This window comes from Ferruginibacter sp., assembly GCF_031391665.1.
In the GTDB taxonomy this organism is placed as follows: Bacteria; Bacteroidota; Bacteroidia; order Chitinophagales; family Chitinophagaceae; genus Ferruginibacter.
Map to the genome: position 1 here is coordinate 1 of NZ_JANMUN010000097.1, position 48,657 is coordinate 48,657.

Sequence of the window (48,657 nt, forward strand, 5' to 3'; positions counted from 1 at the left end):
GGCCAGCACTTCTCGGCGATCGCCGCGGCCGGTCCGATCGCCGGGCCGATCATCGCCTGCCAGGCGTTCGGCTGGCTCCCCTATAAAAATTCTGCGTTTTTTAGCCGGGTAAGAAGTGGATAAAGTGTTCCTTCCAGAATATTAAGGTTAGCCGCCTTCATTTTATCAATGATATCGGAAGGATAAGCCTCGCCTAATTGTATTACTGAAAGAATACAGAATTCCAGTACCCCTTTTCTCATTTGGCTTGCTGTATTTTCTATATTCATATTGATGTTTTTATTCTTTATTTCTTGATTCTAAAACAAAGATAGTACATTAATTAATACTATGCAATACATAATACCATATTTTTTATAGTAGTGGGTGGTAGCCATTAGTCTGCTTTGCACACAAATCAATACAGTAAAGGGTTTCGGTAGATTTACTGGTTTAAAAAATATTTCTTTGAATTTATGAATGGCAAATTTTGGTGGGTGAATGGCTGGAAATGGAAAGATTTTGAGCCATTTTCTTTATAATTTGTCTTGCTGATTAGTTTAAGTAGATTTATTGTTGAAACTAACTATTATGAAAAATTTACTGCTCCTCCTGTTATCATTATATTTTTTTGGCTATTGCCCGGCCCAAAAAACAGATAAAAAATTATACAGCAAAATAGCTTTGTTATTAAAAGATTTTAAAGGTGATGTGGGTGTGTATGTAAAGAATTTAAAAAAAAATAAAATTGTTGCTATAAATGCAGATACCATTTTTCCTACGGCCAGCATTGTAAAAATTCCTATCCTTATTGGTATAATTGATAAGATAGAAAACAAAACATTTGATTATCATCAGAAACTGGTGTACAGAGATTCGCTGGCTTACAGCGATTTTGATGTCACCGCCAATTTAAAAGACACTGCTAAAATAGAAATGGCAAAAGTTATTATGCTGATGCTTACTACCAGCGATAACACGGCAAGCCTATGGTTGCAAAAATTAGCTGGCGGCGGAGCAAGAATAAATGAAATTTTAGATTCCGCAGGTTTAAAAGCTACAAGGGTTAACAGCAGAACTGCAGGAAGAGAAAATAACAGAACACAATACGGCTGGGGGCAAACCACACCGTATGAAATGGCTACACTGATGGAAAAAATTTACAAAGGAGAAATATTAAATGACAGTGCCTCAAAAAAAATGATCCGTTTATTGGGCAGAAATTACTGGGATGAGCAAGCTATATCAAAAATACCAGCCGATGTTTTTGTAGCCAGCAAAAATGGTTGTGTTGATGCCAGCCGCAGCGAAGTGTTACTGGTAATGGCAAAGCAACCTTATATCTTCAGCATCTTTACAAAAAACAATAAGGACCAACGCTGGGCACACGAAAACGAAGCATGGATGCTGGCAAAAAATTTGTCTGCCTTATTGTGGCAGCATTTTAATAAATAAGAAATTGTTAAAGTGTTAATAGTGTGCCTTATGTTTTTATCAGTGGCATTTGCTTTGTAATTAATAAGCAAAAGGAGGAAACAAATTATGAAACAACTTTTACTTATTACTGCTACTATTTTTTTATTTGCATCCTGCAAAACCACCAAAGATTATTTAAGCCGTAGCGATGAGGACAAAACTTTATTTGATGTAGTTAAAACATTAAACAAGCGCAGCAACGACGATTCGGCCACCAGGGCTTTGCCCATTGTTTATGAAAGGGTGCAGCAAAAACATCTTAAAAAAATAAGCACTTATAAAACTTATAAAGAAATAACCCGTTGGGATAAAATTATTGATGAGTACAGCACACTGCAGCAAATGTATGATGCCATTAGTAATTCCGGTGCTGCAGGCAGTTTAGTAGCTCCTACTAATTATCAGAACGATATTTATGATGCTAAACAACAGGCCGCAGAAGATTATTATCAATTAGGTACAACATTATTGCAAAGCGACAGAAGAGATGATGCAAAAAAAGCCTACAGTTATTTTAAGAAAACAGATAAATATGTTTCTGGCTACAAAGATGCTAAAGCAAAAATGGACGAGGCGTATCAAAATGCAATAATTAATGTGGTGATAAACCCAGTGCAGGACAATTCTTTTTTCTTTAACACCGGCTGGGGTAATTACGGTTACAATTACAGCAACGAATATTTTCAGCAAACGTTAGTAAGAGAGTTGGGTGGTAAAAACAGCAGCCGCTATCCTGCAAATTTTTATACCGAATGGGAAGCAAGGCGTGATAATGTGCAACCCGACTGGGTAGTTGATTTAACCCTGCGTAATATGGATATACCCAGGCCAAATAATTACAACTATACCCGTAATGTAAATAAACAAATTGAAGCTGGTCGTGATACCAGTGGAAAAATAATTTATCAAACCGTATATGCTACTGTAAATATTGTTAAGCAATCTTTTACAGCCCGTGCCCAAATGGATGTAAATATAACAGATGCTGTTAGCCGCAGAAACATCAGTTACAATACTTACAGCGATGATTACCGTTGGGAGCAAGAATATGCGACCTACACCGGCGACAGACGGGCTCTTGACAGTAACGACTGGGCATTGATAAACAACCGTAATTATAACGAACCCCGTAAAGAAGATGTGCTGAATGAATTGTACAGAAAAATTTATCCGCAGGTAAAAAACAGGATTAGTTATGCGGTGGATTGGTAAGCGGCAGTAAATAAAAATAATTTATAAGGCCCTGTATAAAATCAGGGCCTTTTTATTAGCGAATTCAAAAAAAATATTTTTTTATTTTATAAAAAATGAAGCATTAGTTATTAATCAATGCCAGTTGTACAGGATTTGTTTTATTACTTATATCGTACAAAACCAACCCCGTGCTTATATAGCAAATCAACAAATCGTTATAAGGTATCACATCTTCAAAAATATAAGTAGTTAATTTTTTACGCAGTACCGGAGTTGCCGGTGCCGAAACATTGAAAATACTTAAGCCGTTATTTTTTTGGCAAACATATAAAATAGAATCTGCCAAACCCAGGCCACGTGGCGTAGGCATTAAATGCTTTTTAATTAGCAACGGGGTTGTAATATTGGATACATTATAAATATACAAACCCTCTTCTACCGCACCGCAGGGCTGGCCGCCTAATAAAGTTACAAATGCAGTGCTGTCGTTGGCAACAACGGGGTCGCAACTTCTTACATGCCTTGCCTGGCTGAGTAATACTGGTTGTGCCGGATTTGTAATAGAATAAATATACATTCCATCAATTGAGCCGATAAACAATTTGTCTTTATAAGGAAAAATGGTTTCTACACCAAAGTTCATATTGATGCTGCCTTTTTGGGTTGCACTCTGCGGATTGGTAATATCAAATACTTTTAAAGTGGTAACATCGGCCAGGTAAAGATAATTGCCCACTATAGTAAATCTTGCTAAAGATCCGCCCTTGCCTGTAGCTGTTGCCGCTGCAGCACTGGCACTGTCAGCTGCTTTTTCGCACGAAGAGAAAAATGCAACCGCAAAAAATAAAAAAAGTATTGTTCTCATAAATTATTGTATTAAAATCTTCTTTGGCAAAATTGCTGCACACTGTCTTTTACCCAGCTTACTATCATCGAGTCGTTAAAGTATTTCGGGCATTCATAAAAACCGGTATCTGGTGGAGCCTGCCACGTATATGGCCGTTGTGTATCCATAGTGTTAAACACTCCTTTAAATCTTTTTATTTCTACGGGTGCAGTGATGTTGGTAATATCAATAACCACCATATCATTATAATTATTGGCGTACAAATAATTTCCTTTAATAGATATATCAGTATTACCACCTAATTCAATAAATGCTACACGCTGTGCATTTGACGGAGAAGCATTATCAATAAGATGTATGCCTTTACCAATATCGTTTTGAAATATAGTATTACCCAACACGTAAATTTTACCTGCTGCAATCATTGGCCGGGGTATATTGTAAAATTTTACCTTTTTTACGGCTGTATCAGCAGCATATTTGGCTTTCCATCCCATTACTTTTTTAGAATAATCTCTGTTGTCGATGGAGGGTTTGTAGGTGCGCCAGTTACAGGAGACAAATAAAATGATACCCAAACTGTATAATAGCATCTTCATAATAAGCAGTTTTGCAGATATGACACTATATAAGTTAGAAATGATGCCTGAATAAAAAACTTTAATAATGAGGATGGGTTATTTAAAAATCACATACACCAACCAACTCATAAAATAAGCCAGCCCGGTCATGTACACCAATTGAATAGCGGGCCATTTCCAGCTACGGGTTTCTCTTTTTACAACAGCTAAAGTGCTCATGCATTGCATAGCCAGAACATAAAATATTAATAAAGATAAGCCTGTGGCAAGGTCGTACACTTTAGTGCCATCGGGCCTTACAGCCGCAGCCATTTTTTGGCGTAGGGTGCTGTTGTTAGTATCGGCATCTTCACCCACACTGTATAATGTAGCCATGGTCCCTACAAAAACTTCTCTTGCTGCAAAAGAAGTTATTAAAGCAATACCAATTTTCCAATCGTAACCAAGGGGGCGAATGGCAGGCTCAATGGCTTTGCCCAGAGTGCCGGCAAATGAACTTTGTAATAATTCGGTTTTGCGTTGTTTGTTTAATTCTTTTGCCTGTGCAGGATTGGTTGCAATAAGCTGTTCGTATTTTTGAGTAACCGCCTGCATTTTTTGTTTGGGGCCGTAAGTGCTTAATGCCCACAGCAACAAACTTATTACCATTATTACTTTACCGGCATCAAACACAAATATTTTTGCCTTCTCAATCATGGTGGTTAAAGCGTTGCGCCATCTTGGGCCACGGTACACCGGTAGTTCTAAAATAAAAAAGCTGCGTTCGGTACTTTTTATAAACCACTTCATTACCCAGGCTACAATTAATGCCATTACAGTACCCAATAAATACAGGCCCATCATTACTAAACCCTGCACACTTAAAAAACCAAAATACAATTTTGAGGGAATGATCAATGCAATTAAAATGGTGTACACCGGCAGCCTGGCACTGCAACTCATAAGTGGTGTAATCATTATGGTGAGCAATCTTTCTTTTTTATTTTCAATGTTCCTGGCACTCATAATAGCCGGTACAGCGCAGGCAAAACCGCTGATCATGGGCATTACACTTTTACCATTAAGGCCCACTTTACGCATGAGCTTGTCTGTTAAAAAACTTATCCTTGCCATGTAACCGGTATCTTCCAGCAAGGTAATCAGCCCAAACAAAATCATTATCTGCGGTACAAAAATTAATATGCCGCTTAGTCCAGCCAGCACACCATTAATTAAAAGATCACTCCACCATACCTGTGGTAAATTATCTCCAAAAAAACCACCCAATTTTCCAAATGTCCATTCAATAGCATCCATGGGGTATTGCGCCACCCAAAAAACACTTTGAAATAATAAAAACAACACCACAATTAAAATGATATAACCCCAGTGGCGGTGCAACAAAATATTATCCAGTTTTTCAGTTAACAATGCTTTTTGCAAAGGGTCGCTTTCTACCACGGTTTGCTGCATAATATGTTTTATGCGGCTGTAGCGTTGCATTATTTCTTCTGCCTGTGTTTTGGTAGGGTTAAATTTATTTTCTATTTCAATATTTTCTATCTGTGTTTGTGTTGCTTTATCCAGCAAAAAAATTTCGTGGTTAATTAAATAATGTACTGCCCTGTAATTACTAATATGGGGGAAATGTTTTTTTAATGCTGTAATAGGTGCGCCTGCTATAGAATTAATATCTATAAAATCTCTGGGAGGCGCCTGATCTAATTTCTCTGCGGCAAGCTCAATGGCTTTTTTAAGCGGTGCTATTCCTTTATTTTTCCTGGGATTTACAGGAATGATAGGCACACCCAATTCTCTTTCCAATCCCGGTATATCTATTTGTGTTCCTTTGCGGCCGGCCAAATCCATCATGGTAAGCGCCACAACTACCGGAATTTTTAAATCTATAATTTGAGAACAAAATAAAAGATTACGTTTAAGGTTACTTGCATCTGCAACCAACACTACCATATCCGGTTTTACATCTTCATCCTGATTTAATAAAACTTTATAGGCCACCCACTCATCGGCCCGTTTAGGATACAAACTGTAAGTGCCGGGCAAATCGATAATGTTTGCCTCAAAGCCTGTGGCAATAGTACTATTGCCGGTTTTTTTATCTACGGTAACACCTGGGAAATTGCCCACTTTCTGGTTTAACCCCGTTAAGGAATTAAAAAGGGAACTTTTGCCGCTGTTAGGGTTACCTACTAATGCTATGTTTAATTTTTTTGTCAAAATTTATGTGGCACAAAAATAATGGCAATACATGGTTTGTGGTTACGAAATAGGAAACAAGGTTTTACTTAAGATGATGGGCTAAGAGCATAAAAGAGAAAAAGGGGTTAAAGGAGAAATGCTTTAATCTCTTTTTACCTTCTTCACTCTTTTATCCTCTTAGCCAAAAAAAACATGATTAACAAAGAGTTTAAATTTTTGGCATAATATTTAATTATTTACTCATTCGCTGAATTACCTTTGCTCCACCTCAATAAACAACTTTTATGAAATATTTTCTTTGCCTTGCTGTACTTACTTCTCAATTTGCTGTTGCCCAAAAAATAAAAAAAGCCGATAAAGTTATTTTAACCAATCTTCAAACACATATTGCTTATTTAGCCGATGATAAATTAGAAGGCAGAAGAACCGGAACCGCAGGCGAAAAATTAGCGTATGAATATATAAGTACCGAATTTACCAAAAGCGGATTAACTGCTAAAGGCGATAATGGCAGTTTTATTCAGCCTTTTGAAGTAAATGAAGGCTTGCAGATAAACCCTTCCACACATTTATTTATTAATGGGTTTGATTTAGAGCTGGAGAAAGAATATTTCCCATTTATATTTTCTGCCAATGCCTCGGTAGAAGCGGCACCATCAATTGCTTTGAGAGAAAGCGGCACCGTTTGGTTTTGGGATATTAAAGATAAGCTGGAAGAAAATAAAGATAATCCTCATTTTGATTTAACCGATGCCATAAAAGTAAAAGCAAATGATGTTGCTGTAAAAGGGGCAACAGGTTTAATTATTTACAATACTTCCGGTATTAAAGATGAATTAAAGTTTGAACCAAAATCTAAAAGCGAAAGAGTAAAGATTCCGGTGCTGTATGTTACTGAAAGTATAAAGAAAAAATATTTGTACGATGAAACTGCCACGCTGGATATAAAATTAAAAGTTGATATTGGTGATAAAACAAGGACCGGCCATAATGTAATTGGTTTTATAGATAACGGTGCCGCCAACACCATTATACTGGGTGCACATTACGACCATTTAGGTTATGGCGAAGATCATAATTCTTTATTTACAGGTACAAAACCACAAATACATAACGGTGCCGATGATAATGCAAGTGGTACAGCGGCATTAATTGAAATAAGTAAATTATTAAGAGCATCAAAACTTAAAAACAATAATTATTTGTTTGTTTCTTTTTCGGGAGAAGAGTTGGGTTTATTTGGCAGCAAATATTTTACCGAGCATTCGCCAGTAAATTTAAGCAGTGCCAATTATATGATAAATATGGATATGGTAGGCCGGTTAAACGACAGCACCCATGGCCTTAGCATTGGTGGTTATGGTACCTCGCCAGTATGGGGACAATTGCTTACCGATAAAGATAAATTCTTTACCATAAAATTCGACAGCAGCGGCAGCGGCCCCAGCGATCATACTTCTTTTTACAGAAAAGATATTCCCGTGTTATTTTTCTTTACCGGTGTACACAGCGATTATCATAAACCAACCGATGATGCAGATAAAATAAATTTCAATGGTGAGCTGATGGTGGTAAAATATATTTATACTGTTATAGAAGCTGCCAATAAAAAAGGTAAACTTTCTTTTAGTAAAACAAGAGAAACCCAATCGATGGGCAAAAGCAGTTTTAAAGTTACATTAGGCATTATGCCCGATTACACTTACAGCGGCAGCGGTGTAAGGGTTGATGGTGTTAGTGAGGGAAAGACGGCTCAAAAGGTGGGCATAAAAGCCGGTGATATTATTTTACAACTAGGCGATATAAAATTTACCGATGTACAAAGTTATATGGGAGCGTTGGGGAAATTTAATAAAGGAGATGCAACAAAAGTAAAAGTGAAAAGAGGGAATGAGGAGCTGGTGTTTGATATTGTATTTGCTCCTATCCCCTAAAGGGACCAGAACTTTTGTGTGCAGAAAACTTCAATAAAATAAAAGGTGTTCAAATTTTAATACTTAAATTCCCCTTTAGGGGCCAGGGGCAAATGAAACTTAAAATAGACAATGAAACTTTAGCGCAGGAGTTTTTTGAAGATGCCCTGTTATTAGGTATTGTTGCGCCTGTTAAAGATTACCAGTTACCTGGCAGCTAAATCAAATACTGGGTTTTAATTTCAGGGTGAATAACGATTTTGAAATACAGCTTACCAAAAAACAACGCAAATATTTTTTTTCTATTTACGAATATGCAGTGCCTTCTACCTGCCTGGTGCATTATTTATACAACAACCAGTTCGACGGTGAATATTTGTTGCCTGAATTTAAGCACCTCGATTTTTTATGGTTGATAAAAGGCGAAACAGTAAGTTCAGAAGAATTGAAATCATTAATGCAATCTATTAAATCGTTACCCGGTGTGCAACTGGTTAACGAAATGACGAATGAAAAAATTAAACACAAGCAGCATTTGATATTTTAATTAGCTCTTTTTATAAAAGCATATGAAAAAATTAAGTATTCTTCTCCTGTTTTTAGGGCTGGCTACATTTGTACAGGCTCAGAAAGAAAAACGTTTATCCGGTTACTTTTCTGCAGGGACTAACATAATGGCTTACGACAGGTTTATAGAATTTACCCATGCTGGTGCCGGAGCCGGTTTACAGTTCCACTATACCATAAACCCAAAACTAAAAGCGCAGTTTGATGCAACAGTCAGTTTATTTAGTATCAATAAAATTCTTTTTTTGTTTGAAAATGGCCAAACAACCGGCCCGAAACAATTTGTATTTACCACATTTGCAGGCTTGGTTTATTCACCTGTAAAAAGAACAGAAGCTGGTATATCTGCTGGTCCCTCATTTGTTGAGGATGGTGTTTATGCAGGCATTAAACCTTACATTGGTTATTATTTTGGAAAAAAAGAAAGAGTTAAAGCACTGGCATCACTAACACATATTTTTGAAAAAAACAGCATCTCAAAAAAGAATACCGGTTTTGTAAGTTTTGGACTTGCAATAAAATTATTTTAAAAAATATTTTTATGTGGACAGAAAAAAACAACACCCTCTATAAAAAATTTGAATTCAAAAATTTTTCTGAGGCATTTGCTTTTATGACAAGGGTTGCCATTGAAGCAGAAAAAATGGACCACCATCCATTATGGACCAATGTGTATAATAAGGTAGAGATTTGGTTAAGCACACATGATGCCGGAGATATTGTAACTGATAAAGATAAAAAGCTGGCGAAAAAAATTGATTTGTTATAATCATCCCATCACGTGAGTGTATTTATTTTACTTCAATCTTTGCAGACCAATAGGCCACAATCTCTTTAGGTGTAGTATTTGAATTTAAAAACCCTATACCAAACTTTAAGGTTTCTCCTTTTATAAATCCTGTAAATGGTTTATTATTTAACGTAAACGATGTCATTGATGTACTATCAATAACAGTTTCACCCTTTTTGTTTTATAAATGAGAAATCATATTGTGAACAATCAAGTATAAAGCCTTTTAAAGATTCAATTTGATAATTTTGGGGAATTTCATTGTCGCCAACTTTTCGCATTTCAGCATATTTATCTTCTACAATAATTTTAGGGTAAACATTCTTGTCTTTCGATGAACAACTATAAATTAAAATTGAAACGCAAATAATTAAAAAATAATTTCTACTCATCACTTAATATTTTTTATATGTCGGTTGATACAATAGAAACTACTTTTTCTTCTCTTACAACCATACTTCCAATAACAGTTGTAAACTTTTCCAATCCATTTTTTTCCAAAATATCTTTTACTTCATTAACAGCATTGGCATCAACAGCAATTAATAACCCTCCGCTGGTTTGCGGATCGGCAAGTATTGCTTTTTGATAATCGGTTATGTCGCCAATCTTTTCTCCATAACTGTCCCAGTTTCTGTTGGTGCCGCCGGGAACACTTTTTTGATCTACATAACTTTTTATATCTCTAATTATAACCGGTACTTTTTCAAAATCAATAATGGCACTTAAGCCGCTGCCTTCAGCCATTTCTACTAAATGACCTAACAAGCCAAAACCGGTTACATCAGTCATTGCAGTAACGCCTTGTATTTTTCCCAATGCTTCACCTACTTTATTCAGCTGCATCATTTGTTTTGCGGCTATACCCACATGCTCGTCTTTTAAAATACCTTTTTTTTCTGCTGTAGTTAAAATACCCACGCCTAAGGGCTTGGTTAAAAACAACATATTACCTTCTTTTGCTACGTTGTTTTGTTTAATATTTTCTATTGGCACCAATCCATTTACTGCTAAACCAAAAATAGGTTCAGGACTGTCGATGCTGTGGCCTCCTGCTAATGAAATACCGGCTTCTTTACAAATACTTCTGCTGCCTTCAATTACTTTTTGTGCAACAGCCGGTGGTAAAATATTTATGGGCCACCCTAAAATAGCAATCGCTAAAATGGGTTTTCCTCCCATGGCATATACATCACTGATAGCATTAGCCGAAGCTATTCTTCCAAACTCATAAGGATCATCTACAATCGGCATGAAAAAATCGGTGGTAGAAATTAAGGCCATGCCATTATCTAAATCATACACTGCTGCATCATCTTTACTGTGGTTGCCCACAATTAATTTATCGTTATCGGGCATGGTGAAATTGCTGGTAAGAATTTCATCTAAAATTTTGGGAGCAATTTTACAGCCGCAGCCTGCACCATGAGAATATTGAGTAAGACGGGCCTCCCCAAACCCCTCCCGAAGAGGGGCTTTTGCATCTTGAGATTTTGAACCACTTTTATTCATAAGTTAGTCTGTATTAATTTTTTTCTTAGCTCCTGTCTTCTACTTATTTCCCCCTTCGGGGAGTTAGAGGGGGCTTTTTCTTCTCCTAAAAACAATCGCCGAACTTTTTTGCATATCGCCGCTAAACCTTATTTCGTAGCGGTCTTTGCCATCGTACACAATTAATAAACCGGTATTGGGTGGCAGGCTGCCTAACGATTCGGCATACATTACCAGTTGAATACTGTCGCCTGCTTCTTTTGTATCAATAGTTTTTTTAACTGCATTGGTACTTAAGCCAACCCTGGGCATAATCACTACACCATTCATTATTACACTTACGGTATCACCATCTACTTCACCATTATCATACAATGTTAATTGTAAACTGTCCGATTTAAAATATAAAGCCTGTATGTTTTCAATTTTTCGTTTGCCCATGTCTGTTGCCGCTGTGGGGTCAGTTGGAGCAGCAATTTTAACAGGCGCAGGCTTTACAACAACAGGTGGTGTTACAACTTTTGGTGGATCTGTTTTTGCAACAATAATTTCTGTTGGTTTTGCAGGCGCAGGTTTAACAACAGCAGGTTCTGGTTTTTTAACAACCGGTGCAGGCTTTACAATTACTGTTTCCGCAGGTTTTACCGGTGTGGTTTTTACAACAACAGGCTCAGTTGGTTTTGTTGGTACCGGTTTAGTAATTATTGGTTCTGCAGGTTTGGGTGTTTCAATTTTTACAACAGCTGGTTCTTTTACAACCGGCGCAGTGGTTGGTTTTATTTTATTATCGGGTTCCTGTTTTTTTGCTGCAAATACAATTAATTTTTCTTCCTCTTCAGATGCTATCGGTTTTAACACCGCAATAGTTTCAGATGAAGGTGGTGTACTTTCTTCCTTTAAAAAAGATAAATTTTTTGCAAGATTAAGTTCCTGTAAATGCGGTACTAAAGCACTCTGGCTGTAATCTTTTTTTCTTTCTACATGTACATAACCGGTAAGCGGCCTGTAATCTCTTGTTCGGTTAGTGGCGTACAGTCCGCTTAATATCATCACTGTATCTTTTATTTGCAATATGAGAGTATTTTTTTGGTGTACGCCTTTTGCCGGAGCTATAGGATAATTGTGTACAATTAAATCCGATTCTTCTGTAATAATATCATCGCCGTCTCTTTTAATTTTTAATTTTTTTACGCCGTGGTATTCTTTATCATTTAAAATAAAATAGGTGTGAGAATAACCAAACAATTTTCCTTTTTCACGGCTTATGGCAATTTCGTAACGGTAATTTTGTTGAGTGGTATCATTATACATAAACCCTTTCCACAAGCCTGTAATATCTTTTTCTTCGGTTGATTGTGCCAAAAGCGACAATGGCAAAAGCAGTATAATTATTAGTTTTAAGCTGTTACGGTATTGCATGATAATAGATTTTGTGTATTAACCGATGTATCAACGCCTGAGCAGGGTATTTTATTTAATAATGATGAAAGATTTTCCCTGTTTTCCAGCCCTTTTAAATAATATTTATCATAATAGGTTAATAAAATCCTGAAACATTCTTTGTGATTGTTTTCTAATAAATAATTAACGGCATTTTTAGTGTCTAATCCGCCTAATCTTTTTTGTATGCGGATGATGGCATTCACTAATTTTTCTTTTTCAAATTTGCCATATTCTTCCGTCAAATAATTCAACCTTTCTTCAAAAGGGATATCCAAAAAATATACCGGGCTTTTACGCATAGTGTACCAAAGCGGCATCGGTATTTGCAGGTTGCCAATACGCTGGCTTTCGTCTTCTATATAGATGTTAGTTGATAGTTGATAGTTGTTAGCAGTTTCTTTATCTTTCATCTTAATACTGGCATCTAACAACTGTTCTGCTAAAAGATTTTCAAACATTTCCTGTTTGGGTTGCGGCGCTTCTCCCAATGCGCCAAATGCCGAACCTTTATGATTGGCTAACGCTTCTAAATCAATTATTGGTTTATTTTGCTTAGACAGTTCATTTAACACCAAAGTTTTTCCGCTGCCAGTATAGCCGCCAATTAGTTTAAATGGATATTCTTTTTGAAATTGTGCCTGCACCCATTTACGGTAAGCTTTGTAACCACCAATTAATGTGTACACCTTAAAGCCGTATAAATCTAACAACCATGCAACACCTGCACTACGCATACCGCCACGCCAGCAGTGGAGCAACAATGATTGGGAATTAGGATTTGGGAATTGGGATTTAATGCCGGCACCATCCCTTTTACCCAATTCCAAATTACAAATTCCTTCTACCATTTCCACTATGCTTTTCATCTTCACTCCAAAATAATCGAGGCCAATTTTAATGGCATCCTGTTTACTTTGCTGTTTGTATGCTGTACCTACCACTTTTCTTTCTTCATCAGTAAACAAAGGCAAATTTATTGCGCCAGGTATGTGAGCATGAGTATATTCGCCGGGACTGCGTACATCTAAAACAGGAAGCTGCTTTGCAAGCTGTAAAAATTCTTCTATGGTTATTTTTTGTATGGGCATTTATAAAACACTAAGTTACGCAAACTAAAAAGTAATGCAGGTTATTGCTAATTTAAAAAGATTGGGGTGAGTTATTTTATATCTAAATAAAATGAAATCATTAAACCATTGCTTTTAATTGATAATTTATCCTTATCATTTTTATAAGAATAAAAAAAATCCTGAAAAGAATGCAGTCCAATATCAAAGGAAAGTTTTTTTGTAAGCTGAGTTTTGAAACCCAATTTTGCAACTCCGCCAATATTTAAACCAAGGTTCTGTTTTTTGATACTGCTGTTTTTAGATTCCTCTTTATTATAAAAATAATAAGCAGGTGCTACTCCAAAATCTAAAAAAAGGTGTGATCGTTTATTGAGTATATAATATCTTTTTAGTGATAGGGGCATTAAAGCTAAATAATTATTGCTAAAAACTGAACTGTTTAAAGTATCAGAGTGGTAATTATATTTTAAAGAAGTTACTTCAATACCAAAAGTAATAAACCAGCTTTCTTTAAGATTTTTTTCAAATATAAATTCCAGCCCGGTAGATAACATTATTTTCTTAATTCCGTCTTTTTTACCAACAGAATAGCCATAATACCCGCCGGTTTTAAATATTACTTCAGAAAAAGACTGGCTAAAACAAAAATTTTGTACCAGTAAAAAGCAAATTAATATCCCGGCTTTATTTATCAGCATAAAAAATGTTTGGTAATAAAAATAATATAAAAGTTTGTTATTGCATTGAAATAAAAAACCGCCGGTTAAAAACCAGCGGCTATAATTATTCATTATTAATTTTTCAATTATTCTTTATTCCTATCCATTCATACTCGTTAAAAACTCCGCATTATCTTTTGTACCTCTCATGTTTTTCAACAAAGTATTAATCGCTTCTTCTGGGTTCATATCGGCCATATGCTTACGCAATACCCACATGCGCTGGAAGGTATCTTTATCTAATAACAAATCATCACGCCTTGTGGAAGATGCTACCAAATCAATTGCAGGATAAATTCTTCTGTTAGATAATTTACGCTCCAATTGCAATTCCATATTACCCGTTCCTTTAAACTCTTCAAAAATTACCTCGTCCATTTTACTGCCGGTATCAACTAATGCTGTTGCAATAATGGTAAGCGATCCACCATTTTCTATTTTACGTGCCGCACCAAAAAACTGTTTTGGTTTTTGCATAGCATTAGCTTCCACACCACCGCTTAATACTTTACCGCTGCTGGGTGCAACAGTATTATGTGCCCTTGCCAAACGTGTAATACTATCTAATAAAATAACTACGTCGTGGCCGCACTCTACCAAGCGTTTTGCTTTTTGCAAAGCTATCGTACTCACTTTTACATGCTTATCTGCAGGTTCATCAAATGTGCTGGCTATAACCTCGGCCCTTACACTGCGTTCCATATCGGTAACCTCTTCCGGCCTTTCATCTACCAGCACAATCATTAAATAACATTCCGGATGGTTTTCTGCAATGGCATTGGCCAGTTCTTTCAGCAACATGGTTTTACCCGTTTTTGGCTGGGCAACAATTAATCCCCGCTGCCCTTTACCAATGGGTGTAAACAAATCCATTATCCGGGTGCTGTAATTATCTGCTTTGGTACAAAGATTTAATTTTTCGAAAGGAAACAATGGTGTTAAATAATCAAACGGCACACGGTCACGTACTTCATCAGGCCTTTTACCATTTATAGTATCTACTTTTAATAAAGCAAAATATTTTTCACCTTCTTTTGGCGGACGTACACTTCCGTAAACAGTATCGCCGGTTTTTAAACCAAATAATTTTATTTGAGAAGGGGAAACATAAATATCATCGGGAGACGATAAATAATTATAATCGCTACTGCGTAAAAAACCATACCCATCGGGCATCATTTCTAAAACACCTTCGCCTAAAATAACGCCGTCAAACTCTATATTAAAAGCCTGCTGGTTATTGCGCTGCTGGTATTGTTTGGTTTGCTGCTGCGGTGTTTCTTCCATTTGTGTTTCGGGCAGTTGTACATCACCATCTTCGGCCTGCAGCATTTGTGCAATGGCGGCAGGAATAGTACTTTGCTCGCTGGTAATTGGCTGCAGCTCTTCTTCCTCTTCTTTTTCAACAACTCTTTTAACCGCCTGCTTTTTTTCTGCTTCGGGTTTTTTAGCTTTTACTGCGGCTGACTTTGGCTCTGGTGCTGTTTCTCCATCGTCGGCAGGCTTAATAATGCGTTTGCGTTTAGGCTTTTCTTCTTCGTTTTTTGCTGAGTTCATATGGGATTGTTTATCCAGGATTTGAGTTATCAAATCCTGCTTATTTAATTTTTTTGCGTTAGAGATTGTAAAATGATCTGCAATGTCAAGCAATTCAGGAACGAGCAGGTCGTTCAGTTGTGAAATATCGTACATAAAAGGTTGAAAATAATTTCTTCAAAAAAACCGTCTTAAATCTGAAAATGTAATTGAGAATTTATAATTGATTGGAATATGAGTTTCTGATAAAGCGAATGATAGATAAAACTTACCAGTTGGATTCCGCCACAATATTACGTTTTTTTTGGGGAAAAATGCAAATTTTTTTGCTAGATGAGCCACGGATTACACAGATTAACACGGATTATGATTTTCAATCCGTGAAAATTCGTGTAATCTGTGGCTGAACTTCTTTGGTGGCTTATCTTTGCACTCCACAAATAGAATTTATGTTCAATAAAAGAATTAAGATTAAAGAATTGCTGGCCAGCGATAATGCCAATTACCAGGCTACGGTTATGGGTTGGGTACGTACCTTTCGCAACAACCAGTTTATAGCGTTAAACGATGGCAGTACTAATAATAATATACAAATAGTTGCAGAGCTGGGTAAGTTTGATGAGGCCATTTTAAAACGCCTTACCACCGGTGCCTGTATTAAAGCGACGGGTGAAGTAATTGCTTCTTTAGGTAAAGGCCAAAAAGTAGAATTAAAAGCTACCGAAATTGAAATACTGGGTGACAGTGATGCAGAAAAATTTCCTTTACAACCCAAAAAACACAGTTTGGAGTTTTTAAGGGAGATCGCTCACTTACGTTTTAGGACCAACACATTCAGTGCCGTATTTCGTGTGCGCCATGCGTTGGCATTTGCTATTCATAAGTTTTTTAACGATAAAGGTTTTGTGTATTTGCATACGCCAATAATTACTGCAAGCGATGCAGAAGGCGCAGGTGAAATGTTTAAAGTAACTGCATTGCCATTGGATGGTACTGCTCCTAAAAACGAAGATGGTTCCATAAATTTTAAGGAAGATTTTTTTGGCCGCAGCACCAACCTTACTGTGAGCGGACAATTAGAAGGTGAATTAGCGGCTATGGCTTTCAGTGATATTTATACTTTTGGCCCAACATTTCGTGCAGAGAACAGCAACACCACCAGGCACCTTGCAGAATTTTGGATGATTGAACCCGAAGTGGCGTTTAACGACCTGGAAGATAACATGAACCTTGCTGAAGAATTTATTAAGTATGTGATTAAACATGCAATGGAACACAATAAAGAAGATTTGGAATTTTTAGCGCAACGTTTGGAAGAAGAAGAAAAACAAAAACCACAGATTGACAGAAGTGAATTAGGCTTACTTGATAAATTAAATTTTGTAGTTGATAATAATTTTGAAAGATTAACCTATACAGAAGCAATTGAAATTTTAAGAGAAAGCAATCATAACAAAAAGAAAAAATTTACTTACCTGATAGATAAATGGGGTGTTGATTTGCAAAGTGAACACGAAAGATATTTAGTAGAAAAGCATTTTAAAAAACCTGTTATCTTAACCGATTATCCTGCGGCCATAAAAGCTTTTTACATGCGCCAGAATGATAATTGCGAACCCGGCAGGCAAACTGTTGCTGCAATGGATATACTTGCACCGGGCATTGGCGAAATTGTTGGTGGCAGCCAAAGGGAAGAACGCATGGGTAAATTATTAAAGCGTATGGAGGAGATGCATATTCCTGCCGAAGAGTTGTGGTGGTATTTGGATACGAGAAAGTTTGGTGCTTGTCCGCATGCAGGTTTTGGTTTAGGCTTTGAGCGTTTGGTACAGTTTGTAACCGGCATGGGAAATATCAGGGATGTCATTCCTTTTCCGAGGTATCCGAAGAGTGCAGAGTTTTAATTTTTACAAAGTAATTGGATGTTAAAAAATTCCTTAAAAAGGAGTTACAAATATTGTTTTAATAATATTACATGATTATTTTTGCAATACCAGTAATGAGAGAAAATCATTTAAAATATATTATTGTCTTGTTTTTTATAGCCCTTTTTTCCTTTAAAGGCCTGGTATCTGTTTGCCCAATGCTAACCATACAAATGGGCAAAATAACGGGTATAGAAAAATTAATAAACACTGAAACGGAACCTGCTGAAAAAAATGGGGAAGAAAAAAGTGAAAAAGAAATAAAGGAGTTTTTTATTGGAATCAATACTCATCATACCCCTGATATACCCTTCGCTTTAACAACAAAAGATATCAGTAGCAATAATATTGCCCGTAATCAGGATGTTTTTCTCCCTGTAATAACACCCCCTCCCGAACTGTTTTAAGTTTTATTTTATTGATGAATACATACCCTATTTGTGTATTCTGCAAACAGTATTTTTCAACACTACTTAAATTATAAACTTATGTTCAGTACATATCAAAATATTAAAAAAGTATACCTGTTATTTGCAGTTTTGATCATATCAGGTAAAGCGTTTTCGCAAACAGTTACCGACAGTGAAATTAAAAAGAATATAACAGTAATTAATTCTCCATTACAAAAGCTGTCGCAGCTTAACCCTAAAATTTTTGAATATGATATACAAAAATTCAGACACCTTAAGCTGGAGCAGGGGATAAAGTATGGTTTTATTGCAGAAGAAATGCAACAGGTTTTTCCCAACCTGGTAAAGCAAAAAAACATCTCTTACATGTTTGGTAAAAACAGTTACCGTGATACAAAAATTAAAACCATTGATGAAGCAGGTTTAATTCCCATATTAGTGGCATCCATTCAGCAACAACAACAACAAATAGAAAAGTTAAAAGAAGAAATAGAAGCCTTGAAAAACAAAAAAAATTCTGCCGCCTTGTAGTGACTGTCAGGTTAAAAAATAAATCGGCTTTTGTAAAAAATTAAAATAATTTTATGTCAATAGATGCACTAACATTATTTTCACTTTCTATTTTAATTACCATCAATGAACCGCATCGACCGTCTCTCCGCCATCCTTATTCAATTACAATCTAAAAGAGTTGTAAAGGCGCAGGAAATTGCTGATAAGTTTAAACTGAGTTTACGCACTGTTTACCGTGATATAAAAGCGTTGGACGAAGCTGGTGTGCCTATCATTGGCGAAGCCGGTATCGGTTACTCCATTATGGAAGGGTATCGTTTACCGCCGGTTATGTTTACTAAAGAAGAGGCTACTGTATTTTTAACAGCAGAAAAATTGGTGGAGAAATTAACGGATGAATCTACCAAAAAAAATTACGGCACTGCTATGCTAAAAGTAAAAGCAGTGTTGCGCCTTACCGAAAAAGATTACCTGGAAGATATGGAGCAGCATATTGAAGTAATAGAAAACCAATACGTACCCAAACGCACCAACGATACTATTCATCTGCAAAATGTATTGCAAAGCATTGCACAAAAAAATGTGCTGCACATAAATTATTTTGCCAACCACAACCAGCAGCAAAGCAGCAGAGATGTGGAGCCGGTGGGTATTTATTATTTAGGCGAATACTGGTATATGGTAGCCTACTGCAGGCTGCGTAAAGATTACCGCACTTTTAAATTCGGCAGTATAGGAAAGCTTACAGTAACTGATGAACATTTTGAAAAACAACATCCTGCCTTAAAAAATTTTTTAAATAAAGTATCTAAGGAAAAAGAATTGCATACGGTTATACTCTTAATTAATAAAGAAGCTATTCCTTATTTTGGCGATCAGAAATATTATAATGGCTTTGTTTCTCAAAAGGAAACCGGTAATAAAGTGGAGATGACTTTTCTTACAGGTTCGCTAAATGGTTTTGCAAGATGGTATATGTTGTTTGGCGATAATGCAGATATTGTTAGTCCGCAAAGTTTGAAGGAGATTGTGAAAGACGTGTTGATCTCAATTGGTAAGAAAGTAAAATAATAATAGAGCCCCCCTGCGGCGGCTATTTGTTGAACGCAGATTTTTATGATAATTAAGATTTACGCAGACAGATCATAACATATCATCAACATCCTAAAAATCTGCGTTCCAATAAAGCACTTAAAGTGCTTAACACAACAATCTTAATCTTTTCAAAAATAAATTTTTTCCTGCTGACATAGGGTTGTCACAACCCTGAAGTTTCTTTGTATCTCAAACAAAAAACTTACAACTATGTCACAAATTGCAGCATTTCAACAAGAATTAGAAAGAGAAGCATTAACCACCCGTAAAATGCTTTCCGTTATTCCCACCGATAAGTTTGGGTGGAAGCCACACGAAAAAAGTATGACCATTAAAGCATTGGCTACTCATATTGCCGACATCTTTACCTGGTTTGGTATGGTGATGAATACCAGTGAGCTGGATTTTGCAAAAAATCCCTACCAGGCCGAAGAAGTAAACACCACTCCTGAACTAATGACAATGTTTGAAAAAAACTTAGTGGAGGGAAGAACTGCCTTAGCCAATGGAAAAGAGGAACAGCTGAAAGACAACTGGATAATGCGTAATGGTGAAGAGATCTGGGTAAATGATAATAAACACGATGTATTAAGAATGTGTTTTGGACAAATCATTCATCACCGTGCCCAAATGGGAGTGTTCCTTCGCTTATTAAATGTACCTATTCCCGGCAGCTATGGGCCAAGTGCCGATGAAATGGGATTGTAAGTTATTATCGCTATTAATTTTATAAACCGGAGTTTTTTTACTCCTCCGGTTTATATTTTCTTTATAGTTCTTGTGTCAGCGCTTTTATCAAATCGCTTTCAAAACCTTTTTGCATTAAATGATCCTGCAGTTTTCTTTTTTTGATAAAACTATTTTTTTCACTTTTTAATGTTTTTAGTTTGGCATCAAAATGCTGCTGCAATGTTTTTAAATAATCATCTTCGTTAATTTGCTTAAGGGCTTTTTTTATGCAATACTCACTCACCTGTTTTTGTTTTAGCTGGTATTTTATTTTTATTCTTCCCCACTTTTTACTACGAAAATGCCCACCTGCATATTGAATGGCAAACCGTTCTTCGTTTAAATAATTTTCTTCAATTAATATGCTGATGATCTCATCAACTTCTTTTGTATTTAAACCAAACCCGTATAATTTTTCTTTTACTTCGCTGTGGCAACGCTCCTGGTAGGCACAATAATGTTTGGCTTTGGGTAAAGCCTGCATTGGTGTAAATTTTTGTTGGTATAATTTATCTTCCATCTGTAAATTGAAAGTAAGAAATTTTATTTTCCTGCGGTAAAAGTAATGCCACACTTGTCCCGATTTTTTTCGGGAGAGGCACGGAAGCACAGAAGTTGTTTTAAAACAGAAGTTGTTCAGAGAAATATTCTATTTCCGTGCTTCTGTGCAATCTGTGGCAAAGTTTAAAAACTTTTTGCAAAGCTTAATAAAACAGTTTGATTATAATAAGGCTTAAAAGGCTTTTGTGTAAAGTCGGCTTTTAAAATAGCCCGGTGGCTGAGGTAAACATTTTTGATGAGTTTTATTTTTGTAATAAATAATCCATCCATCAAACCATTTTTAGCAAGCCTGGTAAAATAGTCGGAGGATATACCGAGGCGGTATTGCATATCTAACCATTTTTTATATTTCCTGTCGTACCAAATATTTAGTTCGGCGCCCAGTTGTTTAAAAACAAAAAGATCGTAATCTCCATTGGTATCAAATGTTTGGGTGTAAAAACCTGTGTTGGCAATTTGCTGGCTGCGTAAACCGTACAGGTTAATCGAGTAAGGTGATAATGATAATCTGAAGTAATCGTTGGGCTGAAATTTTATTCCCGGCGATAATGTTACATCATAAGGATTTATAAATCCCTGGATCTTTCCATTGTTATTATAGTCTTTAAAAAAATCTCCATCGAAAATGGTAAATATGGAAGTGCTGGTTTTTGCAATTAAATTAAAATTCCATTTATTGCTTTTGTTCATAGCATAAGAAAAATCATGCAGTGTGCTAAAATCATCCGTTGCTCTTTGTATATGTGCAGCACTGGTTAATCCCGATTTTTGCACTGCAACTGTCCAGTGCAATTCGTTCGTCATAGAAAAGCGTTTACCTTCTTTGTAATAATTTAAACCGAGGTCTAATGCACTTGTGGCAGAAAAACTTTTTTTATCGGGGCCAGATGAGGAATTGAATTCTAAAATATTGCCCACATTTAAACCAATACCGAATATAAACACCCAGGCTTTAGGTGGGGCTTCTTCAGCAATATCCTGCAATTGTTCATCAAAGAGTTTGTGCGTTATTAAATTGCTGTCGTATTTATTGTATTGTACCGAATCAACTAATGTTTTTGCAACCTTTGCCTTTGTAACGCTGTTATTTTTATCAATAAAAGTATAAGTATAAGTTTTGCCTTTTGCGTTTAGCACTTTGCATCTTATTGTTGTACTGTCTTTTTTAAATATTTCATCTCTTTGCGCCAATGCATTGCCTGCCGTAAATAAAAAAGTAAAAAGCAGTAAATACTGTATGCTAAAAAATATTTTTGGGGTATTTTTTTTCATGCTGGTTTAAGAGGGAAAACAAAAAGAGAGAATTGATTTTATTGGTATAAAAAACAGGAAGTAAAAATTTACTTCCTGTTGTAATAATTATTTGTTGGTAGCGCCGGTGCCTTTTGTATTAATAGCATGACAAACACCATCTTGTATACTTAACATAAAATGGCATGAACTGTAAGATTTTCCGCTTGACTGGTTTGTTGCTCCCCAACTCCACGAAACTATCATTTCGTAATCTCCATCGGGGCTGTCGGTAGGCACGCTAAATTCGCCATCTTCAACAGGTATTTTTTTTATTGTTTCCTTTTTATCCCATGATGGCTTTATCCACTGATAGGTTACTTTGCTAAAACTAATTGACGATGCTTCTGCAGTTCTTTTGCCGGATGATTGTCCGGTTGCAACATCTCTTGGGCTTTTAATTTCAGTTACACTGTTATCGGCGGAGCTTACAGAAAAATGATATGGCTTGTGCTGTCTTTTGCCGGTTGCCTGTCCGCTTGCTGCATCTCTTGGGCTTTTAACTTCATTGGTAAAAGAAATATCACAACCAGTTGGCGTGCTGCTGATGCGGCACTTTACATTCTTTTTTAAATCGTAGCCGGCTGTTTTTGCTGCGGCAACTTCTTGTGCAATTAGTTGGTTGGTAAAACTGGTAGCCGCAATAAAAGCAGCCGCAATAAAAATTTGTTTTTTCATTTGTTTTGGTTTTATTGTAATTGATAATGTTGTTCTGGCCTAATTACAAGCAATTTTTACATGCTGTTTCTTTGGCCTTATTCAAAAAAAATTTAAGTTTTTTCTATGCTGAAAGAATATGTTTCCTGCGTTCCCTTTTCGGTTATCGGTTTTCCATCAGCAGCAATGGCTTCTACAGTCCATATAAAATCGCACAAATAGGGTGGTTTGCATGGGCCGGTGTAAATACCGCTTACGGTAGCCTGTGTAACATCCATTACATCTTTTGTTACAATTGGTTTATTGGTTCTCATGGCCTGTGTACTATTTTGCCCCTGCATCAGTTGCCATACTTTAAGCCTGTAAGTTACTCCTTCTTTTGGTTTGGGCACTACTGGTGTCCATCTAAAGGTAACAGCATTTTTTATTTCAGAGGCAGTAAAAACTTTGCTCTGGGCTGGTGCTGTTAGTTTTGGTGCAGCCCCTATATCACCATTAGCCTGAATAGTTTTTTCGTTTGTGTTATTACTTTTTGTCCGGGTTTTTAAGCCGTCTGCAGTGGCGGTTTGTGCAGCCAGTTCCATTGTGGCAATAATAAATGCCGCCGCAACAAAAATTTGTTTTTTCATTTGTTTAAATTTTGATTTTAGCCCGCTGTTTCGGTTTTGGGCTTGACCGGTTTTATGGGGATGAATTAATTTTTTTGGGGTGTTATGAGGTAATTGCTCCTAAAAGATGTTTGCAATTTTTTGTTTTACCCCTTCTTTTATATTCGGTTTTTAGCTGTTACTCTTTCAATATTTGTCTAATTCATATGGTTTAACGTAAAATTGGAAGCTGTAGTATCAAAATAAATTTTCGCCGCTTTTTTAGCCAGCCGTTTTTTATCCCAAAAATCCCCCAAAGGGTTAAATACTAAATTGTTAATATTATCTTGGCTTCATTAGTGCCAATCTTTTATCTTTGGAGGTATAATAAATATATTTTATGAAGTTTATCGTTTCTTCTTCGGCTTTGCTGAAACAACTGCAACAAATTAGTGGTGTTATTAATGCTAACACGGTGTTACCTATTCTGGAAGATTTTTTGTTTGAAATTGAAAAGAACAAACTTACTGTAGTGGCCACCGATTTAGAAACGGTAATGAAAGTGCATTTGGATATTGAAGCTAAAGACAGCGGCAAAGTGTGCATACCTGCAAAAATTTTAATGGACTCGTTAAAAAATATTGCAGAGCAGCCGCTTACTTTTAATATTGATAAAAATTTTGGTGTAGAAATTACCAGCGATAATGGTAAGTATAAAGTGATGGGAGAAAACCCCGATAACTTTCCGAAAGAACCTGCAGCTGATGATGCCAATAATTTTACCATGACGTCGAGTGCGTTGGTTACTGCAATTAACAAAGCAATTTTTGCAGTTAGTAACGATGATCTTCGCCCTGCTATGACGGGTGTGTTTTTTGAACTGGATAAAAAAGGAATGACCTTTGTTGCTACTGATGCACATCGCCTTGTACGTTATACCCGTACAGAAGTTAGCTGCCCTAAAAAAGATTCTTTCATCGTTCCAAAAAAACCATTGAGTTTATTAAAAGGTTCTTTGCCTGATAATGAAGATGAATTAAACATCAGCTACAACAGCAATCATTTATTTGTAAAGCATGGTGGTACCGAATTGGTGTGCCGTTTAATTGATGCCCGTTTTCCTGATTATAAAGTGGTGATACCGGTTGACAATCCTTATAAAATGACGGTTAACAAAAACGATTTTCAAAATGCATTGCGCCGTGTAAGTGTGTTCAGTAATAAAAGCACTAACCAGGTAGCACTTAGCATTAGTGGCAGCCAGTTACAATTAGCTGCACAGGATGTTGATTTTAGTTTTGAAGGTAACGAACGCATGGCCTGCCAGTATGATGGTGAAGATTTACAAATTGCTTTTAATGCAAAATTTTTAATTGAAATGCTGAACGGTGCAGATACCAGCGAAATAAATATGGAACTCAGCACCCCAACAAAAGCTGGTATTATTAAACCTACCGAGATGGGAGATAACGAAGAGTTGCTGATGCTGGTGATGCCGCTGATGTTGAATAATTAAGAACCCCTCCACCCCTTGAAGGGGAACCTTGCGGGGAGTATGATAATTTTTTAAACCGGAGTTTAATGCTTCGGTTTTTTTATTGTGAAATTTTTATCAATTTCATTTGTACTTTGGGTAAAAAATATACTGCTATGAAACTTATTTACTTTTCTTTTTTAATTATTTCGATTGTGTGTTTTTCCTGTGATAACAAACAGTCTGTACCAGAAAACAAACAACCGGAAACACCCAAAGCACTGCAAACCGACAAAGAAAGTTCTGGCGGCTCCTACATTTCTAAAAAACGGTACGATAATGATTTAGTAGAAGAGCTGTACAATGAGCTGCTGGAAAAAAATGCCGCATTAAGTTCTCTTGAACAGGGAATAGAAAAATTGAAAGATGATAAGAAAGATTCGGCGTTGTTATTTAATACATTCGATTCTAAAAACAATTCCTACTACAGCTCTGGAAATATGCATATTGGTGCTATAAAAGATTCTGGAGTAAAAGAAAGGATAAGGCAGATTATTGATAACAGCCTTTCAAAATATAAAACTAAAATTGCTGCACACAATAATCTCATTGCCGCTATTAACACAAAAGATATTACACTTGATGATTTGCATATCGTTTTAAAATTGAGTCAAACATTACGCATGATGGAACAATATCTAACCAACGATTTGCCATCAACAAGGCCGCTTGAAAATACCAGTAAAGCTTACGATAAAATAATACTTAAAACAGATTCATTAAGTAAAAAATAATGTTTATTGGGCTTATCCTTTACTTCTATTTTCAATATTAAAAAAATTATTAAACGCAGATATTTAGAAGAATTTTCTCTTGTTTCATCGGAATCCCGATTCTTATCGGGAGTGGGTAGAAGAATAACAGCACTTGCATTTTCGTTCCTTAGGAACGTTTGGTGCAAACCGAAAAGCACCTTGCATTCCTACGGAACGCTAAACCATTTTTTATCTAATTCTACCCACCTTATGTTCCTACAGAACATTATTCCCTGATGCTGAGCTCTTTTAATTTTCTCCAAAAAACAATTCCTTAAAATCTTAATTCTTCTTCCGAACTTACAACCCTAAACTAACCAACCATGGCTTTAATCATTTTAGGCATTATCATTTTAATTCTTTCTGCCGTGCTTTTAAAAAGCAATGCAGCTTTACAAAAATTTATCCCGGTGGGCCGTATTGTTGGTGTTGTTTTTATAGCACTCGGTATTATTACCAGTTGTGTAAAACAAATTGATGCCGGGCAGGTGGGTGTAAAAATTTTATTTGGCAGTATTCAAAATGATATTATGGGCAGCGGCCTGCATTTTATTAATCCCCTGCTGGACGTAAAAAAGTTAGATGTAAAAACACAAAACTATACCATGAGTGGCGTAAATGATGAAGGACAAAAAGCAGGAGATGATGCCATTAAAGTATTAACCAGCGATGGCCTTGAAGTAACGATCGATCTTACCGTTTTATACAGGATAGTTGCAGCCGATGCGCCAAAATTATTAAGAGAAACCGGCGATGATTACAGGGATAAAATTGTACGCCCCATTACCCGTACAAAAATACGTGACAATGCCGTGTATTACCAGGCGGTAGATCTGTTTGGCAATAAAAGAGATGAGTTTCAGCAGCGCATTTATAAAAGTATTGAAGATGATTTTAAAAAACGTGGTTTAATGCTGGAGCAATTATTAGTAAGAAATATCACTTTACCCAATTCGGTAAAAGCATCTATCGAATCTAAGATAAATGCAGAGCAGGATGCTAAAAAAATGGAGTTTGTTTTATTAAAAGAAAAACAGGAAGCCGAACGTAAAAGAGTGGAGGCACAGGGTATTGCCGATTATCAACGCATCATCAATACCGGCCTTACCGACCAGCAATTACAGTACGAACAAATTAAAGCCATGAAAGAACTGGCGTTGAGTGCCAATGCAAAAGTTATTGTAATGGGTAAAGGAAATACACCTTTAATAATTGATGGCAAACAATAAAGAGTTTAAATTAAGCCGCAGTAAATAATTGTTTTTTTCTGCTGAAGTATTTATAAATTATCCATTCGGCAATAATTAAATTCAGCGTCCAGCCCAGCCATGCAATAATCCGGTAGCGGTCCATCGGTTGTATATCGGTAAAATTTACCAGCAGCACTTTCCAGCAACGGAGCGTTATGGCCGAAAGTGTTAAAGCAAAACTGCGTATCATAAAAATGCGGTGTGCTTTAAAATCTTTTTTAATGGCTTTGTATAATGCCATTGCGGTAAAACCAATCCACAAAACAGAAAGCAATACAAATGCTAATTGAGAACTTGTGCCGCCATTTGCATAAAAACTCATTAATAAACCCGATGGGCCCGTTACCATTAAAATATTAATTACATAAACATAACCCACAGTACGGTGCAGCCTTGGTTGCTGCTTTAAAAACTTTTTACTAAACTGCGTAAAGCCTGCAACAAGCACCAGCATACTGGTAAATACATGTGTAAAAAAAGCCACACGCCATTCGGTAATATGTATGTACTCCTGCTTTAATTGTAAAAAGCCGGCATCGTTTTTTACCGGTATGTAAATAAAAATTATCCGCAGCATTAAAAAAGAAAAAAATGCCAGCAGTATAAGTGCTGTAATGCCAAATATGTTTTTGTAGGTTAGCAACAAAACGTTATTTTACAGTAATTAAATGTTTTGTTATGAAAAATATTTTTTTTCTTCTTTGCATTGCTGTTGTTTTTATTTCCTGTAATTCAAACAATAAAAATACAGAACAAACAAATAATAAAGATGTTAAAGAAACTATGGTGGCGTCAATTATCAATTCGCCGCTGCTGGGTTCTTTTGTTGGGCCCTTTGGTGATAATAAGATTACACTTTTAATTACAAAAGTTTTAGGCGATAGTATAGAAGGCAGGAGTGTGGTTGGTGGAAACGACCGTCCGTTTAGCGGTTTGGCTAAAAACAGTAATGGCATTTATTCCATTGTTGCTAAAGAACCCGGCGATGATAAATACGACGGTATGTTTACTATTTCTTTTGAAGAAAAAAATCCCAATGCAATTACGGGTAACTGGACACCTTACAAAGAAGATAGCCATGGTGGCGCAAAAGATTTTTCTCTTACCAGAAATATTTTTAAATATTTGGTTGATGTGGGACAGTATCCGCAGGCATCTAAACGTTTATTAAAGGAAGAGGATGTAAATAATTTAATGAAGGAAGATTTGCAGGTAATGCGTAACGAAATTTTTGCCCGCCATGGTTATTGTTTTAAAAAGAAAGATTTAAGAGAACAGTTTGAAGATAAAGACTGGTACATACCCAACACGGTTGATGTAAAAAATGATTTAACCGGTATTGAAAAAACAAATATTGCCCTAATAAAAAAATTTGAAAAATACGCCGAAGAATATGGTGATGATTTTGGAAGATAAAACAACCCTATGAATATAATAACGCTCCGCAGTTTTGATAATTATTTTTTAGCCAGCATCACCCTTACCAAATTACAGGATGCTGGTGTGGAATGTTATTTAAAAGATGAACATACCGTAACTATCGATCCCATATTATCCAATGCCATTGGTGGTATAAAGCTGGTGGTAAAAGAACAAGATGCTGAAGAAGCAAAAAAAATATTACAACAGTTTGATGAAGAATATTTGCAATCGGTTAAATGTCCGCAATGTGGTGCTGCACAAATTACATTAGTAACAAAACCCGGTGCTTCAAATTTTATAACTGCAATATTTACATGGATGTTTTCCAGTTATGCAGTGGCTGCCGAAAGTATTTATCAATGCGGTAAATGCGGTTACGAAAGTAAAACTATGCCCAGCACTGTTAATGAAGATGATTTGCACGAGTAATTATAAATTACTGTTGCTGCTGCACCATCTGCATATACCTTCTGTATGAGTTGCCATCCTCTTCGTCATTTATCAACAAAGCACTTACCAGTTGTGGTGTTAATATAGAAGCATCTTGTTTTGCAATTTTTCCATCCTCGTGTGTTACTGTTACGCCTACTTCTAATGTTTGTTTTGCCGTGCCTTTATACGTTCCCTTTACGGGTGAGCAATCGTTAAAATTTCTGCCAATGGCCAGGCGTACATGCAAATCATTTACCACACAATTGTTTGTAGGGTCAATACCCAGCCAGCCATAAAAAGGTATATAGGCTTCTACCCAGGCATGTGTTGCACCAACGCCACGCAGGCTGTTATCGTTGGGGCAAACGTAGCCACTTACATACCTTGCCGGAATACATAATAACCGGAGCATCACCAATAAAATATGTGCAAAGTCCTGGCACACGCCGGCTTTAATGTCCCATATTTCATCCAGTGTTGTTTCTACCGTTGTTATACCTTTTATGTAATTAAAGTTATTATAAACGTACTCATTCAATTGCTTGATTGCTGTAAATACCGATACGGTTTTATAAAAACCAGCATCAGCAATTTTTTTTACCTCTGCTAAATCTTTAAAATTTTCCTGCTTTAAAAAATCTATAAAGGGCGCCATAAATTTTATTTCTTCAAGGTGTGCCCATTGTGCAGGTGTTTCTGTATCATCCTGCGGAAAAGGCCTTGGCGTTGTTATTACCGAAACGGCAGAGTCGATCCGCAATTCGGCATGCGGTGCAATATTCATAAACGAACCAATCTGGTTGTTATAATAATCAGTAAATATTTCAACAAAAGGATTGCCGGTTATAAATATTTGCTGCATTTGCAACTGTTGATATTCATCTTTTAAAGGATAAAGCATTATTTGATTAGCGCTGTCCATTACAGGTTCGGGATAAGTGTATTTTGTAGTGTGTTGTATTTTAAACCGGGGCATTTGTTAGTGCTTTTTATAATTTTAAATTGTGTGTTATAAATCTTCAGTGAAAGCTATGAATTTAATGCGTACTTCACTCACGTATTTCTATTTAACTTTTACCAAAATAATTTTTACTTAATGTGGTGCCTATTTGAAAAAGTGATGCTTTTGTTTCTGCCAAAAAATGGTGCAGGCCTTCAAAAATAATTGTATCCGATGTGGAGAATTTTATTTTGCTCTGCAGTTTACCAATCATAAAATCAATTTCGTTAAATGCTGCTGCACTTTTATCGTTTTTTAACCTGTAAAAATATTTATGCAAATGGTTTACCGAATAAATTACCGATCGGGGAAAATTTTCATTCAATATAATTTGTTCCATTACATTTTTTGCTTCAAACCCACTGCGGTAAGTTTTTAAATATAATTCATAACCGGATATCGACATCAGCATATATTTCCAATACGTAGCGTCTGCAGGTTTATCTAGCTGATAATTTAAATCGCTGAATTTTACATCTAATATATCTGCAGATTGAATGGCCCGTTCTAATAATTTTCCAATATTAATGAAAGAGTTGCCTTCGCCTCTTGCCATAGTAACGTCTGTAGTACCATAATATAAAAGGCCTTCTTTAATAAGGGTATCCAGCACCGAAATAGGGTCTTCCTTTTGCAGCTGCTCCATCAATTTTTCCTGCCGCACTGTGTGGTAAAAATCGTTAAGGCATTGCCACATCTCTTTAGTTATATGGTCTTGTACGCTTCTGGCATTTTCTCTTGCCTGTATTACTATATTCATTACCGAATTGGGGTTATCCTTACCGGTAACCATAAATTGCAAAACACCTCTTGTATTTTTTGCAAGAGCTTCAGCCTGTTCCTCTTTTAAAAAAGTAAATATTTTCAATACCGGTTTCCAGCTAAATTCCTGCATATCATCCTGCGAAGAAGCATAATTAATTTTAAGCATTCTTAAAATTCCATCTGCTCTTTCCATGTAACGACTCATCCAGTATAAACTATCTGCAACTCTGCTTAGCATAAATAATATAAAGCCCCCAGCCCCTGCTATCCTCCCCCTTCGGGGAGGAAAATATTATACATTGACTGGAAGATTATGTTTTACTGTTATTAAATTAATTTTTGACTGATTCATTTTTTCGAAAAACTCCTCACTTTGTTCTTCGCAATTTTCCTCCCCTCCGGGAGGTTAGGAGGGGCCCAGCACCCAGGTATCTTTACTGCCGCCGCCCTGCGATGAATTTACCACCAGCGATCCTTCTTTAAGTGCTACCCTTGTTAAACCTCCCGGCACAATTTCAATTCCACCGGGACCGCATAATGCATAAGGCCGCAGATCTACACGGCGGGCTTTTAAAGTACCATTCATGTAACAGGGGCAACTTGATAAACTGATTATTGGTTGTGCAATAAATTCACGGGGGTTATCAATCACTTCTTTTTTATAATCTTCAATTTCTTCCCCGGTAGCAGCACTGCCCATCAGCATACCATAGCCGCCGCTGGCATTGGTTTTTTTAATCACCATCTTTTCTATATTCTTAAATACATGTTCTCTTTCTTCCTCTTTACCTAATTGATAGGTGGGTACATTTTTTAATAACGGTTCTTCATTTAAATAATAACGAATCATGGCTGGCACAAATGTGTAAATGGCTTTATCGTCGGCCACGCCATTACCCACTGCATTTACAATGGCCACATTTCCTTTTCTGTAAGCACTCATTATACCAGCAACACCCAATACACTGCCGGGATCAAAAACAAGCGGATCTAAAAAATCATCATCCACCCTTCGGTAAATAACATCTACCTGTTGCAGACCAGCGGTAGTTTTCATAAACACTTTATGATTATCCACCACCAAATCTTTTCCTTCCACCAGCTCCACACCCATCATTCTTGCTAATGTAGTATGCTCAAAATATGCCGAGTTGTAAATACCCGGCGTTAATAAAACTATTGTGGGGTTATAAATTTGCCTGGGTGAAAGCGACACTAAATTTTTATGTAAAATTGTTGGGTATTCCGTTACACTGCGTACATTATTTTGAGGCAGCAAATCAGGAAAAATGCGTTTTGTAATTTCCCTGTTCTCTAACATATAACTTACACCGCTTGGCGTACGCAGGTTATCTTCTAAAATATAAAAAGAACCATCGCTGTCTCTGATAAGATCAATGCCCGATATGTGAACATAAATATCATACGGCACCGGAAAATTGTGCATCTCTCTTAAATAATGCGGACAACTGTAAATCATTTGCGCCGGTATTACACCGTCTTTAATAATAAACTGGTTGCCGTAAATATCTTTTAAAAAAAGATTGAGTGCTTTAAGGCGTTGCTTAATACCTTTTTCAATAAAATCCCATTCGGGTGCGGTAATAATACGGGGTATAATATCAAAGGGGAATATTTTTTCTATGCCTTCGCCGCTGCTGTACACTGTAAATGTTATGCCCTGGCTCATAAATAAGCGCTTGGCCAGTTCTTCTTTTTTATTCAGCTCCTCAACAGACAGTTGCTGTAAAAAATTTAGCGCTTTTTTATATTGTTCCCGTACGGATGCATCTTTATACATCTCATCCCAGGTATTGGCATCTACTAAATAAGATTGTACCAGTTCGCTTGCTTGCATAACAGTTAGTTTAATAAATAAAGAAGCAATCGAAAAAAAGTTGGTATTCAAATATAGTAAATTCAATTTGTTTTTTATAAATGGCCGTATAGTTTTTAAAACTAATTTTAACATCACATATTTTACCGGCGGTTTATGGGCCGGCTAACATAATTGTTAACTTTGATTTATTAATTTTTGCTGGATGAAAAAAATTGCCATGATACCGGCACGTTATGCCGCCACACGTTTTCCTGCAAAGCTGATGCAGTTGCTGAAAGATAAAACTGTTATCCGCCACACTTACGATAATACCGTTGCCACCAATTTATTTGATGAAGTAATGGTGGTAACCGACAGCGAAATTATTTTTAACGAAATAACACAGCATGGTGGCAAAGCCATTATGAGTATTAAACAACACGAAAGCGGCAGCGACAGGATTGCGGAGGCTATTGCCGGTATGGAAGTTGATATTGTAGTAAATGTTCAGGGTGACGAACCCTTTGTACAAAAACAACCGCTGGAAAAATTATTAAAAGTTTTTGATGATGAAACTGTTCAGGTGGCATCGCTGATGCAGGTTTTATACGATGAAAAATTTATAAACGATCCGAACTATGTAAAAGTAGCGGTTGATAAAAATATGAATTCGCTTTTCTTCAGCCGCAGTGTAATACCTTATGCCAGAGATAAAAATGTTGCGGTTACTTATTACGAACATATTGGCGTGTATGCTTTTCGCAAACAGGCGCTTTTAAATTTTACCAACTGGCCCATTACGCCATTAGAGGCTGCGGAAAAAATTGAATGCCTTCGTTATTTAGAAAATGGTGTACCCCTTAAAATGGTGGTTACGCAATACATGGGTGTGGAGATTGATACGCCTGCAGATTTGGAGAGAGCTGCAAATTTGTTGAATTAGCCCTTAGATTTTGCAAACTAAGCAGAAAATAATTTGTTTATCTCTGCCATCATCAAAAGTATGCCGTTATTTTTCTGTGCTTCTGTGGCTCTGTGGCAATCTTATTTTTGCCGAAGGCAAAATCTTTCTGGCAAATAAATTCGTGTATTTTTGCTCCTCAAAATAAATCTATGGCATTCAGAAATTTTAAAATGGTAGGCTATGTAGTTTATGGCCGTGGATCTTTTAATCAGTTAGATGAAATTATTGCACCGCACCGTAAGACAAATGCACCAATGATTTTTTTGGTGGATCATTTTTTTAATGGAAAAGATTTGGCTGTAAGAGTTCCGATTAAAGGCAATGATAAAATTATTTATGTTGATGTTACCTACGAGCCTAAAACAACTTATGTAGACAGTTTAGCGCAGCAATTAAAAGATGAGTTTGGAACCGTTAGTGGCGTAATTGGTATTGGTGGCGGCAGCGCAATGGACCTTGCTAAAGCGGTTGGTTTAATGATGAACAATTCCGGCTCTTCTGCCGATTACCAGGGCTGGGATTTAGTAAAGCAACCCGGCGTATATAAAGTGGGCATTCCTACTTTAAGCGGCACCGGCGCCGAGGTTAGCAGAACAACGGTGTTAACCGGCCCCACAAAAAAACTGGGCATGAACTCTGACTTTACGCCTTTTGATCAAATAATTTTAGACCCCGAACTTACTGCTAACGCCCCCGCCAACCAGCGCTTTTACACCGGCATGGATTGTTATATTCACTGCATTGAAAGTTTAACCGGCACTTACTTAAATGAGTTCAGCAAAAGCTATGGCGAAAAAGCGTTACAGCTTTGCAGGGATGTGTATGTAAATAAAGATACCTGGGATGCAGACAGCGACGATAAATTAATGATGGCATCTTACGCAGGTGGCATGAGTATCGCCTACAGCCAGGTTGGGGTAGCACATGCCGTTAGTTATGGTTTAAGTTATTTGCTGGGCACTAAACACGGTGTGGGCAATTGCATTGTGTTTGATAAATTACAGGACTATTATCCCGAAGGTGTAAAAGAATTTAAACTGATGGTGGCTAAAAACAATATTGATATACCGCAACATATTTGCGCCAATTTAAGCGATGATGATTTTAATAAAATGATTGATGTTTCGCTGGGCATGAAACCGCTTTGGGAAAATGCTTTAGGTAAAGAATGGGAAAAAATAATGACCAGAGAGAAATTGAGAAAGTTATATGAACAATTGTAACCCTTATTCGGGCATCTGTATTTTTATCCGCAGGTTTGCATTATCACTTAACTCTTAGTTATACTGTATTTAAAATAAAGCTGAGCAACACTTTAAAATTAAGGTGTTGCTCAGCTTTATTTTTTTTAAAAACTTTATATTGATATTGGATATAAAACGGGATGTGTACGGCTATTTTTTTAAGGTGCTGTGTAAATACAGTACAAATATCGCTTATTAATCCAGCCTCTTTACTAATAGAAAAGATTGTAGTTGTGTAGAATAGTTACTATATTTATATACTTTCCTAATCCCCGGTTTATGAAAAGATTTTTACTGATAGATGATCACTTTGTAGTTCGGTCGGGCATCAATGGTTTATTATCCGAAATATTTAACCCTTGTGAGATTGATGAAGCTGATGATACCGACAGTGCTTCCGAAAAGTTAAAGCAGCACAAGTACGATCTTGTTATGATGGATATTAACATGCCCAATAGTGATACTTTAGGGTTTATGGAATTTGTAAGAGTAAAATATCCCGAAGCTAAAGTGCTTATATTTTCTATGAGTTCGGAAAACATTTATGCCCGTCGTTTTTTAAAGGCCGGCGCCAAAGGGTTTTTGCCTAAAGACTCTTCGCTTGATGAAATAAATAAAGCCATTACTCTTGTTTTAAACGATAGAAAATATATCAGCGAATCGCTGGCAGAAATTCTGGCGGATGCTTCTTCTTCCAATAATCCCGACAATCCTTTTGACAAGCTTTCTCCAAGGGAATTTGAGGTTGCAACATTACTTTTATCGGGGCAAACCATTACTGAAATATCCCGAACTTTAAATTTGCAGCTATCTACTGTTGGCACACACAAAACAAGGGTTTTTGAAAAATTGAAGGTTAACAATGTGCTGGAATTAAAAGAACTGGCCAATAGTTATAAAATTTAATTATTAAACGGCAGTACAACCTGCACTTTTGTTCCTTTTTTAAGCTCGCTAACAATTTCATATTTACCGCCAATCATTACTGCCCTTTCTTTCATGCTCAATAAACCCAGCGATTGCATCTGTTCAATATAACTTACATCAAAACCTTTGCCATCATCGGTAACAGTAAGCTCCAGCTCTTCATTATTTTTTTGCAGCGTGCAGTAAACATTTGTTGCGGCAGCGTGCCTGGCAACATTGGTAAGCGACTCCTGGTAAATTCTAAACAATGCAATTGCAGTACTGTTTGAAATATCAATTTGTTCGGAAGGAAGGCTAAGTTTTATTTTTACGCCAGTTCTTTTTTCAAATTCACGGCTTTGCCATTTTATGGCTTCTATTAATCCCAGTTTGTCTAATAGAGCAGGGTGTAATTCTGTGGCAATTTTGCGTACGGTTATTAATGCGGAGCTTACTAATTTTTCCATCACTTTTACTTTTTTGTTAAGCTCTGTTCCGGGTTCTTTAAGTTTTAAACCCAGCCACAAAATATCTAACTTAAGCGCTGTTAACAATTGCCCCAGCTCATCGTGAATTTCTCTTGCTATTGATGCTCTTTCCTTTTCTCTTACATCCTGTAAATGTGCTGCAAGTTTACGCACCTGTATGTAGGAGTGTTCCAGTTCTTTTTCTGCATTTTCTTTTTCCAGTATTATTTTACTTTTTTCAATGGCGTTTTGTACCGCAGCAGGCAGGCGCTTAAGATTGGTTTTTAAAATATAATCCGATGCCCCACGCTTTAATATATTTACTGCAAACTCTTCGGATACTGTTGCAGTAACAAGTATAAAAGGAATGCCGGGTGCTTTATTTTTTGTAAGTTCAAGCGCTCCTGCCGAGTCGAAGGAAGGAAGTGAATGATCGGATAAAATTATATCAGGCAAAAAATTATGCAGCGCTTTTTCAAAATCTGTTTTATTATCTACCACCAATTTTTCAAATTCAATATTTCCTTTTATCAATTCTCTTTCTACCATTTCTACATCAAATGGAATATCCTCTAAATGCAAAATTTTTAATTTATTTTCCATTTCCTTCAGATTTTTTTAATCAGTGTTTTGATTTAGGAGAAGCCAGTAAAATCCAAGCTCCCTAATTACTTTCACAAAGTCGTCAAACTCAACAGGCTTTACAATATAGCTGTTGGCACCCAGTGCGTATGCTTTTTCCACATCGGGGTGTTCTTTTGATGAGGTAAGTACTACCACAGGAATTTTTTTTGTAAGATCATTGGCTTTAATTTTTTCTAATACTTCAAGCCCGTCTACTTTGGGCATTTTAAGATCAAGCAAAATAAGCCTGGGCCTTTTTTTGATATCCCTGTTTTTAAATTCTCCGTTGCCAAAAAGAAAATCCAGCGCACTTGCGCCATCCTTTAAATGAATAATATTGTTGGCAATATTATTTTTAATGAGTGCCCTTATGGTTAATTCTGCGTCGTTTTTATTATCTTCCACCAGTAATATTTCTATTTCTTTATTTTCCATTGCTTTGCGTTTTTATTTTTTACCCGGTAAAGTGAAATGAAAAGCAGCGCCTTTCTCCACTTCTCCTTGGGCCCAAATTTTTCCTTTATGTTTTTGAATTATGCGTTGTACAATTGCAAGTCCAACTCCTGTGCCGCTAAACTCTTCTGCGGAATGAAGGCGTTGAAATACACCGAATAATTTATGTTCATATTCCATATCAAAACCGGCACCATTATCACTTACGGTATAAATAACTTTACTGTTTTCAGATTTTGATCTAATTTCTATTAAAGGCTTTTCTTTTTTGGAAGAATATTTAATGGCATTACCTATAAGGTTGATCATTACATGCAACATTAGGGTATAATCTGCTTCTGCTGTAATTAAGTTTTCAATTTTTATTTCTGCAGTATGTACAATTGTTTGATTAATTTCATTTAGCGCCTGCTCAGTTAGCTTGTTCATGTCAATAACTGTTGTTTCAATTTCTTTTCTTCCCAGTTTTGAAAAAGCAAGAAGGTCATCAATAAGGATACCCATCTTTTTTGCATTATACTGTACCTCTCCCAACAACCTTTTACCTTCTTTATCAAAAAGTTTATTATAATCTTCTTCCAGTATCCTTGCATAACCATTTACAGCCCTTAGCGGAGCCCTCAAATCATGAGATACGGAATAGGAGAAAGACTCCAGCTCTTCATTACTCCGATTTAATTCTTCAGTACGGTCTTTTATTTTTTCTTCCAGGCTGCGGTTAAGCTCAGCAACATCCCGTTGGGCATTTTTTAATTTGGTTACATCAATAGCAACAATCATAATTGAATAAACTTTATTGTTGTCGTCTCTTAAAGGTATGTACCTCGATACAACATCGTACCCATTTACACTTGTTTCCCGGGTTATATTTTCACCTTCAAAAGTTTTTTTAAACATAATTTCAACTTCCTCAAAAATTTCAGCAGGTAAAATATCTGCGGCTTTATTACCCAATAATTTTTCTTTAGAATATCCTAAATGTTCCAGCATATCACCTTCAATAAGTAAATACCGGAATTCTGCATCCAGCAGGCAAATAACCGAGCCGGGAATACTTGATGCAATTGTTTTGTAAATTTTCTCGCTTTTTATTAAGTTTTCTTCCGATTCTTTTTGATGAGTAATGTCACGTGCAATTTTTGAGGCGCCTATAATATTTCCCAATTGATCTTTTATGGGTGACACTGTTAAAGACACATAAATAATTGTTCCGTCCTTTTTTGTTCTTTGTGTTTCGTAGTTTTCTACAATCTCTGCTTTAAGGATTTTTTCTGTTATATTTTTTTCTTCGTTTTGCAGATGGGCAGGTATTATCAGGGAGAGGTGTTTTCCAATAACTTCTGCTGAAGAATAACCAAATGTTTTTTCTGCTCCTTTGTTCCAGCTTGTAATTATGCCAACAAGGGTTTTGCTAATAATAGCATCGTTTGAAGAATCAACAATAGATACAAACAAATCCTGCCTGGCCTTAAGGCTTTTTTGTTCACTAATATCTTTGTAAAAAATGGTTAACCCGTTTACAGAGGGATAAGCTTTAACGGAAAACCAAGTATCCATAGGTGCATAATAATTTTCAATTTCTGTCACCTTTCCTGTCGTCATTGCTTCGTGATATTGATTCCAAAAAACTGTTCCCTGCAGTTCGGGGTGTACATCCCATATTTTTTTACCTAAAGTTTGCTCTTTACCCAGCGGATGAGCAACAAGTGCGGCATCATTTAAAAAAGTATAGCGCCAGTCATTATCAACAGATATTACCCCATCATTGATGCGGTTAAATACAATCTCCAGTTCTTTTTCTTTTATTTCCCTTTTATTTTTTTGTCTGAAAAGACTTACAGTTGTATTAATAATAAGAATACCGGATAGTATTATAAAACCTGTCATCCATAATTTTAGGCTTTTTAATTTTTCTTGCAGCTGATTGCTGCGGTGGTCAATTAAAAAAAGAGTTCTTTTAATCCCTTTATTAATTTCGCTATCAATCTGTAAAAGGGTGGCAATGTGTTCCGGCGATTTATGGTTAATTATAGAATCCGGTACATTACTTTTTAAAAGCCATGGTAATTCTATTTTTATCAGTTTGTCCAGTTTATCTGCAACTTTAATATTTATTGAATCTTTTACCGTTGATTTTAAAAGCTGTAATTGCTGACATATTTTAAGACTGTCTTTTAAAAAATAATTTCCTGCGGTTGTGGGTTTGGCGGCATCAACAATGCCGGTATTAATAATTGCAGCAGTACCTATTTGCTTAGACAGGTTTTGAAAACAGGTGTACACAATATTATGCCTGTTTGAAAGTTCGTATTCATTACTAAGTGTTTTGTACAGCCTGTTAAAAAGCAGCAGTATAATAACAAGTGTAATAAAAGCAATAGTAAAAAGCAATCTGTTTTTTCGCATTGTATAACCCATTGGTCCAGTATCAAAAAAATTTAAATAATTTCTTATTCTTTTTGCTTAATTCGTTAACTCCGTAATAAACCCATACAAACTTATAAAACCCTTGATATCGTTTTAAAAAAGGCTTGTCGATAAAGGTTTAGTAAAGATTTTTAGTCTTTTTAATTAAATGTTGTAAAACCACAATGGCTTTACAAGAAAGTGAGGTTGAGTAAGAATTAAATACTTGTTTGAGATTTTTATAATACTTGACATAACAAAGGTTAATATAAAATACAACAAAACAAAAAATATAATGTGCTTTTTACAAACCCTTTTTTTAGCTAGTTGGTTACTGTTAATGGCGGCAGAATATTTCATAAAAACCCTAATAATTATAAAGTCCTTACCGCATCTTTCATGAAAATTAAAACAATGCAGAGTATTAAAAATATTCTGTAAATTGTTTTTTTAAATATAAAGCATGTTTGAACAAAGCAAAAAGTATTTTTCTTATATTTTAAATCCTATGGATTTACTGCGTACAAAAAAAGTATTGCAGGTAAATCCTACCGTGGCGGCCACCAGAATAGAGCCCGATGAAATAAAACTTTTTGTTTTTGATTACAATGCCACACAGGCCGATATAAAGGAGCTGAGTAATGTGCCGGATTGTTTCCCTTATTTAGATTCGCCAAAAACCACCTGGCTAAATGTTGATGGATTACGTAAAGCCGATGTAGAAAAAATATCGGGCCATTTTGGCATCCATTATTTAATTACCGAAGATATTTTAAGTATTGGCCAGCGACCTAAGATGGATGAAATTGACGGGTTGCTTTTTTGCCTGTTAAACATGATGTATTTTAACGAAAAAGATTCGGCAGTAGAAATTGAACAGATAAGCCTTGTACTGGGCAAAAATTTTGTAATCAGTTTTCAGGAAGATGCAGCAAGAGATGTTTTTAATCCATTGCGGGAAAGATTAAAAATTAACGGCAGCAAAGTTCGCCAGCAAAAAGCCGATTTTTTATTTTACTCTTTAATTGACATGATTGTAGATAATTATTTTGTGGTAATGGAAAAGCTGGGAGAAAAAATTGAGGGCCTTGAAGAAGATATTGTACGCAGCGCCAATACCCGTACGCTTGCAAAAATAAATATGCTGCGTAAAGAAATGATTGTTTTAAAAAGAAGTATTGCGCCGGTAAGAGAATTGGTAAATGGAATTTTACGCAGCGAAACTGACTTAATTGAAGAACGAACAGAAAAATATTTCAAAGATATTTACGATCATATTTTACAGGCAAATGAATTGGCCGAAAACTACCGGGATATGATGATGAACTTAAACGACCTGTATTTAAGTAACGTAAATTTAAAAATGAATGAAGTGATGAAAGTGATGACGGTGGTAACCTGTTTGCTTGCACCCGCCACCGTTATTGGTGGTATTTTTGGTATGAACTTTGAAATCATTCCATTATTACACAATAAATGGGGCTTTTTTATTTCTGTAGGGTTAATGTTGTTTATTCCTCTTGCAATGATAAGGATGTTTAGAAAGCGTGGCTGGTTTTAAGCCCCTTTTTGGGTTTGCGGTTTCTTATAAATTGGCACAGTGCTGCAAGGCTCTCCGTACATTATACTTTTTACAACAGGCCTTAGTAAATTGGTTATCTCCACATACGCCGATTCGGATACCGGTAATTCGCCGCAACCTTTTACCACCACTCTTTTATCTGTATAATCTGCAGTGTTTATTTTATACAAATTTTTTAAAAATAAGGTTTGCTGTAAAAAATCTTCGTTACCAAAAACTACATTTTTTGCAACTGGTTGCAGGTAACTGGCCACCAGCATATTGGCCCACATGGGTATTACCGCATCGGCAGTGCAGGTAATAGCTATATTTTTATCCTGGTATGGTGTAAGGTCTAAATTTTTTAAGGCTTCTCTAAAATCTTTTTCTTTCAATATCAAACCCATAAATAAATAATCTTTCAAATCAAAAAGCACTACCTCGCCCTGCGGATAATAATCTTCCAGGTTTAAAGTGATGATGCCGCTTTCTGCAACCTTATTTATCATTACATCTTCTTCCATATTGCAAAGTTATAGCAATATTATTGCGGCAAAGCCGGCGGTTTAAAAAATTCTTTATCCCGTAAATTAAAACAGCCACGCTTTAATGGCGTGGCTGAATAATGAGAAAGTTATTTGTATCAATAATATTTGCTGCGGTTATCTTTAATGGTAGCCTGGCTTTTTAAACCTTCCAGCCAGCCTGCAGCAGCCTGGTTGCGCAGGGTAGTTGTTTGCTGCGTTTTTCTTTGGGCTTCTGCTTCCGGTGTATCAGCTGGTTTTTCGCCAATACTGTTTACTTTAATTACAAACACACCTGTATTTCCTTCAATTGGTGCCGATACTTTAGTTTGATTTGCGGCATTAAAACTTGCGCCTATTACTTTTGGCTCCTGGCCTACATTAGCAATTATCTGGCTGTTAAATGTAATGGAGCTGTCGGCGCCTGCTGTTAAAACCTGTTGCTTGTATGCATTGGCAGCACTTTCTAATGTTGGGTTAGCACCAAGATTTTTTATAATGGCTTCGGCTTTCTTCTTGTTACGGATAACACCTTCCACCATTTGTCTTGCAGTTTTTGCATCTTGTGTGCCTTCCTCCTGTACGTTATCAACTGTTACCACTACAAACTGATCGTTAATATTAAATGGTTCACTTACGTCTCCTTTCTTTGCTTCATATACCCATCTTACTAAACCTCTTGCATCCCTAAGTTGACCTACCTGGTAATCATTTTCTTTTATAATTGTTGGCCAGTTTATTTTTTGCAAGCCGTTTTTAGCAACATATCCGTCAAAGTCTTTTCCGCTTTTTTGACCAGATAATTTAGTAGCGTTATTATTTGCATTACCAATGGTAGCATCGCTGGAGAAAATTTCTTTTGCCATAAAAGCAATTCTATATGCCGGCATCGATCCTTTTTCTCCTGTTATTTCAATTACATGATAGCCAAACCGGGTTCTGATAACTTCTGTTGTTCCTACAGGTTTTCCAAAAATAGCCTGGTTAAATTCTTCAACCATTGGTGCACTAAATCCAAAAAATCCTAAATCGCCACCTTTATCTTTTGTTCCATCTGTACCAAATTGTTTTGCCATTACTGCAAAATCTGCTCCGCCTTTAATTGCTGTAAAAATGCTGTCGGCTTTTTTCTTAGCAATACTGTCTTCCATAATTGGCTGCCCTGTTTGAGGATCTGCAGTAGGAATTAATATATGCCTTGCTTTTGAACTATCAGGTAAAGTTTTAGTGCCTAATACTTTTGCCATCACATAATTGGCACCATCAACATAAGGGCCATAAACAGTGCCCACAGGTTGTTTAATAATAGTATCAATTGCTACCGAGCTAATTCTTGATTTAGGAAGATAGTTACTGTCAAATTCTATGCTTGAAGTATTTCTTGCTATAAATGCTTTTGTATTAGTTTCTGTAATAAAGCTTTCTTTTAAACCAGCTACTATTTCTTTTGTTTTTGCGCTGTCTTCGCCGCTGGGTAATTGGCTAAAAGTAACATAAGATATCATGCGGCCGGCTTCCTGCTTAAATTGGTTTTTGTGTTTTTGCACATAACTTTCAATTTCGTCGTCGCTTACTTTTATTGTACTGTCGCTTATTACATTATAAGGTACCGCTACGTAAGAAATATTTGAAAATTTTTTATTATCTGCTTTTTCTTTTTCCTGCATCCAGCTTGGGTAATATGCACTGGCGTTAAGTAATGCTGAATATTTTGCGTAAATGCTACCGTCTTTTATTTGTTCCGTCATTTGGTTATAGCTATCACCTTCTTTTCCTTTAGCCTTTTTCATTTCGCTTATCTTTTGGCCAACTTTACCTGCATCAAGTCTGCCTGTTGCCGGATCGGTAAATCCAGCACCTGCCTGTAAAAAAGGATTTCCCTGTTCGTTGCTAAAAAATAAATTGCTTAATTCTTTAGATGTAAACCCAATGCCTAACTTTTTAGCTTCGGCAGAAAATATTTTCAACCCTACAATATTATCCCAAACCTGCTGCCTCAACTGGCCTGCTTCGGGCTTTCCTCCATATTGCTGAGCCGCCTGCTGTTCTGCATTTGCATCAGCCTGGGTAAATTTTTCATCAAACAAAGCTTTTTCAACAGATTCTCCATTTACTTTACCTACACTGTTTGAAGAACCTAAGAAACCACCGCCACTGCCTTTGGTGCCTGAGTTAGCATCCATTAATAAAAAGCCTATTAAACTTAAAGCTATTACTGCAATTACCACCGCAGCACCTTTATCACGAATTGTTTGAATTATTTGCATATTTTTCCTGTAATTAAAATGGACGGCAAAAATAGGGGAAAAACAGATATTAACATTGAATTTTTAGCAGCTTAAAACGCTAATATTGAGTATTGGCAGGGTTTTAGACACCGGTAATAAAAAATGGTAATACTATTTATTAACATACCCGTTGCTTTAAGGTTTTAAACAATGGTTTGTTAATAAGGTTGTTTTACTGTTAATAACCATGGTTTCTTTTATAAAAAACTCTTTACAAAATGGGTTTAAATTTTAAGGAAAGGGTTTTTAAAAATAATAATGTTGGCAGACGATATTTTATACCATAGATATTAACAGCGGTTTTTAAAAAATGATCGTTTTAGTTTTCCTCTTCCTTTTTTATTAACGGTGTGTTTATAATTAAAGTAATAAAATACATAAGTCAGCAGCAGCAGGTATTTTTTTATTGATAGTTGTAATTTTATTTATGTTAATTATGTGTGGATGAAGGTGGATAAGTAAAAGGTTTTAATTTTACATCACAGAGAAAATATTTTCTTTACACTTATTAACACCCATAGTAGTAGTAAGTGATTATATAAATAATAAGTATTAATACATATTATGACAGATATTAACAGCGCAAAAAAAAATATTGAGTCCGCCGGTTTTTTAGATTTGAACATTAATCCCGAAATGGATTTGTTTGCAGAAATTGAAAGATTAAAAAAAGAAAAGAATGCTATTATACTGGCGCACTATTACCAGGAGCCGGATATACAGGATGTGGCCGATTTTATTGGCGACAGTTTAGGGCTTGCACAAAAGGCTGCAACAACCGATGCTGATATTATTGTTTTTGCCGGTGTTCACTTTATGGCGGAAACTGCTAAAATTTTAAATCCTTCTAAAAAAGTTTTATTACCCGATTTAAAAGCAGGCTGCTCTTTAAGCGACAGTGCACCACCACCATTGTTTAAATTATTTAAAGATAAACACCCCGATCATTTAGTAATTACCTACATCAACTGCTCTGCAGGTATGAAGGCTTTAAGTGATATTATCTGTACCTCTTCTAATGCCCAAAAAATTGTAGAGAGCCTTCCGGCAAGTCAACCTATCATTTTTGCACCAGATAAGAACCTTGGGGCTTATATCAACAAACAAACGGGTAGAAATATGTTGCTGTGGAATGGTGCCTGTATGGTGCATGAAATTTTTAGTTTAGAAAAGATAACCAAATTAAAAATTCGTCATCCAAAAGCAAAAGTTATTGCACACCCCGAGTGTGAAGCGCCTGTTTTAGCCATTGCTGATTATATCGGCAGTACTACAGGTTTATTAAAATTTACAGAGAAAGATCCCGCTACTGAATTTATTGTAGTTACTGAAACCGGTATACTTCATCAAATGCAAAAAAATAATCCTGGTAAAACTTTTATACCTGCACCACCTAATAACAGTTGCGCCTGTAATGATTGTCCGCACATGAAATTAAATACTTTAGAAAAATTGTATTTATGTATGGAATATGAATTGCCAGAAATTATTATGGATGAACAATTGCGGATTGCTGCAAAAAAACCAATTGACAGGATGCTGGAGATAAGCGCCAGATTTAGTTTGTAATTTTTTATTATAGGAAAACTACCGTTTCCAAAAAGCACCAATTCTTGTTTTTACATTTTGCTTTATATTCATGTAAAATAAGTTTATATCACCTATGTGATAATTTTTTTTATTGAATAATATCTTCCCAAAAATTTTTGGCTTACTGGTCCATAAAATATTATTATGAATATTGGCATCAACCACATGCGGTACAATTTTATTAAACTTTAATAATACGCCACCCATATTTTGTTTTGCAGAAACAAAAGAAGTATCCATTGTCCATGTAAGTGGATTAATAACTACAGCTTTAAAATTTTCTATCTTATTAATTTTATAACCTCTTTTATAAGTACGCCAGCTTACAAAACATCCTGTAGCTGCAGAATCTTTACACGGTTGTAAATTGTTAAAGTAATTTTCAGGAACGGGCAATCCAATAATATAAGCACAAACTAATTTATTTTGTAAAGGCTTATTATCAAAAAATTCTTTTAATAATCTGCCTGCATGCTTTGTGCCCTGGCTGTGTGCTGCAATAATAATTGGCCTGCCATTGTTTAAATTGGTAAGATAAAATAAAAATGCTGTCCTTATATCTTCATAAGCAGTATCAAAATATTTTTCCGCTTCTTTTTCAGCAATATAAAATGCCTTTATATTCGCCTGCCTGTATCTTGGTGCAAAAACCCTGGTTTGCTCGTTAAACGCACTTGCCTGGTATAAAATAGTTGAGTAATCTGTTTTTGAATTTATTACAGCATCATCAATATCTGCATTCCACCTGCTATCATTTTTATCCGTTAATGTGGTAGGGTGAAGAAAAAAAACATCAACCGAACTATCAGTAATAACGGATTTACGTAACGGCTTGGGCACACTGTCCGACAGGTCTTTTTTCCATGGATGAGCAGCCCAGTAATCAAAGTTATTGTAATCAGGTTTTTTATCAACACTTATAAATTGATATTGTGGAGCAGAGGAAAAATTTTTTTTAGCGCAGGAAAAAAATAAAATCAGTATTACAAAAAATAAAAAGTTTTGAGTAATAGTTCGATGTAAACAATAAGTTTTGTAATTTTTCATACTCAAATCTACATTCGTTAATCTTAAATGAAAAATATATGGCAATTCCTTCAGTTGATTTAGCAGAATTTTTAAGCGGCGACCCTGTTCGTAAAGCTGCTTTTGTACAAAAGTTGGGTAAAGCTTACGAAGATGTTGGTTTTGTTGCTGTAAAAAATCATGGCGTTCCCGATGAATTAATCGGTGATTTATACAAATATGTTCAGGAGTTTTTTTCTCTGCCTTCAGATCAAAAAAGAAAATATGAAATTCCTGAGCTGGCTGGCCAGAGAGGGTACACAAGTTTTGGGAAAGAACATGCTAAAGGCAGCGATGCGCCGGATTTAAAAGAATTTTTTCAATACGGTCAGGTGCCAAGAGATAATTTTAAAGAAGAAGAGTATCCGCCAAATGTTACAGTAAATCAAATTGCAAAATTTAACCCCACATTTGATAGCGCTTACCGGGCTTTTGAAAAATCGGGTACTGCTTTATTGCAGGCTATTGCTTTGTATTTAGGATTGGATGAACATTATTTTGATGAGTATGTACATAACGGAAATTCTATTCTTCGTTCTATACACTACCCGCCAATTACCAGCGAACCTAAAAGTGCCATACGTGCCGAACAGCATGAAGATATAAACCTTATAACACTTTTGGTTGGTGCTTCTGCAGATGGTTTACAAATTTTAACCAAACAAAATGAGTGGGTTGGGGTAACATCTTTACCCGAGCAAATTGTGGTAAATGTGGGTGATATGCTGCAGCGTTTAACTAACAATAAATTATGCAGCACTACTCACCGTGTGGTAAATCCTGCACGGGAATTATGGCACACTTCCCGTTTTTCAATTCCATTTTTCCTTCATCCCAAAAGCAGTATGAGCCTTCAGTGCCTGGATAGTTGCATTGATGCTGCACATCCAAAAGCATATCCTGATGCTACTGCCGGGGAGTATTTAGATGAGCGCCTTAAAGAAATAGGATTGAAAAAATAATCTTTTTAAGATACGTTGAAACTACTCCGGCATATTCCTTTTTTAAAAGCAGTGTTGCTGCACAGCGTTACCGCTTTTGGCGGGCCACAGGGGCATATGGGTATGATGATGAAAACTTTTGTGGATAGAAGAAGGGATTTAACAAAAGAGGAGCTGATGGAGTACACATCATTTTGCCAGTTATTGCCGGGTGCCTCATCTACACAAACACTTACACTTATTGGGTACAAACGTGGAGGTGTACCCTTAGCTGTTGTAACTTTAATTATATGGATACTGCCCGCCTGCATTTTAATGGGAGGTCTGTCTTTTTTGGTTACCGGTATCGGAAAAGATAAGCTAAACACCAGCATCTTTCAATTTATTCAGCCAATGGCTATTGGCTTTTTAGGTTATGCAGCATTTAAAGCTTTTAAAATTTCTGTAAATAATTTTATTACACAAATAATAATGCTGGTGGCAATGGCAGCTACTTACTTTTTATTTAAAACGCCGTGGGTGTTTCCGGGGTTAATAATTGCCGGTGGCATTGCTACAAATTTCAGCAGCAGGCGTATTCCGCAGAAAGATGTTATTAAGCCAAGGCAGGTTCGCTGGACAAATATCTGGCTGTTTGGTTTAATATTTTTAGTTGCCGCTTTTTTGAGTGAGGCAGCAAGAAAACAAAACTGGGAAAACCGAAAATCTTATAATCTGTTTGAAAATTTTTACCGTTTTGGAAGTATTGTTTTTGGTGGGGGAGATGTATTGATTCCTTTAATGCTGGACCAATATGTTGCAAGGCCAACATCAGAACGGATGCAAAAGAAAGATCAAAATGTTATTCGAATTGAAAAGGAGGAGTTATTAACTGGTGCAGGCATGGTACGTGCAATCCCCGGGCCTGTTTTTTCAATTGCTTCTTTTACCGGTGGTATGGCAATGAAAAATGAAGGGAAAGAAATGCAGCTTTTGGGATGTATAATTGGGGCTGTTGCCATTTTTTTACCCAGTGCATTATTAGTTTTATTTTTCTTTCCGGTTTGGCAATACTTAAAAAAATATGTTGTGGTTT

At 36.1% G+C, this 48,657-nt stretch carries 49 protein-coding genes; 24 read left to right on the top strand and 25 right to left on the bottom strand.

The genetic code is table 11. The annotated features are described in order from the left end of the window. The coding region (locus tag ACY651_RS07455; protein WP_462251347.1) for a carbon starvation CstA family protein at window positions 1–123 on the top strand (123 nt) is incomplete at its 5' end. Here ACY651_RS07455 and ACY651_RS07460 read toward each other — a convergent pair. Further along, window positions 81–269, bottom strand: a complete 189-nt coding sequence (locus ACY651_RS07460; RefSeq protein WP_462251349.1) for a PadR family transcriptional regulator — start codon at window positions 267–269, stop codon at window positions 81–83. The genes ACY651_RS07455 and ACY651_RS07460 overlap by 43 nt on opposite strands. 301 nt (window positions 270–570) lie before the next feature. Here ACY651_RS07460 and ACY651_RS07465 point away from each other — a divergent pair, with 301 nt between their 5' ends. Both ACY651_RS07465 and ACY651_RS07470 read left to right on the top strand, forming a co-directional pair. Beyond that, complete coding sequence (locus tag ACY651_RS07465) at window positions 571–1,434, top strand: serine hydrolase (RefSeq protein WP_462251253.1); 864 nt, start codon at window positions 571–573, stop codon at window positions 1,432–1,434. An 87-nt stretch (window positions 1,435–1,521) separates the two neighbouring features. Next, window positions 1,522–2,667: a hypothetical protein gene (locus ACY651_RS07470; RefSeq protein WP_462251255.1), complete on the top strand. Its 1,146-nt coding sequence runs from the start codon at window positions 1,522–1,524 to the stop codon at window positions 2,665–2,667. A 103-nt stretch (window positions 2,668–2,770) separates the two neighbouring features. Here ACY651_RS07470 and ACY651_RS07475 read toward each other — a convergent pair whose 3' ends face one another. From ACY651_RS07475 to feoB, 3 genes are all read right to left on the bottom strand, one after another. After that, window positions 2,771–3,514, bottom strand: coding sequence for an LVIVD repeat-containing protein (locus ACY651_RS07475; RefSeq protein WP_462251257.1), 744 nt, complete (start codon window positions 3,512–3,514; stop codon window positions 2,771–2,773). An 11-nt stretch (window positions 3,515–3,525) separates the two neighbouring features. Continuing rightward, window positions 3,526–4,095: a hypothetical protein gene (locus ACY651_RS07480; protein WP_462251259.1), complete on the bottom strand. Its 570-nt coding sequence runs from the start codon at window positions 4,093–4,095 to the stop codon at window positions 3,526–3,528. Between the two features lie 78 nt (window positions 4,096–4,173). Continuing rightward, window positions 4,174–6,294 carry a ferrous iron transport protein B gene (feoB, locus tag ACY651_RS07485; RefSeq protein ID WP_462251261.1) on the bottom strand — a complete coding sequence of 707 codons (2,121 nt, stop codon included), beginning with the start codon at window positions 6,292–6,294 and terminating at the stop codon, window positions 4,174–4,176. Window positions 6,295–6,560: 266 nt separating this feature from the next. On the opposite strand from feoB, the gene ACY651_RS07490 reads away from it, so the two are divergent. The 4 genes from ACY651_RS07490 to ACY651_RS07505 all read left to right on the top strand — a co-directional run bounded on the left by ACY651_RS07490 (window position 6,561) and on the right by ACY651_RS07505 (window position 9,525). After that, window positions 6,561–8,210 carry a M28 family peptidase gene (locus tag ACY651_RS07490; RefSeq protein WP_462251263.1) on the top strand — a complete coding sequence of 550 codons (1,650 nt, stop codon included), beginning with the start codon at window positions 6,561–6,563 and terminating at the stop codon, window positions 8,208–8,210. Window positions 8,211–8,436: 226 nt separating this feature from the next. Then, on the top strand, window positions 8,437–8,736 hold the full coding sequence (locus tag ACY651_RS07495; protein WP_462251265.1) for an IPExxxVDY family protein: 300 nt from the start codon (window positions 8,437–8,439) through the stop codon (window positions 8,734–8,736). Between the two features lie 22 nt (window positions 8,737–8,758). After that, window positions 8,759–9,286, top strand: a complete 528-nt coding sequence (locus ACY651_RS07500; RefSeq protein WP_462251267.1) for a hypothetical protein — start codon at window positions 8,759–8,761, stop codon at window positions 9,284–9,286. An 11-nt stretch (window positions 9,287–9,297) separates the two neighbouring features. After that, the gene (locus ACY651_RS07505) at window positions 9,298–9,525 is read left to right on the top strand and encodes a 4a-hydroxytetrahydrobiopterin dehydratase (RefSeq protein ID WP_462251269.1); all 228 of its coding nucleotides are present in this window, start codon (window positions 9,298–9,300) and stop codon (window positions 9,523–9,525) included. A 22-nt stretch (window positions 9,526–9,547) separates the two neighbouring features. On the opposite strand, the gene ACY651_RS07510 is transcribed toward ACY651_RS07505, so the two are convergent. The 7 genes from ACY651_RS07510 to rho form a co-directional block, all read right to left on the bottom strand. Next, window positions 9,548–9,691: a hypothetical protein gene (locus ACY651_RS07510; protein ID WP_462251271.1), complete on the bottom strand. Its 144-nt coding sequence runs from the start codon at window positions 9,689–9,691 to the stop codon at window positions 9,548–9,550. 22 nt (window positions 9,692–9,713) lie between these two features. Continuing rightward, a complete protein-coding gene (locus ACY651_RS07515) occupies window positions 9,714–9,938 on the bottom strand; it encodes a hypothetical protein (RefSeq protein ID WP_462251273.1) in 225 nt (74 codons plus the stop codon). Window positions 9,939–9,951: 13 nt separating this feature from the next. Then, window positions 9,952–11,058 carry a selenide, water dikinase SelD gene (gene selD, locus ACY651_RS07520; protein WP_462251275.1) on the bottom strand — a complete coding sequence of 369 codons (1,107 nt, stop codon included), beginning with the start codon at window positions 11,056–11,058 and terminating at the stop codon, window positions 9,952–9,954. Window positions 11,059–11,121: 63 nt separating this feature from the next. Beyond that, window positions 11,122–12,456, bottom strand: coding sequence for a hypothetical protein (locus tag ACY651_RS07525; RefSeq protein WP_462251277.1), 1,335 nt, complete (start codon window positions 12,454–12,456; stop codon window positions 11,122–11,124). Next, on the bottom strand, window positions 12,435–13,568 hold the full coding sequence (gene mnmH / locus ACY651_RS07530; RefSeq protein WP_462251279.1) for a tRNA 2-selenouridine(34) synthase MnmH: 1,134 nt from the start codon (window positions 13,566–13,568) through the stop codon (window positions 12,435–12,437). The genes ACY651_RS07525 and mnmH overlap by 22 nt, the downstream gene beginning before the upstream one ends. A gap of 71 nt (window positions 13,569–13,639) precedes the next feature. Next, complete coding sequence (locus tag ACY651_RS07535; protein ID WP_462251281.1) at window positions 13,640–14,341, bottom strand: hypothetical protein; 702 nt, start codon at window positions 14,339–14,341, stop codon at window positions 13,640–13,642. A 27-nt stretch (window positions 14,342–14,368) separates the two neighbouring features. Next, complete coding sequence (gene rho / locus ACY651_RS07540; RefSeq protein ID WP_462251283.1) at window positions 14,369–15,961, bottom strand: transcription termination factor Rho; 1,593 nt, start codon at window positions 15,959–15,961, stop codon at window positions 14,369–14,371. A 293-nt stretch (window positions 15,962–16,254) separates the two neighbouring features. Between rho and asnS the strand changes: the two genes are divergently transcribed. The 5 genes from asnS to ACY651_RS07565 all read left to right on the top strand — a co-directional run bounded on the left by asnS (window position 16,255) and on the right by ACY651_RS07565 (window position 20,456). After that, window positions 16,255–17,709 (top strand): asparagine--tRNA ligase, encoded by a 1,455-nt coding sequence (gene asnS, locus ACY651_RS07545; protein ID WP_462251285.1) that lies wholly within the window; start codon window positions 16,255–16,257, stop codon window positions 17,707–17,709. Between the two features lie 71 nt (window positions 17,710–17,780). Continuing rightward, the gene (locus ACY651_RS07550; protein ID WP_462251287.1) at window positions 17,781–18,137 is read left to right on the top strand and encodes a hypothetical protein; all 357 of its coding nucleotides are present in this window, start codon (window positions 17,781–17,783) and stop codon (window positions 18,135–18,137) included. 81 nt (window positions 18,138–18,218) lie between these two features. Next, complete coding sequence (locus ACY651_RS07555) at window positions 18,219–18,671, top strand: tail fiber domain-containing protein (protein ID WP_462251289.1); 453 nt, start codon at window positions 18,219–18,221, stop codon at window positions 18,669–18,671. A 105-nt stretch (window positions 18,672–18,776) separates the two neighbouring features. Beyond that, window positions 18,777–19,724, top strand: coding sequence for a helix-turn-helix transcriptional regulator (locus tag ACY651_RS07560; protein ID WP_462251291.1), 948 nt, complete (start codon window positions 18,777–18,779; stop codon window positions 19,722–19,724). 234 nt (window positions 19,725–19,958) lie between these two features. Next, window positions 19,959–20,456, top strand: coding sequence for a DinB family protein (locus tag ACY651_RS07565; RefSeq protein WP_462251293.1), 498 nt, complete (start codon window positions 19,959–19,961; stop codon window positions 20,454–20,456). A gap of 61 nt (window positions 20,457–20,517) precedes the next feature. Here the strand turns inward: ACY651_RS07565 and ACY651_RS07570 are convergent, their stop codons facing one another. The 4 genes from ACY651_RS07570 to ACY651_RS07585 form a co-directional block, all read right to left on the bottom strand. Continuing rightward, entirely contained in the window at window positions 20,518–20,997 is a 480-nt protein-coding gene (locus ACY651_RS07570) for a regulatory protein RecX (RefSeq protein WP_462251295.1), read from the bottom strand. Between the two features lie 164 nt (window positions 20,998–21,161). Next, the gene (locus tag ACY651_RS07575; protein WP_462251297.1) at window positions 21,162–22,310 is read right to left on the bottom strand and encodes a hypothetical protein; all 1,149 of its coding nucleotides are present in this window, start codon (window positions 22,308–22,310) and stop codon (window positions 21,162–21,164) included. A gap of 87 nt (window positions 22,311–22,397) precedes the next feature. After that, complete coding sequence (locus ACY651_RS07580) at window positions 22,398–23,006, bottom strand: hypothetical protein (RefSeq protein WP_462251299.1); 609 nt, start codon at window positions 23,004–23,006, stop codon at window positions 22,398–22,400. Between the two features lie 92 nt (window positions 23,007–23,098). Then, complete coding sequence (locus ACY651_RS07585) at window positions 23,099–23,614, bottom strand: hypothetical protein (protein WP_462251301.1); 516 nt, start codon at window positions 23,612–23,614, stop codon at window positions 23,099–23,101. 358 nt (window positions 23,615–23,972) lie between these two features. On the opposite strand from ACY651_RS07585, the gene dnaN reads away from it, so the two are divergent. From dnaN to ACY651_RS07600, 3 genes are all read left to right on the top strand, one after another. Continuing rightward, window positions 23,973–25,088, top strand: a complete 1,116-nt coding sequence (gene dnaN / locus ACY651_RS07590; RefSeq protein WP_462251303.1) for a DNA polymerase III subunit beta — start codon at window positions 23,973–23,975, stop codon at window positions 25,086–25,088. 134 nt (window positions 25,089–25,222) lie between these two features. Beyond that, on the top strand, window positions 25,223–25,840 hold the full coding sequence (locus tag ACY651_RS07595) for a hypothetical protein (protein WP_462251305.1): 618 nt from the start codon (window positions 25,223–25,225) through the stop codon (window positions 25,838–25,840). 344 nt (window positions 25,841–26,184) lie between these two features. Next, window positions 26,185–27,090 (top strand): prohibitin family protein, encoded by a 906-nt coding sequence (locus tag ACY651_RS07600; RefSeq protein ID WP_462251307.1) that lies wholly within the window; start codon window positions 26,185–26,187, stop codon window positions 27,088–27,090. 10 nt (window positions 27,091–27,100) lie between these two features. Here ACY651_RS07600 and ACY651_RS07605 read toward each other — a convergent pair whose 3' ends face one another. Further along, window positions 27,101–27,757, bottom strand: a complete 657-nt coding sequence (locus tag ACY651_RS07605) for a DUF2306 domain-containing protein (RefSeq protein WP_462251309.1) — start codon at window positions 27,755–27,757, stop codon at window positions 27,101–27,103. Window positions 27,758–27,789: 32 nt separating this feature from the next. On the opposite strand from ACY651_RS07605, the gene ACY651_RS07610 reads away from it, so the two are divergent. Then, a complete protein-coding gene (locus tag ACY651_RS07610; RefSeq protein ID WP_462251311.1) occupies window positions 27,790–28,527 on the top strand; it encodes a YARHG domain-containing protein in 738 nt (245 codons plus the stop codon). A gap of 9 nt (window positions 28,528–28,536) precedes the next feature. Continuing rightward, a complete protein-coding gene (locus ACY651_RS07615) occupies window positions 28,537–28,962 on the top strand; it encodes a putative signal transducing protein (protein ID WP_462251313.1) in 426 nt (141 codons plus the stop codon). A gap of 7 nt (window positions 28,963–28,969) precedes the next feature. Here the strand turns inward: ACY651_RS07615 and ACY651_RS07620 are convergent, their stop codons facing one another. From ACY651_RS07620 to ACY651_RS07630, 3 genes are all read right to left on the bottom strand, one after another. Then, window positions 28,970–29,941: a transglutaminase family protein gene (locus tag ACY651_RS07620; RefSeq protein ID WP_462251315.1), complete on the bottom strand. Its 972-nt coding sequence runs from the start codon at window positions 29,939–29,941 to the stop codon at window positions 28,970–28,972. A gap of 91 nt (window positions 29,942–30,032) precedes the next feature. Continuing rightward, on the bottom strand, window positions 30,033–30,968 hold the full coding sequence (locus ACY651_RS07625) for an alpha-E domain-containing protein (protein WP_462251317.1): 936 nt from the start codon (window positions 30,966–30,968) through the stop codon (window positions 30,033–30,035). 168 nt (window positions 30,969–31,136) lie between these two features. After that, the gene (locus tag ACY651_RS07630) at window positions 31,137–32,588 is read right to left on the bottom strand and encodes a circularly permuted type 2 ATP-grasp protein (RefSeq protein WP_462251319.1); all 1,452 of its coding nucleotides are present in this window, start codon (window positions 32,586–32,588) and stop codon (window positions 31,137–31,139) included. A 184-nt stretch (window positions 32,589–32,772) separates the two neighbouring features. Between ACY651_RS07630 and kdsB the strand changes: the two genes are divergently transcribed. The 3 genes from kdsB (at window position 32,773) to ACY651_RS07645 (ending at window position 35,663) form a co-directional block, all read left to right on the top strand. Next, window positions 32,773–33,492 (top strand): 3-deoxy-manno-octulosonate cytidylyltransferase, encoded by a 720-nt coding sequence (kdsB, locus tag ACY651_RS07635; RefSeq protein WP_462251321.1) that lies wholly within the window; start codon window positions 32,773–32,775, stop codon window positions 33,490–33,492. A 170-nt stretch (window positions 33,493–33,662) separates the two neighbouring features. Next, a complete protein-coding gene (locus ACY651_RS07640; RefSeq protein WP_462251323.1) occupies window positions 33,663–34,736 on the top strand; it encodes an iron-containing alcohol dehydrogenase family protein in 1,074 nt (357 codons plus the stop codon). 300 nt (window positions 34,737–35,036) lie between these two features. Further along, entirely contained in the window at window positions 35,037–35,663 is a 627-nt protein-coding gene (locus tag ACY651_RS07645; RefSeq protein ID WP_462251325.1) for a response regulator, read from the top strand. Here the strand turns inward: ACY651_RS07645 and ACY651_RS07650 are convergent. The 3 genes from ACY651_RS07650 to ACY651_RS07660 are packed head-to-tail and all read right to left on the bottom strand — an operon-like array spanning window position 35,660 to window position 39,613. After that, window positions 35,660–36,733: a hybrid sensor histidine kinase/response regulator gene (locus ACY651_RS07650; protein ID WP_462251327.1), complete on the bottom strand. Its 1,074-nt coding sequence runs from the start codon at window positions 36,731–36,733 to the stop codon at window positions 35,660–35,662. The genes ACY651_RS07645 and ACY651_RS07650 overlap by 4 nt on opposite strands. Window positions 36,734–36,748: 15 nt before the next feature. Beyond that, window positions 36,749–37,189 carry a response regulator gene (locus ACY651_RS07655; RefSeq protein ID WP_462251329.1) on the bottom strand — a complete coding sequence of 147 codons (441 nt, stop codon included), beginning with the start codon at window positions 37,187–37,189 and terminating at the stop codon, window positions 36,749–36,751. A 12-nt stretch (window positions 37,190–37,201) separates the two neighbouring features. Beyond that, entirely contained in the window at window positions 37,202–39,613 is a 2,412-nt protein-coding gene (locus tag ACY651_RS07660; RefSeq protein WP_462251331.1) for a sensor histidine kinase, read from the bottom strand. A gap of 463 nt (window positions 39,614–40,076) precedes the next feature. On the opposite strand from ACY651_RS07660, the gene corA reads away from it, so the two are divergent. After that, complete coding sequence (gene corA, locus ACY651_RS07665) at window positions 40,077–41,174, top strand: magnesium/cobalt transporter CorA (protein ID WP_462251333.1); 1,098 nt, start codon at window positions 40,077–40,079, stop codon at window positions 41,172–41,174. On the opposite strand, the gene ACY651_RS07670 is transcribed toward corA, so the two are convergent. Both ACY651_RS07670 and ACY651_RS07675 read right to left on the bottom strand, forming a co-directional pair. Continuing rightward, a complete protein-coding gene (locus ACY651_RS07670; RefSeq protein ID WP_462251335.1) occupies window positions 41,171–41,698 on the bottom strand; it encodes a DUF2480 family protein in 528 nt (175 codons plus the stop codon). The two genes, corA and ACY651_RS07670, sit on opposite strands and share 4 nt — an antisense overlap. A 119-nt stretch (window positions 41,699–41,817) precedes the next feature. Further along, on the bottom strand, window positions 41,818–43,965 hold the full coding sequence (locus ACY651_RS07675; RefSeq protein ID WP_462251337.1) for a peptidylprolyl isomerase: 2,148 nt from the start codon (window positions 43,963–43,965) through the stop codon (window positions 41,818–41,820). A gap of 585 nt (window positions 43,966–44,550) precedes the next feature. On the opposite strand from ACY651_RS07675, the gene nadA reads away from it, so the two are divergent. Continuing rightward, window positions 44,551–45,555 carry a quinolinate synthase NadA gene (gene nadA / locus ACY651_RS07680; protein WP_462251339.1) on the top strand — a complete coding sequence of 335 codons (1,005 nt, stop codon included), beginning with the start codon at window positions 44,551–44,553 and terminating at the stop codon, window positions 45,553–45,555. A gap of 18 nt (window positions 45,556–45,573) precedes the next feature. Here the strand turns inward: nadA and ACY651_RS07685 are convergent, their stop codons facing one another. Then, on the bottom strand, window positions 45,574–46,623 hold the full coding sequence (locus ACY651_RS07685) for a DUF3089 domain-containing protein (RefSeq protein ID WP_462251341.1): 1,050 nt from the start codon (window positions 46,621–46,623) through the stop codon (window positions 45,574–45,576). A gap of 38 nt (window positions 46,624–46,661) precedes the next feature. Between ACY651_RS07685 and ACY651_RS07690 the strand changes: the two genes are divergently transcribed. After that, window positions 46,662–47,603, top strand: coding sequence for an isopenicillin N synthase family dioxygenase (locus ACY651_RS07690; protein WP_462251343.1), 942 nt, complete (start codon window positions 46,662–46,664; stop codon window positions 47,601–47,603). 15 nt (window positions 47,604–47,618) lie between these two features. Further along, a partial coding sequence (locus tag ACY651_RS07695) for a chromate transporter (protein WP_462251345.1) occupies window positions 47,619–48,657 on the top strand: 1,039 nt, incomplete at its 3' end.

Coding starts and splice junctions, on each gene's coding strand:
- selD (WP_462251275.1), bottom strand. CDS start 11,058: ATGAATAAAAGTGGTTCAAAATCTCAAGATGCAAAAGCCCCTCTTCGG.
- kdsB (WP_462251321.1), top strand. CDS start 32,773: ATGAAAAAAATTGCCATGATACCGGCACGTTATGCCGCCACACGTTTT.
- ACY651_RS07515 (WP_462251273.1), bottom strand. CDS start 9,938: ATGAGTAGAAATTATTTTTTAATTATTTGCGTTTCAATTTTAATTTAT.
- ACY651_RS07685 (WP_462251341.1), bottom strand. CDS start 46,623: ATGAAAAATTACAAAACTTATTGTTTACATCGAACTATTACTCAAAAC.
- ACY651_RS07610 (WP_462251311.1), top strand. CDS start 27,790: ATGAAAAATATTTTTTTTCTTCTTTGCATTGCTGTTGTTTTTATTTCC.
- ACY651_RS07670 (WP_462251335.1), bottom strand. CDS start 41,698: ATGGAAGAAGATGTAATGATAAATAAGGTTGCAGAAAGCGGCATCATC.
- ACY651_RS07640 (WP_462251323.1), top strand. CDS start 33,663: ATGGCATTCAGAAATTTTAAAATGGTAGGCTATGTAGTTTATGGCCGT.
- ACY651_RS07525 (WP_462251277.1), bottom strand. CDS start 12,456: ATGCAATACCGTAACAGCTTAAAACTAATAATTATACTGCTTTTGCCA.
- ACY651_RS07500 (WP_462251267.1), top strand. CDS start 8,759: ATGAAAAAATTAAGTATTCTTCTCCTGTTTTTAGGGCTGGCTACATTT.
- ACY651_RS07690 (WP_462251343.1), top strand. CDS start 46,662: ATGGCAATTCCTTCAGTTGATTTAGCAGAATTTTTAAGCGGCGACCCT.
- ACY651_RS07660 (WP_462251331.1), bottom strand. CDS start 39,613: ATGCGAAAAAACAGATTGCTTTTTACTATTGCTTTTATTACACTTGTT.
- ACY651_RS07465 (WP_462251253.1), top strand. CDS start 571: ATGAAAAATTTACTGCTCCTCCTGTTATCATTATATTTTTTTGGCTAT.
- ACY651_RS07585 (WP_462251301.1), bottom strand. CDS start 23,614: ATGAAAAAACAAATTTTTGTTGCGGCGGCATTTATTATTGCCACAATG.
- ACY651_RS07675 (WP_462251337.1), bottom strand. CDS start 43,965: ATGCAAATAATTCAAACAATTCGTGATAAAGGTGCTGCGGTGGTAATT.
- ACY651_RS07510 (WP_462251271.1), bottom strand. CDS start 9,691: ATGACATCGTTTACGTTAAATAATAAACCATTTACAGGATTTATAAAA.
- ACY651_RS07615 (WP_462251313.1), top strand. CDS start 28,537: ATGAATATAATAACGCTCCGCAGTTTTGATAATTATTTTTTAGCCAGC.
- ACY651_RS07550 (WP_462251287.1), top strand. CDS start 17,781: ATGATTATTTTTGCAATACCAGTAATGAGAGAAAATCATTTAAAATAT.
- ACY651_RS07600 (WP_462251307.1), top strand. CDS start 26,185: ATGGCTTTAATCATTTTAGGCATTATCATTTTAATTCTTTCTGCCGTG.
- ACY651_RS07560 (WP_462251291.1), top strand. CDS start 18,777: ATGAACCGCATCGACCGTCTCTCCGCCATCCTTATTCAATTACAATCT.
- asnS (WP_462251285.1), top strand. CDS start 16,255: ATGTTCAATAAAAGAATTAAGATTAAAGAATTGCTGGCCAGCGATAAT.
- ACY651_RS07555 (WP_462251289.1), top strand. CDS start 18,219: ATGTTCAGTACATATCAAAATATTAAAAAAGTATACCTGTTATTTGCA.
- ACY651_RS07575 (WP_462251297.1), bottom strand. CDS start 22,310: ATGAAAAAAAATACCCCAAAAATATTTTTTAGCATACAGTATTTACTG.
- ACY651_RS07625 (WP_462251317.1), bottom strand. CDS start 30,968: ATGCTAAGCAGAGTTGCAGATAGTTTATACTGGATGAGTCGTTACATG.
- corA (WP_462251333.1), top strand. CDS start 40,077: ATGTTTGAACAAAGCAAAAAGTATTTTTCTTATATTTTAAATCCTATG.
- ACY651_RS07490 (WP_462251263.1), top strand. CDS start 6,561: ATGAAATATTTTCTTTGCCTTGCTGTACTTACTTCTCAATTTGCTGTT.
- nadA (WP_462251339.1), top strand. CDS start 44,551: ATGACAGATATTAACAGCGCAAAAAAAAATATTGAGTCCGCCGGTTTT.
- ACY651_RS07505 (WP_462251269.1), top strand. CDS start 9,298: ATGTGGACAGAAAAAAACAACACCCTCTATAAAAAATTTGAATTCAAA.
- ACY651_RS07595 (WP_462251305.1), top strand. CDS start 25,223: ATGAAACTTATTTACTTTTCTTTTTTAATTATTTCGATTGTGTGTTTT.
- ACY651_RS07570 (WP_462251295.1), bottom strand. CDS start 20,997: ATGGAAGATAAATTATACCAACAAAAATTTACACCAATGCAGGCTTTA.
- rho (WP_462251283.1), bottom strand. CDS start 15,961: ATGTACGATATTTCACAACTGAACGACCTGCTCGTTCCTGAATTGCTT.
- ACY651_RS07470 (WP_462251255.1), top strand. CDS start 1,522: ATGAAACAACTTTTACTTATTACTGCTACTATTTTTTTATTTGCATCC.
- ACY651_RS07460 (WP_462251349.1), bottom strand. CDS start 269: ATGAATATAGAAAATACAGCAAGCCAAATGAGAAAAGGGGTACTGGAA.
- ACY651_RS07645 (WP_462251325.1), top strand. CDS start 35,037: ATGAAAAGATTTTTACTGATAGATGATCACTTTGTAGTTCGGTCGGGC.
- ACY651_RS07620 (WP_462251315.1), bottom strand. CDS start 29,941: ATGCCCCGGTTTAAAATACAACACACTACAAAATACACTTATCCCGAA.
- ACY651_RS07480 (WP_462251259.1), bottom strand. CDS start 4,095: ATGAAGATGCTATTATACAGTTTGGGTATCATTTTATTTGTCTCCTGT.
- ACY651_RS07650 (WP_462251327.1), bottom strand. CDS start 36,733: ATGGAAAATAAATTAAAAATTTTGCATTTAGAGGATATTCCATTTGAT.
- ACY651_RS07655 (WP_462251329.1), bottom strand. CDS start 37,189: ATGGAAAATAAAGAAATAGAAATATTACTGGTGGAAGATAATAAAAAC.
- ACY651_RS07475 (WP_462251257.1), bottom strand. CDS start 3,514: ATGAGAACAATACTTTTTTTATTTTTTGCGGTTGCATTTTTCTCTTCG.
- mnmH (WP_462251279.1), bottom strand. CDS start 13,568: ATGCCCATACAAAAAATAACCATAGAAGAATTTTTACAGCTTGCAAAG.
- ACY651_RS07630 (WP_462251319.1), bottom strand. CDS start 32,588: ATGCAAGCAAGCGAACTGGTACAATCTTATTTAGTAGATGCCAATACC.
- dnaN (WP_462251303.1), top strand. CDS start 23,973: ATGAAGTTTATCGTTTCTTCTTCGGCTTTGCTGAAACAACTGCAACAA.
- ACY651_RS07565 (WP_462251293.1), top strand. CDS start 19,959: ATGTCACAAATTGCAGCATTTCAACAAGAATTAGAAAGAGAAGCATTA.
- ACY651_RS07535 (WP_462251281.1), bottom strand. CDS start 14,341: ATGAATAATTATAGCCGCTGGTTTTTAACCGGCGGTTTTTTATTTCAA.
- ACY651_RS07580 (WP_462251299.1), bottom strand. CDS start 23,006: ATGAAAAAACAAATTTTTATTGCGGCTGCTTTTATTGCGGCTACCAGT.